The organism is Bradyrhizobium sp. (assembly GCF_019244115.1).
In the GTDB taxonomy this organism is placed as follows: domain Bacteria; phylum Pseudomonadota; class Alphaproteobacteria; order Rhizobiales; family Xanthobacteraceae; genus Bradyrhizobium.
The window spans coordinates 1-40,508 of record NZ_JAFATE010000581.1 but is presented as its reverse complement, the minus strand read 5'-3'; the positions used below and the strand labels follow the sequence as shown (position 1 = coordinate 40,508).

Sequence of the window (40,508 nt, the reverse complement as noted above, 5' to 3'; positions counted from 1 at the left end):
TGGCGCCGCCGATCGCGATGTTGTTGCCGGAGACGTCCATCGCGTCGGCGGCAAAGCCCTGACCGGCCGCGGTGATCATCGCCTTGTCGGCGGCGAGCGCAGCGCCGGTATCGCCATTCAAAATGCCCTGAAGGCCTTTCACTGCGGCCATCGTGTCAGCCTGCAGCGTGCCGCCGTTGAGTTCGTTGTCGAACCGGCCCTGAAACACCGCGCCCTGTGCGGCATCGAACGTGCGACCGAACGCCTCGTAGTTCTGGATCTGCGTGACCAATCCCGCGCTCGCCGTTCCCGATCCGTTGGCGATCTTGGCCAGCGTCGCATTGATGGTGTTGCCTTCGGCCAGGAACGCCGCCCAGAAATTGGTCTGCGCCTGGTTGTCCTGGAATTTCTGCACCGACCCGGTCAGACCGCCCGGCATTTCGGCGAAGCCGCCGACATGTCCGGCCGCGCCGGTCCCGCCAGCGGCCATGTTGATGGCGGCGTCGTTCTGCGCGATGTCGATGATGTCGAGCACATTGTCGGCAGTGCCGCGCAGCGCGGTCGGATTGGCGTTCACCTCCGCGGGATCATACTTGTTCAGCTGCGTGTTGATCTGGTTCAGGATCGTCTGCAGGTGGATCGTCGTCAGTTGCGCAGCGTTGGCCGTCTCGCCTTTTTCTATCGCGGCGAGCGCGGTCGCATTGCCCAGAAGCTTCGTTAGGCCCTGTTGAACTGCGGTGAAGTCGGCCGTGACCTGAGCGAGGTTGTTGTTGCTGATGCCGCCCATCGCAAGATCAGCGCCGGCGTTGAACACTTCACCAATGGCCTTCAGGCTGGTCCCCGCCGTCGCCGCAGCCAGGTTCGCCGTGCTGTCGTTGCCGGCGGGCAGACTCTGGAACGCGACGTCGTTCGCGCCGGTGTTGGCCATGAAAGTGACGTTGTTGAGCGCGGCAGACAAGTGGGCGTCGCCGTTGATTTCCTGCAGGATCTGCGCCTGCACGTTGTGGATGGTCTGGTCGGCGGCCGCGAGCGTTGCGGCATTCGTGGTTTGCGGGGCCGCGGCAAGCAGCTGCCCGAGCTGCGCCTGCACATTGGTCAGCACCGCGGTGTCGGTCGCATTCAGCGTGAAGGCGTTGCCGTTGATCGTCACGGTGCCGGGATTGGCGAGCATCGCGGCGATGTCGTTCTGCACCGCATGGATGTCGGTCGTGTACTCGCCGAGGAAGGGGATCGAGTTGCCGCTGTTTTGCGGGGTCGAGAACAGGCCGAGCGAGAGCCGCGCCGCATCGTTGAACACAACGCCGGCCTGCAACAGGTCCGTCGTCTGGTTGATCGCGGATGCGCGGACCAGCAGATTCGACGTGCCGTTCGCCAGCGCGGTCGGAGTGAAGGTGTTCGCCATTAATCGTCTCCCCAATGTGCTCGCGTTTCCCGGATCGGCGCCCTTTCCGGGTTTGCAAGGACGTGTAGACTCTAGGACTGAAGGGCCCCCCTTCGGCCGACGTTGTGCCGGCATCCGGGACTTGTTGTTACGCGCCACTCAAAGCAGTTGCGAATTAGTCGCGCGTTTAGGGCCGAAAAAAGTGTCGGCGCGTTCGCAAATGTGTTGAGGTTCAGGCAGGGAAGGTTGTTGCGGTTCGGTGACACACCGGAACCGGTCGATGCTCGGCATCTCGCGAGCATCCCAAAAACAATCGCAAACCAATTCGAATTGTCAGTTTCTATTCAGTCGCGGCAAATGTCACTGTGCATGAAAGCCACATGTTCATGCTGTCGCCGAACGAAGGCCACCGTCTGTCCACGATTGACCTGCGAATCCGGAACCTGAATTGTGGCAGATCGCGCCGTTCTTTGCGCGCGCTGCCTGCGTTAAATCGCCGCGGGTCTCCATGTCGCGGAGCCTTCCTGAGGTGGGGCCCAGTGCAGAAAAAAAATCTGCACTGGGGTATTTCACTTCACGACGTTGCTTGCGCGGCGCGATCTTGCGATCAGGCCCAGTGCATCTGATGGGCCACCGCCTCGGCATGCATCAGATCGTGCATCGTGATCATCGTGTGGGTGGCACCCGTCGCGTGCGACGTGGCGGCAGGTTGGCTCGTGTGGGTATTGGCGGCCGCAGCGGCCGGAGCACCGCTCGTCTTGGCGCCGGCCGCGGCTGCGGCCGGCTGGTCGTCCGCGTCGTGACCGTGCATGCCAGCCTGCGAGGTGCCCGCAGCCGCGGCACCGCCCGTGCCATTTGCGATGTTCGGGTTGGCGGTGACCGGGATGGTGCCCTGTGCGGTACCCTTGATCGACGTCGCCGTGCTGACTGTCGTGGCGGTGCCGACATAGGTCCCGCCGTTGACTGGGATGTTGTTGCCGGAGACGTCCTTGGCGTCGGCCTGGAAGCCCATGCCGGCCGCAGTGATCATCGCCTTGTCGGCGGCGAGGGCTGCACCGGTATCGTGGTTCAGGATGCCCATGAGGCCCTTGATCGCAGCCGCGCTGTCGGCCTCGAGCGTGCCGTTGTTGAGTTCGTTGTCGAACCGGCCCTGGAACACCGCACCCTGCGCCGCGTCGAAGGCGGCACCGAAGTGCTGATAGTTCTGGATCTGCGTGATCAGGGCTTGGTTCGCCGCCGCCGACCCGTTGACGACCTTTGTCAGCTGCGCGGTGAGGGTGTTGGCTTCCGAGAGGAACGCCGCCCAGAAGTTGGTCTGTGCCTGGTTGTCCTGGAACTTGGTGACGGTGCCCGTCAAGCCGCCCGGCATCTCGGCGAAGCCGCCGACATGTCCGGCCGTGCCGTTGCCGCCCGCCGCCATGTTCAAGTTGGCGTCGTTCTGCACGATGTCGATGATGTCGAGCAGGTTGTCGGCGGTGCCGCGCAGTGCGGTGGGATTGGCGTTCACCTCGGCCGCGTCATACTTGTTGAGCTGCAGGTTGATCTGGTTCAGCACCGTCTGCAGGTGGATGGTCGTCAATGCAGCCGCATTGGCCGTCTCACCCTTTTCGATCGCGGCGAGCGCGGTCGCATTGCCCAGGATCTTGGTCAGCCCCTGCTGGATCGCGGTGAAGTCGTTGGTGATCTCGCCGAGGTTGTTGGCATTGATACCGCCGGCCGCCGCAACGGTGGCCGCATTGAACACCTCACCGATGGTCTTCAGGCTGGTGCCCGCCGTTGCCGCGGCGAGGTTTGCCGCGCTGTCGTTGCCAGCAGGCAGGCTCTGGAAAGCAACATCGGTGGCGCCGGTGTTGGCCATGAAGGTGACGCCCTTGAGGGCGCCGGCAAGATGCGCGTCGCCCTGGATCTCCTGCAGGATCTGGGTCTCTACGTTGTGGATGGTCTGATCGGCAGCCGCCAGCGTCGCCGCATTTGCGGTCTGCGGTGCCGCGTTGAGGATCGTCGCGAGCTGACCCTCGATGTTGGTCAGCACCGCCGTGTCCGTCGCGTTCAACGTGAAGGCCTTACCTCCGAGCGTCACGGCGCCGGGATTGGCGAGCATCGCGGCGATATCCGTCTGCACCGCAGTGATGTCGCCGGTGAAGCTCGTGAGGAACGGGGTCGAGTTGCCGCTGTTTGCCGGCGTCGAGAACAGACCGAGCGAAATGCGCGCAGCATCGTTGAACACGACGCCGGCCGTGACCAGGTCGGTGGAGTGCTGGATGGCCGATGCGCGCACGAGCAGGTTCGACGTGCCGTGCGCCAGCGCAGTCGGGTTGAAGTTGATTGCGACTGCGCCGCCGCCCGCACCACCACCTGCACCGCCGGTGCCCGTTGTGGCGGTACCGCCCGTGCCGTTCGCGATATTCGGATTCGCGGTCACGGGAATCGTGCCTTGTGCGAGCCCATGGACCGAGGTCGCGGTGCTGACAGTCGTCGCGGTGCCGACATACGTGGCGCCACCGATGGCGATGTTGTTGCCGGAGACGTCCTTGGCGTCGGCCTGGAAGCCCATGCCGGCCGCGGTGATCATCGCCTTGTCAGCCGCGAGCGCTGCACCGGTGTCGTGGTTCAGGATGCCCATGAGACCCTTGACGGCGTTCGCGGTGTCGGCTTGCAGGGTGCCGTTGTTTAGCTCGTTGTCGAACCGGCCCTTGAATACCGCGCCCTGCGCCGCGTCGAAATTGATGCCGAAATTGTCATAGTTCTGGATCTGCGTGATCAGGGCCTGGCTCGCCGCCGCCGAGCCGTTGACGACCTTTGTCAGCTGCGCGGTGACAGTGTTTGCTTCGGCCAGGAAGGCGGCCCAGAAATTGGTCTGCGCCTGGTTGTCCTGGAATTTGGTGACGGTGCCGGTCAGGCCGCCCGGCATCTCGGCGAAGCCGCCGGCATGGCCCGCGTTGCCGTTGCCGCCGGCCGCCTTGTTCAACGCGGCGTCGTTCTGCACGATATCGATGATGTCGAGCAGGTTGTCCGCGGTGCCGCGCAGTGACGTCGGCGTAGTCGGGGTGGCATCGTACTTCATCTGCTGGTTGATCTGGTTGAGCACCGTCTGCAGATGGATCGTGGTCAATGCCGCGGCGTTTGCCGTCTCGCCCTTCTCGATCGCGGCGAGCGCGGTCGCATTGCCCAAAAGCTTGGTCAGCCCCGTCTGAATCGCGGTCATGTCGGCGGCGATCTCGGCGGCATTGCCGGCGTTGATACCGCCTGTTGCAGCGACGGTCGCGGCGTTGAATACTTCACCGATGACCTTCAGGCTGGTCCCGTTGGTGGCAGCCGCGAGATTAGCCGCACTGTCGTTGCCGGCCGGCAGACTCTGGAACGCGACATCGTTCGCGCCCGTGTTGGCCATGAAGGTGACGTTGTTGAGCGCCGCGGACAGATGTGCGTCGCCCTGGATCTCCTGCAGGATCTCGGACTGCACCGCGTGCAGGGTCTGGTCGGCCTGCGCCACCGTCGCCGCATTCGTGGTCTGCGGGGCGGCTGCGAGCAGCTGGCCGAGCTGGCCCTGGATGTTGGTCAGCACCGCCGTGTCGGTCGCATTCAGCTTGAAGGCGTTGCCATTGATCGTGACGTTGCCGGGGTTGGCGAGCATCGCGGCGATGTCGTTCTGCACCGCATGGACGTCGGTCGTGTAGCTGGTCAGGAACGGGTTGGAGTTGCCGCTGTTCTGCGGCGTCGAGAACAGACCGAGCGAGAGGCGCACGGCGTCATTGAAGACGACGCCGGCCTGCAACAGATCCGTCGTCTGGTTGATCGCGTCTGCGCGCACCAGCAGATTCGACGTGCCGTTCGCCAGCGCGGTCGGAGTGAAGGTATTCGCCATTCAGTCATCTCCCCAAGAAAGGTTCATCTCGCCGACGACGCCCGGCATTGGACCAGCCGGGAACCGCACCCCTCGTCGTCACGGCGCGAGCGCACTGCTTGTGCTCGCTCGTCGCGCCGCGCCGATTGTCGCATGTGCTATATGGTCGCACCAACCCGGCCAAAAGAAGAGCTCAGCAGTCCGCAACTATGTTGATGTTCGGGCAAATTGAGGCGTTGCATTCAGGTGACGAATTCAAAGCCGCGCAACCGCAACTGGCTGCAACGCGCGCCCGCACTTGCGCCGATCAAGAAAGCAATTGGAGCTAAAGCCGAAATTCCGGTTCCCGCTCAGTCGAGACAGGGTCGCGGCACGCGCGATCCCGGCGCGAATCTGCAGTGGGATGTTGCTGCCGAAAGAAGGCCACGATCTCTCCACGATCGATTGCATCGCTCAAAGCTGAATTGCGGCAGACCCGCCGTCCGGCGCTGCGGCCTGCGTTGAATCGCCGCGAGAGCGGGGCCTGCCGCATCCTCAGCAGACGAGAGCGAATAGGGCGTCAGTATTGGCGGATCGTCCGGCCGCGGCACCAACTGTTTCGAATTGCGCGCAGGCCGCAGAGGGTGCGGCTATGAGCCGGTCGCCCGTGAGGCGCTCAGGCCTTCGGCGTCCTACCGAGCGCCTCGAACAGCGGACCGAGGTGCTTCTCGTACCGGCGCCAGCTGCCGATCGAGCGACTATAAAGCGGCTCGCGGACCTGCATGGTGCTCGCCGTACGCACGCTCCGCTTGGTGTCGTGGAAATCGCGGCACGCGTCCTCCCATTCCAGCCCGCAATGCGCCAGCGCGCCCCGCGACACGCCTTCGAGGTCGGCAACGAGGTCCTCGTATTGCACGTCCATCAGCACGCCAGGCGGCAGCACCTTGTGCCAATGCGCCATCACCTGTTCGTAGCCGCGATAATAATGGCCGAGTTCCGCCAGGTCGTAAGCAAAGGGCTGACTGCCCGTAAACAGCAACGAGTAGCACGAGACGCAGGTGTCGAGCGGATCGCGACGGATATGAATGATTCTGGCGTTGGGAAGCGCGAGATGGATCAGGCCGACGAACATGAAGTTCAGCGGCATCTTGTCGACGACATGCGGCGCATCCGGCGCCAGCGCGCGCACCTGCGTGGTGTAGGTCTGGCCGATCCGCAGGATGTGCTCGGGCGCCAGGAAATCGACCAGCAGCGGATAAGCCGGCAGGATGCGCTGGCTCTCGACGCACTCGTTGATGGCTTCCTTGAATGTTTCGAGTTCGCCGGCGCCGAACACCCGGGAATGACTGGCCAGCACCTGCTCCAGCAACGTCGTGCCCGACCGCGGCATGCCGACGATGAAGATCGGAGACCATGAGGTGTCCCCACTGCCGGATTTCGCCGCGAAGAGCTCCGGCGTGTACTTCGCCTCGATGTTCCTGAACATTGCAAGCCGCTGGCCTTCGTCGTAGTCGAAGGTCCGCCGCTTCAGGGCGTTGGCCTGTTTTAGATGCGCGAAAGCCTCGTCATATTGCTTCAGGTCGGACAACGCCTTGCCCATCGCGAAATGCGCCGAGAGCTTCTGCTCGTTGTCGAGTGTATCGATGCGCTCGATCAGCCTGCGCAGGCCGGGGAGGCGACGATCATCAGCCGCGAACTTTTGCATGTTCGCGAGATTGAGATGGACCGACGCTTCATCCGGGGACAGTTCGAGCGCCCGCTCGAACGCCCAGCTCGCTTCCTCGAATTGGCCGAGCGCCTGGTAGGCGACGCCGAGATTGTTGAACGATCCGAAGCGCGTGGGATTACGCGCGATGGCGAGCCGGTTCTGCTCGATGGACTCCTCGAGGCGGTTGAGCTCGAGATAGGCATTGCCGAGGTTGCCGAAGGCATCGGCATAGGAGGGATTGGCGTCCTGCGCGGTCTTGTAGTGGGAGATCGCGCGGTCTCGCTGGCCGAGCTTCAAATAGGTGTTGGCGATATTGTTGTGGGTCTCGGCGTGCCGCGGATTGAAGCGCAGCACCTGCTGATAGCAGCGGAGCGCCTCGTCGAGCCGGTCAGCGGCATAGAGCAGATTGCCGAGCGCGAAGTGCGACTCCAGGTGATCGGGCCTGACCGCCAGGGCAAACCGGAGATGCTCGATCGCCTTGGCGCTCTTGCCGATGCTCTGCAGCACGGACGAATATCCGTAGTGGATGCCGGGATGATAGGGCGCGAGCGACAGCGCCTTCTCGTAGCACACGACCGCGGCATCCAGCTCGCCACGGGTCCCGCGCAAAGCCCCCAGGCTGCCATGCGCCTCGGCGAAGTTCGGATGCGCCGCGATCATCTGCTGGAAATAGCTCTTGGCCTCGTCCAGGCGGTTGCTGTTTGCGTACAGCGAACCGAGCGCCAGCAGCGAACCGAAATGATCCGGCCGCACAGCCAGCACGGCCAGCAGCAGACGCTCGGCCTGTTTGAGCTTGCCGCGTTGCTGAAGCGTGGTGCCGAGCTGGTAGGCGCGCTCGACCCAGTTCTCGGCGCGGTTCTTGGCGCGCTTGAAATTCTCTGCGCCCGCTGGAACGGGAGAGCTGCTTTTGACGGGCTCGGGCGCCGGCGCGTCGATATCAAGCGCATCCAATAGCGGCTTGAGCCGCGCTCCATACAGACGCCACCGGCCGACCGATTTGGAATGAACCGGTTCGCGGACCTGGACCAGGCTGGCGGTCTGGACCGGCCGCTTGGTTTGGTGGAACGACAAACAACGATCGTCCCAGTCGAGGCCGCAATAGCGAACGAGCCGGCGGGCATGCCCCTCCATTTCGCCGACGAGGTCCTCGTATTGCACCTCCAGCATGGTCCCCGGCGGCAGCACCGAACGCCAGTGCGCCATGAGGGCCTCATAGGCCTTGTAATAGTGTCCGACTTCCGCAAGGTCGTAGGCAAAGGGCTGACCCTCGGCAAACAACAGCGAGAAGCAGGACAGGCAGGTGTCGATCGGGTCGCGCTTGACGTGAATGATCCGGGCTTCCGGCAAAGCGAGATGAATGAGGCCGAGGGAGAGAAAGTTCGCAGGCATCTTGTCGACGATGCGGGCCGCCGACGCTGCCGGTGCGGAGATCTGCGCGAGATAGGTCTTGCCGAGCTCCCGCAGTTCCTCGTCGGACAGCTTGAAGAACATTTCCGGATATTGGGTCCGCGAGCGAGCGGCGAAGGACGACGTCACCGTCGAGAAGTGATTGACCTCGCCGGCGCCGTAGACGCGCGGATGGCTGGCCAGAATCTGCTCGACCAGGCTGGTGCCGGAGCGCGGCATTCCGACGACGAAAATCGGCGCCTCCGAGCGATGGCCCGCGCCGGAGCGCGTGCGCAGGATGTCCTTGGTGAACGCATCGCGGATGCGATCGAAGAGCCGCAGCGTCGAGAGCTCGTCATAGGTCAGGTGTTGCCGTTCGATGCGATTGGCGATGTCCAGATGCTGGAACGAGCGCTCGCCATCCCTGAGGTCGGCATAAGCCTTGCCGAGCGTGAAATGCAGCGCGATCCGTCCTTCGTCGGGAAGCTGGGCCTCGCGCGCCGCGAGGTCCTCCAGCAATGGCAGCCGCGGATCGCCGGCGACGAACCGCTTGGCGGTCGCGTAATTGAAATGCACCCCGACATTCTGCGGCTGGATCTTGAGGGCGGCCTCATAGACGCGGGCGGCATCCTCGATCTGGCCGGTGATCATCAGCGCACCGCCGAGATGGTTCATCGCCGTGATGTCGGTGGGATCGCTCGTCAGCGCCGCGCGGTAGCTCGCGATTGCCTTGTCGAACCGGTGCAGGGAACGCCAGGCGTCGCCCATGTTGCGCAGGGTCGACGCATCGTTCGGCTTCAGGCGGATGGCGGTGCGATAATGCGCGATCGCTTCCTGGTGGCGCCCGCGCTTTTGCAGGGCGTTACCGAGATTGTTATGGGATTCGGCCGAGGTCGGGCGCAGCTCGACCGCGCGTCCGTAGTGGAAGATCGCGGCCTGCAGATTGTCGAGCTCGGAGTAGAGATTGCCCAGATTGTAATGCGCGTCGGCAAGGTTGGGATTGGCGAGCAATGCGGCCTGATAGATGGCAATCGCCTCCTCGCGACGGCCGATCAGGTGCAGGGTTCCGCCGAGATTGACGTAGGCGTCGGTCAGTTGCGGATTGATGGCGAGCGCGCGCTGGTATTGTGCGATCGCCTCATCGTGTCGCTCGAGATGACGATGGGCATCGCCGAGGCTGACATGGGCGAGCGCGAATCGCGGCTTGATCGCGAGCGCTTTTTCGTGGTGCGGAATGGCCGACTGGAATTGCCGCAGACGCTGCAGCGCGAGCCCCAGGGCCTGATGGACGTCGGCATTGTTCAGGTCGATATCGAGCGCCGCCTGATATTGCGCGATGGCGTCTTCGATGCGGCCGGCAAGGAGATGGATGTTGGCGAGCTGAATGCGGGGCTCGGCATGGTCCTGATCGAGCGCAACGGCCGATTCGAAATGGCGGCGCGCGTTGTCCAGATCCTTGATCCTGCGAAACGCAGTGCCGAGCGCAATCTGGTCCTCGGCGGAAGGACGCGCGACACCGACGGCCTGCGTCAGCAGTTCGCGGGCCTCGGCCTCAGCACCGAGCTGGCTGCGCACCGCGGCCAGTCCGCAAAGCGCGCGAAGATGCTTTGGCTCATCGGCAAGCAGGCCACGATAGGCCTGTTCCGCCGCTTTGAGGGCGTCCGCACCGGCGCTGGGGACGATCGATGCGGTTCGAGGGTGGATCGCGATGGCTGGTTCGTTCATGACCGAAATGCTGCGTGTTCAAGAATATTTGGTTCAGATTGAAGCGAAACGGAGGCTCGAAGCTCTTTTTGGAGTACTTCTACCGATCATCGCGGCGCCCCGCGGGGTCGCGCCCACGCAATGCCGGGCCGGCGCCGAAGCGACGTTGACCATTCGAAAATGTGCCAGCGAATCCGAACGGGCGGATTCGAAAGATGCCCCAACATGAGTATCGCCCCCAAAGCCGAACCAGCGCAGAACAAGAGTTCCGCGCTGGGAAGATGTTGCGTTCACTGCATCGACTGTGCCCTGCTCAGGCGGTCAGGCCCAGTGCATCTGATGCGCGATGGCCTCCGCATGCATCAGCTGGTGCATGTTGACGTCGGCGCCGTGTGAGGACGTGTTGGCCGCAACAGCCGGACTGCTGTGATGATCATCATGGTCATGGCCGTGGCCATGGTGGTTTCCACACGAGCTATGGCAGGCGCCCGTACTCGTCGGAGGAGTACTGGCGGGAGGCGTACTAGTGGGAGGCGTGCTGGTGGGAGGTGTGGTCGCCGTGCCGCCCGTGCCATTGGCGATATTCGGATTTGCAGTCACGGGGATCGTGCCTTGGGCCAGGCCATGGACCGACGTCGCAGTGCTGACGGTGGTCGCGCTACCGACATAGGTGGCGCCGCCGATCGCGATGTTGTTGCCGGAGACGTCCATCGCGTCGGCCGCAAAGCCTTGACCGGCCGCAACCAGCATGGCCTTGTCGGCGGCGAGGGCGGCACCCTGATCACCGTGCAGGATGCCCATCAGGCCCTTGATCGCCGCGGCGCTGTCGGCTTCGAGCGTGCCGTTGTTCAGCTCGTTGTCGAAGCGGCCCTGGAACACCGCACCCTGCGCCGCGTCGAACGCAGCGCCGAAATGCTGGTAGTTCTGGATTTGCGTGATCAGCGCCTGGCTCGCCGTGCCGGTGCCGTTCGCGACCTTGGTGAGCTGCGCGTTGATCGTGTTGGCCTCGGCAAGGAACGCGGCCCAGAAGTTGGTCTGCGCCTGGTTGTCCTGGAATTTTGTGACCGTACCGGTCAGGCCGCCCGGCATTTCGGCGAAGCCGCCGATGTGACCTGCCGCTCCGGTGCCGCCCGCCGCCACGTTCAACGCGGCATCGTTCTGCACGATGTCGATGATGTCGAGCAAATTGTCGGCGGTGCCGCGCAGCGCGGTGGGATTGGCGTTCGCCTCGGCGCCGTCATATTTGTTGAGCTGCAGGTTGATCTGGTTGAGCACCGTCTGCAGGTGGATCGTCGTCAACGCCGCTGCATTCGCGGTCTCGCCCTTTTCGATCTGGGTGAGCATGGTCGCATTGCCCAGAATCTTGGTCAGGCCCTGCTCGATCGCGATGAAGTCGGTCGTGATCTGACCGAGGTTGTTGGCATTGATGCCGCCGGTGGCCGCGACTGTCGCAGCATTGAACACCTCGCCGACGACCTTGAGGCTGGTGCCGGCGGTCGCCGCCGCCAAGTTCGCCGTGCTGTCATTGCCGGCGGGAAGGCTCTGGAACGCAACGTCGTTCGCGCCGGTATTGGCCATGAAGGTGACGTTGTTGAGTGCCGCAGAAAGGTGGGCGTCGCCCTGAATCTCCTGCAGGATTTCAGTCTGAACGGCGTGGATGGTCGCGTCGGCCTGCGCCAGCGTCGCCGGATTGGTGGTCTGCGGGGCCGCTGCGAGCAGCTGGCCGAGCTGGCCCTGGATGTTGGTCAGTACCGCCGTATCGGTCGCGTTCAGCTTGAAGCCGTTGCCATTGATCGTGACGTGGCCGGGCGCGGCGAGCATCGCGGCGATGTCGTTCTGCACCGCATGGATGTCGGTGGTGTAACTGCTGAGGAACGGGTTCGAGTTACCGCTGTTCTGTGGTGTCGAGAACAGGCCGAGCGAAATGCGCGCGGCGTCGTTGAAGACGACGCCGGCCTGCAGCAGATCGGTCGTCTGGTTGATCGCATCAGCACGTACGAGCAGATTCGACGTGCCGTTCGCCAGCGCGGTTGGCGTGAACGTGTTCGCCATTGATGATCTCCCCAATTCCCTCGCGTCTCCGGCCGGCGCACTCCACGGGATCGCGATGAAGATTAGAACAAGACGCCCCCCGACGCGCGTACCGGCATGGGGATTCTGAGATGCGCCATTCAAGCAGATGAGAATTATTCCTGATAATTGGGCCAAAAGAGGTGCTGCGATGTCCACAAATATGTTGATGTTCGGGCAGATTGAGGCTGTTGCGCTCCAGTAACCATCCGAAACGATTGACGGAGCGTGTCGCCTTCGACCTCTCGTCAGGGACCTTTCGCGCGGAGAAACCCGCGAAATCAGCCCGCAAGATCGCGACTTCTGCTCATTGGCAACGGCAGTTCCGGCCCTCAGAACTTCCTCTCTATCAACACGGTTGCCGAAAGAAGGCCACCTTCTCTCCATGATTGACCGGCAAATCTGAAACCGGAATTGCGGCATCGGCGCTTTGATCGGCGTTGAATTACCGCGTCCAATTTTTCCATGTTACGGCCGCAAACCGGACATGGCGGCGACGACCTCGTGATGCCGAAGGAGATGTCGCTTCTGTCGGGAAGGGGACCAGGACATCGATGCAAGTGGCTTTGATCGGAGAAAGTACGCGGGTGCTGCCTCGACATCTGCGGCGCCTCGAGGCCGAGTCGATCGAGATCATGCGCGAAGTGGTCGCCGAATTCCGCTCGCCCGTCATGCTCTATTCGGTCGGCAAGGACTCCAGCGTGATGCTGCACCTCGCGCTGAAGGCATTCTATCCGGCAAGACCGCCGTTTCCGCTTCTGCACGTCGACACCACCTGGAAGTTCCGCGACATGATCGCATTTCGCGACGAAACCGTGAGGCGCCTTGGCGTGGAGCTGATCGTGCATGTCAACCAGGAAGGCCTGGCCCGCGGCATCAATCCGGTCGCGTCCGGCTCGGCGCTGCACACCCAGGTGATGAAAACGGAAGCCCTGAAACAGGCGCTCGACGCACACGGCTTCGACGCCGCCTTCGGCGGCGCACGCCGCGACGAGGAAAAAAGCCGTGCCAAGGAGCGGATCTTTTCATTCCGCTCGGCGGCTCATGCCTGGGATCCGCGCAATCAGCGGCCGGAATTGTGGAACCTGTACAATACGCGGATTAGGCGCGGCGAGACGATGCGCGTCTTCGCGCTGTCGAACTGGACCGAGATCGACATCTGGGACTACATCATGCTGGAGAAGATCCCGGTCGTGCCGCTCTATTTTGCGAAGATGCGTCCGGTGGTTCGTCGGGGCGGCACCTTCATCATGGTCGATGACGACCGGCTGCCGCTCGAGGCCGATGAGGCTCCGCAGATGCGGATGATCCGCTTTCGCACCCTAGGATGCTATCCGTTGAGCGGGGCGATCGAGTCCGCGGCGACCACGATCGAAGAGTTGGTCGCGGAAATGCGCAGCTCGCGGGCATCGGAGCGACAGGGTCGCCTGATCGATGGCGACGAGGCCGCGTCGATGGAGAAGAAGAAGCGGGAAGGCTATTTTTGATGGAGGCCGGAAGCTGGAGCGGCGCGGGCCGAAGCGAGCCAAAGGACCTGCTGCGCGTGATAACCTGCGGGTCGGTCGACGATGGCAAGTCGACCCTGATCGGGCGGTTGCTGCATGACAGCCGGTTGATCATGGACGACCAGCTTCAGGCGCTCGCAGCCGACAGCGTGCGGCACGGCACCGTGGGCGATGAGCTGGACTTTGCCTTGCTCGTCGATGGGCTCGAAGCCGAGCGCGAACAGGGCATCACGATCGATGTTGCTTACCGCTTCTTCACCACGCCGCGGCGCTCGTTCATGGTCGCGGATACGCCCGGCCATGAGCAATATACGCGCAACATGGCAACCGGCGCCTCGAACGCGCAAGCCGCGATCATCCTGGTCGATGCGCGCAAGGGCGTGCTGGTCCAGACCAGGCGGCACTCCTTCATCTGCGCGCTGCTCGGCATACGACATGTCGTTCTCGCGGTGAACAAGATCGATCTGGTCGACTACGGCAAGGACGCGTTCGAGCGGATCATCGCGGATTACCGTGCCTTTTCCGCTGCTCTCGGCTTCGTCTCGGTCATGCCGATTCCGCTGTCGGCGCGGCACGGCGACAACGTCATTGCGCGCTCCGCCAACACGCCATGGTACGACGGTCCGTGCCTGCTCGACTATCTCGAGCGCATCGATGTGCAATCGGAGACGGCAAGCCGCCCGTTCCGCTTTCCCGTGCAGTGGGTCAACCGTCCGGACAGCGAGTTTCGCGGCTATGCCGGCACCGTTGCGTCCGGCAGCATCGCGCCCGGAGACGACATCGTGGTCGCAGCTTCGGGGCAGCTTGCGCGCGTTGCACGGATCGTGACATCTGACGGTGACCTGGTGCGGGCGGTCGCCGGCGATGCCGTGACGATCACGCTGGCCGACGACATCGATGTAGGCCGCGGCGACATGCTGGCCCGTCCGACCGAACGGCCTGATGTCGCCGACCAGTTTGCTGCCCATCTGATCTGGATGGACCAGGACGCGCTACTGCCGGGTCGCTCCTACCTCCTGCGGATCGGAACGCGGTCGGGCGTTCCGGCAAGCGTCACGACCATCAAGTACAAGATCGACGTCAATACGCGGGAGCACCTGGCGACGCATGGTCTCGCGCTTAACGAGATCGGCTTCTGCAATCTCGCGACCGCAGTGCCGGTGAGCTTCGATGCCTACGAGGCGAACCGGCGGACGGGAGCGTTCATCGTGATCGACCGTTACAGCAACCGTACGGTCGGCGCGGGAATGATCGCATTTGCCTTGCGGCGAGCCGCCAACATCGCCTGGCAGCCGCTCTCGATAGGCAGGAAGGACCGCGCCGGACTGAAGAACCAGAAGCCCTGCATGGTCTGGTTTACCGGACTATCGGGCGCCGGCAAGTCGACCATCGCCAATCTCCTTGATCAGAAGCTGTTTGCGATGGCGCATCACACCATGCTGCTGGATGGCGACAATTTGCGGCACGGCCTGAGCCGCGACCTCGGCTTCACCGAGGCCGATCGGGTCGAAAACATCAGGCGTGCCGGTGAAGTCGCAAAGCTGATGGTCGATGCCGGCCTGATCGTGATCTGCTCGTTCATCTCGCCCTACCGGGCGGAGCGGGAGATGGTCCGCGGCCTGGTCGGAGAGGGCGAGTTCATCGAGGTCTTCGTCGATACGCCGATCGAGGAATGCGTGCAGCGCGACCCGAAAGGGCTCTATTCGAAAGCGAAGGCCGGCAAGATCAAAAACTTTACAGGCATCGATGCGCCATACGAGAGGCCTGAAGCGCCAGAGCTGCATCTGCAGACGATCGGCGCATCTCCTGATGAGCTTGCCGATGTCGTCATCAGGGCGCTGGTCGAGCGCGGCAATCTCTAACGCGCCCCAGGCTTGTGGCGGCTTGCGCGAACAATGCGCAAGGCGGCCCGTGATCGCGCCGCTTACTCCTCGACGAAGGCGCGCTTGAGCTGCTCCATGATCGGCTTCATCAGGAAGCTCATCATGGTGCGCTTGCCGGTCTGCATGAAAACCTCGGCCTGCATGCCCGGGATCAATTGGACGTCGCCGAGCCGGCGCCGCTCTTCCTCCGACATGACGACGCGTACCGTATAGAACGCCGAAGCCTGGCCATTGGGGTTGTGCTGATCGACAGTCGTGTCCGCGGAGACGAACGAGACCTGGCCGGTCAGCTGCGGCGTCGTCCGCTGGTTGAAGGCCGAAAAGCGCACGAACGCATCCTGGCCCATGTGCACGTGGTCGATGTCCTTTGGCTGCACGTGCGCCTCGACCTGCAATTCATCGGAGTCCGGCACGATTTCCATGATGGTCTCGCCCGCTTTGACGACGCCGCCGATGGTATGCACCTGAAGCTGATGGATCACGCCCGCGGTCGGCGCGCGCATCTCGATCCGGTTCAGCTGATCGCGCGCGGCGACCAGCTTTTCGGTCAGCTCGCCTTCCTTGGCCTGAGTCTCCCCGAGGTCCTTCACGACCTCGGCGCGAAAGTCCTGGTCGGTCTTGACGATCTGCAGCTGTGCCTCGCCGATCTTCGACTTGGTCTCGGCGATGCTCGAGGTCATCTGTCCGCGCTCGCCGTCGATCCGTGCGGCCTCGCGCTGCAGCGAGGTCAGCCTGGTCAACGGCACCAGGCGCTTGTCGTAGAGCTCCTGAACGCCGGTCAGTTCGCTGTTGATGAGGTCGATCTGCTTGGTCTTGGAATCCGACTGGGACTGCATCCCGTTGATTTCGTCGGTGTACTGAGCGATTCTGCCTTGCAGCAGGTCCTTCTGGCTTTTCGTCGTGCTCTGGCGGGCCTTGAACAGCGAATTTTCCGACGCGATCACGGCACGAACACTGTCCTCGTTCATCCGTGACGTCAGTTCGGGCGGGAATGCCGGTTGCTCCAGGCCGTCCCGCTCGGCAACCAGGCGGGCAATCTTTGCGCGCTGCTCATCGAGCTGCTTGCTGGTCGCCTGCAAGGAAGCCTGGGTCTGCGTGGGATCGAGTCGCACTAGAAGATCGCCGGCGGATACGTGCTTGCCATTGTCGACCTTGATCTCGGCGATCACGCCACCGGTCGGATGCTGGATCGCCTTGACGCTGGATTGCACGACCAGGTTGCCCGGCACGACGACTGCGCCGGCGAGCGGCACCAACGTCATCCAGCCGCCGCCGAGCACGACCGCGACAATGAGAAACCGCAAGCCCGTGCGCAATTCGCGCTCATAGCCGCGGCCGGTCCGCTGCGACAATGTGTCGTCGGCAACCAGATCCTCTTCGCTCGCGCCGGGATTGAGCAGGAACGTGACGCCCGTTGAGAGGGCCGACGAACCCTTGATGATGGCGCGGCCCACAGGTGTTTCGGCTTCGAGGCGGACGGGGAGCTTCGGACGCGCCTGATTGACGCCAGGCGCCTGCTGCAAATTGGTCGGTGCAGGCAGGAACTGCCTTGGCCTTGCCACATCGGGGGGGACGGCCTCGCCGGAGACGATCGATGGGCTGCGCCGACGGGGCAGGGCCGCCGGCGGATTCCGCAACATGTCGATGTCCTCGAAGGTGTCGTCCGGCAGCGCCGTCCGAAGGCCGAACGGACGCAGGCACATGTCGATGGCGCGTTCCATCGTGCCCTTTTTCTTGCGCCGCGATTTACGCGATGGAGGACGCCGGTTCCGGCCACCGCCGTCGCGCGCGGATCGCCGCGAGCCCGATCGCGGATCCTGGCCTTCATTGTCGAAGGCCTGGCGCAGCCGCTGCAGCTCCAGAATCAGCGCGTTGCCTTGCGGACCATAGCTTTCGGCGCGCGCATCGGGGCTCCAACTCGGCTCGATCCGGTTTGCTGACCGCCTGTCGTTCTTCCGTGCCATGGTTAAACCTTCTCTGCGAGCGCAGCGCGGCGTGGCGGCCTATTGTTGTTCGGGGGCCTGTTGCTGTTGTTGTTATTGCCGTTGTTGTTCGGATTAGGTCCAGCGACGGCCTGTTGCGCAGGCGGGGCCTGCAGTTTCTGGCCGGCAACACGCGCAAACACCTCCTGCGTCGTGCCGAATGCGATCGCCTTGCCGTCATAGAGCACCATTGCCATGTTCAGCGCCGCGAGCGCGCTCGGCCGGTGCGAGATGACGACGACGATGCTCTGATTCTTGCGCATCATCGCGATCGCCTGACTGAGTGCATTCTCGCCGTCGGCATCGAGGTTGGCATTGGGCTCGTCGAGCACGACGAGGAACGGATCGCCGAAGATCGCGCGCGCAAGGCCAACCCGCTGTCGCTGGCCCGCGGAGAGCGACATGCCGCCCTGGCCGATGCGCGTCGAATAGCCCTCGGGCAGACGCAGAATGAGGTCATGGACGCCGGCGATGCGCGCGGCCTTCAGAATGGAGTCGGAGGTCGCGTCCTGGTCGAAGCGTGCAATGTTCTCGGCCACCGTGCCATCGAACAGGGCGACATCCTGCGGCAAATAGCCGATATGGCGTCCGAGTTCCTGGTTCGGCCACTGGTCGAGCGCGGCGCCATCGAGCCGCACGACGCCATGCTGCGCCGGCCAGATACCCACCAGGGCTTTCGAGAGCGACGTCTTGCCCGAGGCACTGGCGCCGAGCAGTGCGAGCCCCGTGCCGGCCTTGAGCGCGAACGAGATGTTGGACACGATCGGGCGGTTGGTCCCCGGCGCAACGACCGAGAGCTCTTGCACCGAGAGCTCGCGATAGGGACGCGGCAGCGCGATCGGCGGTGCCGGCGGCTTGGCGGTGGCCCTGCAGATATCGCGCAGGCGCGCGATTCCCTGACGGGCGGCGACAAGCTGTTTCCAGCTCGAGAGCGCGACCTCGACGGGTGCGAGCGCGCGGCCCATCAGGATAGATGAGGCCATCATCACGCCGCCCGACGCCTGTTCCGAGACGACGAGATAGGCGCCCATCCCAAGCATTCCCGATTGCAGCACGAAGCGCAGCACCTTTGCGCCCGATCCGAGATTGGAGGTCAGATCGGTGGCGCGCAGGTTTTCGCGCAGATAGCGCTCATTGACCTGCTGCCAACGCTGGGAGAACCGATCCATCATGCCGAGCGCGCGGAGCACTTCGGCGTTGCGCTGTGTGGCGTCCGCAATCACCTGACGCATTGCCATGGTCTCGGTCGCGGTCTTCACCGAACCGCGTGACAAGCGCTCGATCGCCAAGGTCACCGCCACAATTGCGATCATGCCGGCGAGTGCGGTGAGGCCGATCAATGGATGGAACAGGAACAGTCCGATCAGGAAGATCGGTATCCAGGGCATGTCGAGGAACGCAGTCGGTCCCATGCTCGACATGAAGCCGCGCAGCTGGTCCAGATCGCGCAGCGGCTGCTGCATCAGCATCGGTTTCGCGCCGCGCAGCGGCAATGTGGCGAGCGCGTTGTGGATCGAATGTTGAAGTCCGGCGTCGAAGATTGTGGCGACGCGACAGAGCATGCGTGCACGCAGCGCATCGAAATAGCCCTGAATCAGATAGGCCAGCAGCACCATTAGCGTCAGGCCGAACAGGGTCGCGAGGTTGCGGCTCGGAATGACGCGGTCGTAGACCTGCATCATGTAGACCGAGCCGGACAGCATCATGATGTTGATGACGCCGCTGAAAACGCCGATGCCCACCATCCTGCGCGCGGCTTGACGTAGTCCGTCGCCGACGGGATCATGGTCCGGTGTGTTATCAAGCGATCTCTCGGGCCCGACCGAGAACGCTTCTCGCGGACGATCCTGACGGACGCTCATCCCCTCGCGCCTCCCCCAACTTGTTGACCAACCGAACCTGCATGACAGCCGATGCAGACCATTTTCCGGCGAGATTTAGACAACGACGGTTTTTCTCGCTGCATCACGCATCCAAACCGCGAATGTGTGGCGCTCGCGACGGTGCTGTGTTCCGGTCGGAACTAGTTGCTTGCGCAGGTATCGGCGCAACTTGGCGACTGCGAATAGCGATGATGTGCTCGATACTTAATATTAGCGACACGCGATGAAGCGGCGCGGTCGTCACAGTTTTGTCCGGCTATGACCTTGGCTTCTGCCCGCGTTGGCCTAGGTGTGGGCCGAATGACGCCACGAAGCTAAATAATGTTTCACGCATCGCACCCAAAAGCGATCAATCAGTTTTTCGTAACAGCGAGGTGATGACCAAATGACCACCGCAACAGTTCCCGCTTTTTCCCAAACAAGGACCTAAATTCCAGGGGAGAACTGCAAGAACTGTTCGTCGCCGGCAGATCAAGCTTGCGTCGGATTGGGAGCCGGATGCTGCAAACCCGTGCATGGGCGAGCCGGGTGAGGCATCCAACGGAGCTAACCGCTTTCTCACAAGAGAGGTCTTCCGCTCGTCGGTCGGCGAGGGATCATCCTGGGGATCAGGTCATTTGCGTACCAAGAACAACATCACGCGGAAAATTCCGCAACGCGAGTCAGTGGGGCAGTCGAAGGTCGTGCATTCCGGCCGCGGGGGGCAATTGCGGCGTGACATCTCGAGTTCCGACCTCTCGAACTCGGGGGGCCGTCGGTGAAGATCCGCAAGACCGACTATGGAACCATTATCCTGCACTGGCTGCTGGTCGCCGCGATCGGCGTCGCAACGTTCACTGGACTACGGATTGCCACCGAGGGACCTTACCATCTCTGGGTGAATGAGCTGGATTCGTTCCTCCCGAGCACTCACGTCTGGGTGCCACACATGCAGTCTGCCGTCGTGCAGGTTGCGGCGATGATCGCCTATACCGTCTACCTGGCGCGTTCGGGCCTCAGCCGGCGCGTGCAGCTCGACAAGAACCGCCTGCGCGGTCTTCTTGGCAAGCGCACGCAGCGATTGGGTGCGTTCGGCGCGATCCTGATGTGGACTTTCTTTCTGTCCATGATCGCGATGATCGTGACCGGCAGCCTGTTGTATCTCGGTGTGTTTCCAAATCACTTTATCCGGCAGGTGCACTGGTACGGGACCTGGACCATCGTGGGTTTCATCGGCCTCCACGTCCTCAACCACTTTGCGATCGGCGGCTCGACGCAGCTGATGCGGGTATTCCGTCCGGACAAACTGCCAGCGCCGCCGCCGCGGCTGGATGCGGTCGAGCTGCTCACCATGCTGGTCGAGCAATCGGAACGGCTGGGTTCCGAGCCTGAGCCGGCCGCCAAGCCACCCGCCGCCAGGCCGGCCCCGCCAATGCGGGCGATGCCGATCCAGGTGCCGCTGCAGCCGGCTCCCGCAGCGCCGCTGCAAGCCGCAAATGTCGCTCCCGCGTATGAACCGACTTTCGGTCGGCTGCCGCTGCCCGACCGCCAGGACCCGCCGTGGAAGGGCGGCGATCGCAACGACGAGGGCGACGAGGCGCCCTGGAAGAGCGGAAGCGCTCGGCCGCAGGCGCGACGTGCACCGGCGAAGCGACGCAATCCGACGTTCCAGGCCAATCCGCTTGTGGTGGCCGCGGCCGTGGCGATCACCGGCGCGTCGCTGATGTTTGCCAGCGACTGGCTCAGCTCCGACACTCTTGTGATTCACCGGATCGACGCGGCGGATGCGCCGGTACTCGACGGCGACACGTCGGACCGCGTGTGGCGCAACATCGAGCCGATTTCCGTTCTGACCAATCAGGGCGGCAATCTCGACGGCAAGGGCGATTCCCGGGTCGAAATCAGAGCAGCGCATGACGGCGAGTGGGCCTACTTCCTGTTCACCTGGGAAGATCCGACCCGTTCTCTGAAGCAGCTGCCAATGGTGAAGGAGCGCAACGGCTGGCACCTGCTGCAGAATGGCTACTGGAACGGGGACGAGCACGACTACAACGAGGACAAGTTCTCGGTGTTGTTCACCACGCTCGATGTCACGCTCGCCGGCGACCGCACATTTCATGCGAGTCCGGAGGCGGTCTCCGACGCTCCCACGACCAAGACGGGCCGCGGACTGCACTACACGCCGGAGGCGGGCATCTATGCCGACGTCTGGCAATGGAAGGCCACCAGTGGCGGCCCGACGGGGTGGCTGGACGACGACCATTTCGGTCCGCCGCTGCCGCCGACGCCACAGCAGGCGCGCAACCTCGTTCCCTACAAGGGCGGGTTCGAACCCGATCCGGGAACCGCGAACTACTCCGACAATTTCGTCGTCGACATCGACACCGACGGCAATCGCAATGTCACGCCTCGTCGTCTGCCCAAGGACGTCGCCGCGATGACCAAGGCGATGGGAGACATCTCGCTCGATCCGAACGTCGGCGAGAGCGATGGGGCACGCTGGTTCATGAGTGAAGCGGAATCGGTGCCTTACTCGGCTGAGGCGGACCAGGCGATTCCGATCGGCACGGTCATCCCGGGAGTGATCATTGCCGGCGACTACACCGGTGATCGCGCCGACGTTCGCTGTGCCGCCCGCTGGGCTGCCGGTCACTGGGCGCTCGAGGTTGCGCGTCGCCTCGACACGCACAGCAAATACGACATTCCGTTCAAGAGCGGAATCTACATGCGCGTGTCCGTATTCGATCACGTTCAGGTCAGACATACGCGGCACGTCCGACCAATTCGCGTTGAGGTGGAATAATGGCAAAAACCTGCAAGGTCACGGTGAACAAGGAAAGCTTCCACGCCAAGTGCGGGGACCTGCTCCTTGACGCCGCGCTCGCGAACGGGATCGATTTGCCTCACGACTGTCGCAGCGGCGTTTGCGGCAGCTGCCGCATCCGTCTCGATGACGGCAAGGTGTTCGGCGGCTATGACGGCGACAGCGGCTTGATCTATGCCTGTCGGGCACGCGTCGTGTCGGACATGAAGGTGATGGTCGAACCGGTTCCCGAAACCGTAATGGTGAACGCGGAAGTGGTCGATATGCGTCGCCTGGCGCCGGACATTTTTGCGGTCGATCTGCAGTTGCAGAAGAAGCTGCGCTACCTGCCGGGCCAGTACACCAAGGTGCAGTTCCGCGGTTATCCGGAGCGTTGCTACAGCCCGACCTATCCATTGCAGGGGGCGCCCAAGGACCGGCTGTTTCACTACCATCTGCGGCAGGTTCCCGGCGGTCTGATCTCGACGGCGCTCGGCCGCGAGATCCGCGTCGGTCACCGCGTCAAGCTGACCGGCCCGTTTGGCAGCGCCTTCTTCCGCCCGAAGCACCGCGGGCGGATCGTGGTCGTCGCCAGCGGCACCGGCTTTGCGCCGATGTGGTCGGTCGTGACCGGCGCGATCAAGGAATGGCCGCAGCGCGAGCTCGTGTTCATCGTGACCGCGCGGACGCTGCAGGCGTTCTACATGCATGCGGCGCTGTGCCGGCTTGCCCGCTTCCCGAGGGTCAAGATCATTCCGATCGTGTCCGATCTGAAGGGCGCGGTGTCACCGGCGATCCGCACCGGGCGACCGACCGAATATATGCCGGAGCTGACACCGAACGATGTGGTTTACACCGCAGGTGCCCCGGCCATGACGGAGGCCATCGCCAAGCTCGCCAAGGCGGCTGGCGCGCGATGCTACACCGATCCGTTTGTCTCGCATGGTGGCCACTCCTCGGGTGCCGGCCTGATGTCGAAGCTGACCGGCTGGCTGGACAGCTCGCGCGGCAACGGGATGCTGCAGCCGGCGCAGGCCGGCGCGGGGTCCCGCCTGTCGCTCTGATGCTGATTGGGGCGTGGCGGCCGGCGGGCGAGACGGGCTTGGCTCGCTCACATCGGGACGAATGCGAGCAAGGTGCCGTTGGCTCCGGACGGCGGCACGCACAAGCTGGTGCCGCTGCGCGTACCGGCAGCTCCCAGAATCCGTCCAGTTGCGTCGAGATCGCCTGAGGCGATGACCAGGCCAGCGCCGCCCCGCTCGGGCAGGCCCGCAAGCGAAACGCCGGGATAACGATGCCTGAGTTGATCCTTGCTCAGGAAAACGAAGTCGGCGCGATCCGAGCCGGAGGGAACGGCGATCGCGCCGTCGCTCTCGCTGTGGGCGTCGCGATCGATCATCCGGCAAAGATGCGCGGCATCATGGTTCGGATCCGGCGTTACGATCAGCACCCGCCTCAGCCGCCTTGCGCCGTTCGCGTGCGTCATCAGCTCGGGTATCCAGACCGTCTCTCGCGTCTTGTGCTGACAGGCAAAGAGGCGTACGCCGCCGGGCGCCTCGTCGACCGGCCACTGGAATACGGCGAACTTCGCAGCCGACTGCCTGCCGTCGGGCATCGTCACCGGCCTCTCGAAATCGATCGGTCCGATCGGCGGGTAGCCGCGTGCACGAATCTCGTCGGCACCCCCGCCCGAATCGATCGCCGTGAATGCGATGCGTTCGATGCCTTCGCCGCGCCCGTCGAGAAAGTCGCGGGTCGGCGCATTGTGCTCGGTCGGCACGAGCACACCGAGCAGCTCGAGATAATCGGGGTCGAGCATGATCGTGTAGTTGCCCGATCCCATGTGAGCGCTGTGGGTGCCGCGCGGCGACACTGTGAAGCCCAGGGCCTTCCAGGTCGCCGCCGCCTTGTCGAGATCGCCGACCGCGACCACGGCATGATCGATACCAATGACGTTATTTAGCGCCACGCGTCGGATTCCTTCACCCCAAGCCCGTCTTGCGGGCGCAACTATGCGCGATCGACCGGCTCCTCGCAACCGGCAAGCGAGGAAGCGGATCAGCATCAAAAGGTTAAAGACGAGCAAACCGGTTCGATCAAATCCGGTCACCCCGGAAAACAGCATTTGAGGGTTTTTGAGCTAAATCGGGTGCAGAAATGTGGCCCATCGAGAGAACGAAGATTTCAACGATGCAACACAAGCGTCTCTATGAGCGGATTCGTCCGGGAGGCAGGATTGCGGGCGCGGCCAAGATCTTCGTCGGTCCGAAGGCGCCTGCCATCGACTGCATTCTTGTCGACTACTCGCCCGGCGGCGCCTGCATTCAGCTCACCAAATATCTCGATCTCCCCAACCGTTTCGAACTGCTGTACGGCACGACACGGAAGCATTGTCGGGTGGTCTGGAGACGCGCAATGCGAATGGGGTTGGCGTTCTAATCTGGCCGATCCGTCCACACCATCGGAGTGGAAGCATTCAGCTCCGCTTCGATCCGCATTCGCCGTGCGGATCGAAGATGCGCACGTCTGGATGCACGCACGCAAGTCCGCACAACAGTCCTTTCGACGCCAGTCGCTGACACGATCGTCGCATCGTTGCGGCGCGTCGTTCCAGCTCGCGCTTTTCGATCGCCGCGTTCGGTCTCGCGTGAGACGAGCACTGCGCCGCGCCAAATCTGATCAGAGTTTTCGTTTTGCCGATGAAAGCCTTGGCGCTGACATAATTGAATGGTCGGGATTTGTTGTCGATCAACGGTCGATTGGTACCGTGTAGCTGTTGTTAATCGCGATGAAGTTGGCGGCTTTGGTTGTAGTGCTCTCGGCAATGTCGCTGTCTGATGCGCGTGCCGAAGAGCCAAGTGCGAAAAGCCAGGGCAGCTGCATGCCCATCGGCCTGACGGCGAGCGGGGAGGTGGTCTTTCCCTGGGATTGCCGGGCGATCATCGAGATGCAGCGCGGTCCGGTCTCGGTGAATGTTCCGGCGCCATCCGCCGATCCGTCCGCCAAGGATCAAGTTCCCGAGAAAGCGGCCGCACAACAGCCGGAGCAGACCGCAGCGAGCGCGCCGGTGGCACCGGTGCAGCCCCAAATGGCCGTGGCCGCATCGCCTGTCCAGGATACGACCGCGACAGTCGTGCGCGCAGCGCCACGTGTTCGTCCGAAGCGGACGCTTGCCGCCGTAGCTCCCGTGGACAAGAAACGTCAGATCGCCCCACCGCCACAGTCCGGTGCGCCACCGCGATCTGCTCCGCCGTCTCAGCCGCAATCCGTCTCGGCCATTACGCGCGCTCTGAACGCGCTCAAATAGAGCGCCGGCGCAAGTCAGCGCGGTCCTGTGCCCTGTGAATTCCAGTCGCTCCAATGGATGTTGGAGAGGCTTCGCAGGTCGGTCGCGAGTGGACGTCGGGCCTGGCGGTCGTGAACGGCGATGACCTGTTCGGATTGCCTGATCTTGTCCTTCAATTCGGCAACGGTCTTTTGTGCTTGCGCGACCGCGCGCGAATCCGAGTTTTCGCTGACGGTAAACTTGGCGGTCTCGATGCGCCGCAAGGTTTCGCGGTGCCGTCTGACCTGCGCGCGATGCCAGGCGATTCTGCTGTCACTGTCAGCAACCATCTCGCTCTCCCGAAGCTCGCCAGTGTAGCCGGATGGCCCGTGATTCGCGACTTTTCCGAGCAAGGCCGACGAGGCCGCCCGAGAGCGACATCAGCCGGGTGGTAATCCGAGTTCGAAGGTAACTCGATCCATAGCGGGCCGCAGCGCGATGAAGCCGCCGCGGCTCGTCATGACGGAGCGCGCGATCGCAAGGCCCATGCCGGTGCCTCCGCTGTCGCGGCGGGTGGTGAAGAACGCATCGAAGATCCGGTCCCGGTTCTGCTCGGAGATCGGGTCGCCATCGTTGCTGACCTCGATGAGCACGCCCGCGTTCTCGCGGACGACCGACAGCCGCAACGTCTTCGCATGATGGTGGAGCGCGTTGTCGGCGAGCTTCGAGAACACGATCAGGGTCTTCTCCGCGGACATTCCGACGGCTGGATCGCGCCCTATCTGGTCGCATTGCGCGGATCTGGAAACGGCGTCCTTCTGGCGAGCGATGGCCTCATCCGCGGCAAATGGAGTTTTCAGGGCGTGGTCATTACCGACGATCTGGTGATGGGCGCGATCTATGGCGGGAATGTCTGCGCCGCGGTCGTCGAGGCCCTGAATGCCGGCGCCGATCTGTTGCTGGTCGCCTATGACCGCGCGCAGTTCTATCGCGTCTTCGACTGTGCGCTGGACGCTTATCGCCGCGGGAGGCTCGATCTCAAGATGCTCAGGGCGAGCGAAGAGTGGCTGATGCTGGCGGCCGGCGAGGTGCCTGCAGCTTCGATGTGAGATGGCTGGAGCGGACTGCTGGCGCCGCGGCTGCGCACCGTCTACCATGGGCCGCATCGGATCTTCATTGGCGGGACCAGGCATTGAACGCGCGCAAGCGACCGGCGCAGGTGGCGGTATTGGTTGCGGCCCATGGCGAGCGGACGCCGGGCGCGGAGAACGAGAACGCGCGGCGGGTCGCGCGGGCGCTGTCCGATCGCGGACTCGCGGCCGAGGTCGGCGTCGGCTTCATCAGCGGAACCCCTTCGATCGCCGAGGCGCTTCGCGCCCTGACATCTCGGCGGATCATCGTCTATCCTCTGTTCGCCTCGAGCGGGTATTTTTCGCGGGATCGGCTGGTGCAATTGCTCGACGAGGGCAACAGGCAAAACCGTGAGCTCGCACTGCTGACGCCGCTCGGCCTCGATCAGGGCATGCCGGACTTCGTCATGGCCAGGGCAGGCGAGGCCTGCCGCGATCATGGCTTTGCGCCCGACGCCAGCACGATCATCCTGCTGGCCCACGGCTCCCGCCGAAATGCGGCCTCGCGCGAGGCCGCCGAATGGGTCGCGCATGGGATCCAAAGCCGGAGCACCTTCGGGGATGTGCGGATCGCACTGCTCGAGGAGCATCCCTTTCTTCCTGAAGCTGCGAACGGCGTTGTAGGGCCGATCGTCGTGGTCGGGCTGTTCTCCGGCGAGGGACTGCACGGCGCGCGCGATGCGCCAAGACTGATCGCGGAACTTGCGCGAAGCGCCGTTGCCTATGCCGGTGTGGTCGGCAGCATGGCGGGAATCGAGGAACTCGTCGTGCGCGCGGTCGAACGGGCGATCGCCGCCCATCCGGCCTGAGCGGCCTATCGCGTGTGATCAGCCGGCGCACGAATCAGCTTGTCGGCAGCGCCGCTCGTTTCATACGCAGCCGTGCCGTAGCATCACGGGCCGTTCCGTTTTTTACCGAGTCTTAGCCTTACCGCGTCTACAATTTTCCATGCTCAGGGATGGGACATATGCCGCGTGTTTCAAGACGTCGCTCCGCGAGGGCGCCGGCATCGTCCACTTCGCCAATGGCAGGCTCTGGGGCGGCGACAGCATCATCAGCTATAGCGGGTGTTACGAAGTCGACGGCGACAGATGGACCGCAACGGTCACGACCAGGCGGCACTCGGCAGGTCATGCCACGGTCTTCGGACCCGGCATCGACGAGATGGAACTGAAGCTCGCGGGCACGTCCAACGGCAAGATCGCCAGTTGCTCGGGAACGACCGACGCTGCGCCGGGAATGGCGTTCGAGGCGACACTGATTCTCAGCGAAGAGCTGCCGCCGCCTGCGGCGTCGCCGAGGGCGAAGAGACACGCAAAAACTAAACTGCCGAGACCCCCGCAGCGCCTTCGAGCGCGCTGACCGGCGCGGCGTTCCTGACATTCGTGTCAAAATGGTCCCCGACTCCTCTAAAGCGAACCGGACATAGGCCACGCGGGAATCTTTGCTCGTGCCCTCCGGCAGAGATCCGTCAATGAATGCGCCGGCCAGGTGACCTGATTCGCAAATCGCCTGCACGAACCGACAGCGAATCAGCCGGGCTCCCATTCTTTCAAGATCCCCATTCGGCTTCATGCAATCGCAGTCACCTCCAGATCAACCGTGCAGTTGATCTTCTCGCGGATTTACTGAGGATGCCGCTCCGGATCACGATCGGCCTTAACTTAGGTAATTGGGGGAACAAGTGTCCACTTTGTAACTTAGACGTTAGGGTGAGTGTGTGGGGTGACCGATGGATCGCGCCGATTCCGAACGCCATTCAGATCGCAGAGTCCAGAAAGAGGGCATCATTTTCTGTCCATCATGTGCGTCCGCACCGGGTCTCGTCGTCTCCATCCTCGACACAAGCAAGGGGCGGACGGTGCGGCTGTTTCAATGCAAATGCGGCGAGATCATCTGGGAGGATTGAGGATCGGCTTTGATCCGCCGGCGCGCCATGGCCTTGTTCGCGCCGATGCCACCCGCGCCTGAGACCATGCCGAACGGTCGCCTGCCGATTCACGCCATTGTGTCGATCAGCGTCTTGGCCATGCCGTCGTCGGCCTTCATGACGGCGGCGTTCGCGGCAAAACTGTAGCTCGCGATCACCTGCTCGATCATCTCCCGGGAGATATCGACATTGGGCGCGGCGACCTCGCCATCCGGATTGGCGAAGGGAGCCTGCGGATCGGAGATCGCGACAGTGGGCGGCGCGACAGTCGAGACGCTGGTCTGAACGCCAGGGCCGCCAGGGCTCTCGGCCGCGATGAGCCGGAGCGGCGCATAGGCCTGCGGCACGTCAGCCGGCACCGTGCCGTTGGCCGAAGGCAGCGCGCCGGTGCTCTCGGCATTCGCCACATTACTGGCGGAGACTTCGAGGCGCCGGACCGCCGCGTTCATGCCGGACAGCGCAATCGCCGAGATGGTGCTCATGGGATGCTCGCAGACTAGATTTTTCAGCCGCCAGTAGCGCAGGCAACGCGTAAGCAAGGCTCAAGGTCGAACCCGGCATTCGAGCGATTTCGGCGAGCTGGCGTTTACCATCTCCGACGCTACGGCCGCGATCGCATCGGAGGCGGACTCCATCGCTCAAGATGGGACAAGGAGCGCTGCATATTTGCGCAAGTTAGCGACAGATGCTGCGTTTTAAGCTATTTGCGTAACATTATCGCAGCGAGGGCAAGCGCACACGTCTCGAACAGTATAGGATTGCCGGATGCCTCTGCAATTTCACCACGCCCTGGAAGAGATGGAGATCTGGAGCGCCAGCAGCGACGGCTTTTCCTTCGTGATCAGCCATGCGAGCCGCGCCGGTCCGGGTCTGCACGGGCGCCCCGGCTTCATCGCGTCATGGCGTCCGCTCTATCAGAACAGGAGCGCGATCAGGATCGCCGGCTCGCCCTTCGATAAATTCGCCGATGCCGAGACGGCGTGTAACAGCATGCTGGAGCATCTGACGAAGGCCGGAACCGCCTGAGGCGCTGTCGTCCGGCCACTGCGCCATCCCAAGCGTGATCGGCATCAGTCGATCGGATTCTCGGCAAACAGCCGTACCACCATGGCCGAGTCCAGATAGGCGCGGACGCGGTCAATGAACTCGCCGTTGAAGTGCACGAGCCAGCAATAGTGATTGTCGAAGCGAAATCCGTTCCTCGCGGTCGCGAGCGAACGCAGCTCGACCACCGCCCAGTCGTCCTTGACCAGGAGGTTCTGCACCACGAGCTGCGCGCCCCGTGGCAGCACCTTGGCGAGCTTGGCGAACGTGCCTGCAATGAAATCCGCTTTGGAACGATAATGGCCGGCCAGCGGGTGGGAGCCTTCGACGGTCCAATCGACGTTGTCGTCGACGCGGTCGAAGAATGCGGCTCCATCGCCGTCTTCGAGGTGTTTGAACAGGTCTCGAACATAGGCTTCGCTGATCGACATCCTCCTGCTCCCTTGCATCGACCCGGCACCTGCACGGATCACGCGGTGCAGTCGAGAGTAGTGGAGGCGCGCTCCGATCACAACGCCAGCGAGGCATCTCGGGTGATTGCGATTTCACGTTGATCTTGAAGGCTGACACTTCGCCTTCTCGGATTGAGCATTGGTTGGGATGTGGTGAGCGCGGAGGGGCTCGAACCCTCGACCCCATGATTAAAAGTCATGTGCTCTACCGGCTGAGCTACGCGCTCCCTTGAACGACAGACAGGGGGCCTTTTCGGACCTCGCGGTCTCCGGCCCGCGCTGTGTAGGGGGCCGGCCTTTTCCGGTCAATAGGTGAGGCGGCGCAGTTTTGGGCGCCCCCCACAATTCCGCTCAAAATGGCCCATTGGCCGGCTATTGGCGGGCTGGGGCCATTCGCGACCGCGCCCTCGTCAGCTCGGTTCGCGATGGACCTCGCTCGCCACCGGCTGGGGCGGCGCCGTCACCCCTGGTATGCTGAGCTGCGAGGGGGCGGTCATGCCGGGCAGGCTCACCGGCCGCAAGCCGATCAGTTCGGCGGTGCGCACGGCGCTGTTCTTCCAGAACTCGAAGGCGTTGATCCGCGAGCTCTCCAGGATCGCGATCGCGACCGCCGCCAGGAAGGGCAGGCTTTCGAGCACCAGCACGCCCGCAAAAATATAGACTTCCCGAACCTGCACCGTCGCGTTGGTCGCAACCAGCACGCCCGCCCCGACCAGCAGCAGCACGCCGATGACGGCCTCCCAGAAGGCCTGGAACTCGATCGACATCCGGGACAGGCCGCCCTTGGAGGTGCGCGCGAAGGGGAGATGTTCGGTGATCAGGCCTTGGGCGACGGCGCGCGACACCGTCCACTGCACCGACATCGCCGCGATCATCGCCCCCAGCATCTGGCCGGTCTTCACCGGCACCCGCAGCCGGTACATGATCAGAAAATGCCCGAGTGAGACCAGAAACGCCGCGATGATCGGCAGTGTCAGGATCTTGTCGGGGATGGCGATGCCGGCAAAGGCGACGATGGGAACCCAGACCAGATTGAGCAGGGCCACCACGACGCCGAGACTTTCGGCGCCAAGCCAGTTCAGCCAGCCCAGCGAGAACTCGCGCTTCTGATCGGGCGTGAGCCGGCTCGCGCCGGGCAAGAACCGCCGCCAGTGTTTCTTGACGATCTGGAAGCCGCCATAGGCCCAGCGATGGCGCTGCTTCTTGAACGCCTCATAGGTGTCGGGCAACAGGCCCTTGCCGTAGCGGTGATTGGTGTAATGCGTGAGCCAGCCCTGCTCGATGATGGCAAGGCCGAGATCGGTGTCCTCGCAGATGGTGTCGCCGGCCCAGCCGCCCGCCATCTCCATTGCCGCACGCCGGATCAGGCACATCGTGCCGTGCACGATGATGGCATTCTCCTCGTTGCGCTGGACCATGCCGATATCGAAGAACCCGGCATATTCGCCGTTCATGATGTAGTGCATCAGCGAGCGGTTCTCGTCGCGATGGTCCTGCGGTGCCTGCACCAGGCCGACGCGCGGATCGGCGAATGCCGGCACCAGATCCTTCAGCCAGTCGGGGTCGACGACATAGTCGGCGTCGATGATGCCGATGATCTCGGCATCGGCGGCCGTGCGATCCATCGCGATTTTCAGCGCGCCGGCCTTAAAACCCTTCACCTTCTCGGCATTGATGAACTTGAAGCGCTCGCCAAGCATGCGGCAGTGATCCTGGATCGGCTGCCAGAACGCCGGATCGGGCGTGTTGTTGATGATGACGACGCATTCGTAATTCGGGTAGTCGAGGCGCGCCAGTGCGTCCAGCGTCTGCTTCAGCATGTCCGGCGGTTCGAAATAGGCCGGGATGTGGATCGAGACTTTGGGGCAGGGCGCATTGGCCGCCGCCGTGGCCTTGGTCAGCAGGCGGCGCGGCGCACGGCCGAAGGCGACTGCGGCAATTTCTTCGACCCGTGCCATCGCGATGAGGACCAGGGGAACCAGGAGGATCAGGCCGAGCGTCAGCGCAAAGGCCGAGCCAAACACGAAGTAGTGGCCGTCCCAATAGGCGAACACCGTGGCGGCCCAGGCCCCGACGGCATTGGCCGTGGCCGACAGCAGCAGCGCCTGCATCACGGTCGGCTCGAACAGCCGCAGGATCGGTAGCGACAGTAATATGCCGACCAGCAGCGCGATGGTCGCAAGCTTCCAGTAGTTCGGGTCGACGACCGGGCCGGCCCACGAAAACTTTGCTTTGCCGGCATTGTTGAGGATGCCCCAATACGGGCCGACGCCGCCTTCAAACGTCTTCCAGGGCCGATCGATGCCTTCAACGATGTTGTATTCGGCGCCGATGGCTTCCGCCCGGGTCACGAAGTTCCGCAGCACGGTGGCCTGCTCGAACCGGCCGGGATTGGCGTTGAGCTTGTTGTAGCCGGCACTCGGCCAGCCGAACTCGGCGATTACGATGCGCTTGCCGGGAAATTTTTCGCGAAGCAGGCCGTACAGATACATCGCCTGGTCGACGGCCTGCTTGTCGGAGTAGTTCTCCCAGTAGGGCAGGATGTGAGCTGCGATGAAGTCGACATTGGAGGCGAGCTCGGGATTGTCCCGCCAGGTGTTCCACACGTCGCCCGTCGTCACGGGAACGTTGACGGATTTCTTGACCTTCTTGATCTTGTCAATCAGCTCGTCGGGTCGTTGAAGGCCAGTCAAAATCGTTTCGTTGCCGACCACGATGCCAGTCACATTGCTGTTGTGCCGGGCGAGGTTGATGGCTGCGTCGATCTCCCGCTGATTGCGCTCTTCATCCTTGTCGATCCAGGCGCCCACCGTCACCTTGAGTCCGAACTCGGCCGCAATCGGCGGCACCAACTCGTTGCCTTCCATCGCGGAGTAGCCGCGGATCGCCCGGGTGATGGTCGAGAGTTTTTTCAGGTCGGCGCGAATCTTGTCGGGATCGACCGTCTTGTCGACGACATGACCGGGCTCGAACGGCGTGTAGGACACGCTCGGGAGCGTGCCGTTGAAATCGGGGGCCTGCTGCTTGTCCTGCAAAAGACCCCAGATCGCGGCGTGGGTGGCGCTCACAAGCAGGATGACGGCGACGATAGCGCGCATCGAAATAAAGACCATTCGGGGCCTGGATTTTGAGAAAGCGAACCTGTCCCCAAGCGTTCGCCTTCCGAAGTCCCAACGTTCTGGCAAGCCACCCTTCTGACCAACTTCGGAAAGTCGAGGGCGCCGGTAAGCCTATGATTTCGTGCGGCTTTCAGATTGAACGCACGATATCGGAACGAGTTGCGCGCAACGTTTAAGGCCGCCAACCTGAACGTCACCTTAAGGATAATCCTGCTGCACCATTTCACAACTGGCGACGTGGCGTTTTGGCGGCACACCTCATGCAACGCGCGAAAATTCTGCGAGCGTTGCGTCACCTCGCCGTAACTGCGACCCAGTCGGATCAGAATGGCGAGGCCTCCGAAAACCTCTACTTGGCTGGAGCCGGTGAGGGAGGGGCGGTGCCTTGCGGCGTCGCGCTGGGCGACGGCGCCGGCGATGCTGGCGCGGCTGCCGGCGTCGGCGAGGCGGCGGCTGCAGCCGGTGTCGGGGATGGTTGGGGAGGCTGGGCCGCCGGGTTGATCCAGCACATGTGGACGTGGTCCCGCAGGCTGTTCGGCACCTTGTCGTCGATCTGTGCGCCGAAACGGGTCAGGCAGCGGAAGGCGGCCTGGATGTGCCCACCCGGGCAGCCGAAGCGATCATAGAGATCGACATGGCGAAACGCGGTGTCGAGGTCATCCACCCAGATCAGCTGCACCACGCGCCGCCCGAGCCAGACGCATTCGGGATTGCCGGCTGGCCCATTGATGGCCTGGGCCGCCTCGGCGAACTGGTCGGTCTTGCGCTGATTCTCCTTGGCGGCATCGGCCGCATTGTTGGCTGGCGGCTTGCCCTGGTCCTGGTTACCGCTCTGGGCAAACGCGCTGCTCGTGGCAAGCAACAGGAGCAATGCGGGGACGGCGAGATGGCGCAAAACCGTGATCTCTCGTTGAAGCACCCGACGCATGAATTCCCCGATTGTATTGCTTTAACCGCCGCCCAGCCATGAACGGTTTGGTGATGCCGATAGAATGGGTCTCCAATGCGGCCGAGCGGCCGGCTTCAAAGCCCCGCAATCCCATGACCGGAATTTCATATTTTGTCCAGCAAAGTCACAACTTTATCGCCGCAGAGGTAAGCCTGCGGCCGATCAACGCGGAGAACCGGTCAGGCCGCCCTTGGCAGATGCGCGCCGACCGGGTAATCGACGAGCCCCGCGTGGAGGATGAAACTGATTTCGCTTCGCACACCACTGGCGCTGCTGGTCATATCGTTGGGTGTGATTGCTGCCGTGTGGTGGTGGCTGGCCACGCCGATCGTGCTTGCGCGCGCGCCGATCGATCCCGATGCCAAATTGCAGTGTGTCTCCTATGCGCCGTTCCGCGGCTCCCAAAGCCCGCTCGATCCCACCACGCACATTCCGGCCAGCCAGATCGAGGAGGACCTGACCCAGCTTGCCAAGATCACCGACTGCGTGCGGACCTATTCGATCGAGAACGGGCTGGACCAGGTGCCGGCGGTTGCCGCAAAGGTCGGGCTCAAGGTCATTCAGGGCATCTGGCTCGGCAGCAACCGCTTGAAGAACCTCGCGCAGGTCGCGATCGCCGTCCGCCTCGCCAAGGAGTTTCCCGGCGTCGTCACCGCGCTCGTGGTCGGCAACGAAGTCCTGCTTCGCGGCGAGATGACGACATCGGACCTCGCCGCGATCATCCGCTCCGTGAAATCGCAGGTGAGCGTGCCGGTGACCTATGCGGATGTCTGGGAATACTGGCTGAGGAACCGGGAGATCTACGACGCGGTCGATTTCGTCACGATTCACATTCTTCCCTACTGGGAGGATTTTCCGATCCGGGCAAAATTCGCCGCCACCCACGTCAACGCAATTCGCCAGCGCATGGCCGTGGCTTTTCCAGGCAAGGAAATCCTGATCGGCGAAACCGGCTGGCCGAGCGAAGGGCGGATGCGCGACGGCGCATTGCCGTCCCGCACCAACCAGGCCCGCGTGGTGTCGGAAATCCTCAGCATGGCAAAGCAGGAAGGATTTCGCGTCAACCTGATCGAGGCCTATGACCAGCCCTGGAAGCGCCAGCTCGAGGGCACCGTCGGCGGCTATTGGGGATTCATCGACGCCGCACACCGCGCGCTCAAATACCCGCCGGGCGAGCCCATCAGCAACTTTCCGCTGTGGAAATGGCAGATGGGCGGCGGCATGATCTTGAGCACGCTTCCTTTCCTCGCGGCGTTTTTGACCCTGCGCCGCAGGCCCTGGACGCCGCGGCCATCGGCATGGATCGCGGTCGCGATCTCGGCTGCGACATCGGGAATCCTGTTCGGCGTCGCCGCCGACAAGATGTTCTATGAGAGCTACGGTATCGGCGGGTGGCTGCAATGGGGAGCGTTGCTGGCGGCGGGACTTGCGGCGCCGATTCTTAGCGCCAACGCGCTGATGGCGGGGCGCAGCTTGCCGACGTTCCTGGAGTTGCTCGGTCCGCGCGATGGCAGGAGCAAGTCGGCGCTTGCCTATTTCCTGGGCGCTTCGCTCTTGGTGACCACGCTGATCGGCGCGGAGACCGCGCTCGGCTTCGTGTTCGATCCGCGCTATCGTGATTTTCCCTATGCGTCGCTGACCATGGCGGTGGTGCCGTTCGCCACCTTGCTACTCAACCGCCCGCAAAAGGGCATTCGCCCGATTGCGGAGATCGCCTTCGCCGGGCTTCTGGCGCTGTCCGCGCTCTATATCGGCCTCAACGAGGGACCGCAGAACTGGCAGTCGCTGTGGACCTGTGCTGTCTACGCGCTGTTTGCCGTCACGCTGTGGCGGGCGCGGGCCGAGCAAATCCCAAAATGAGCAGCCCGATCGCCAGCCCCGACAGCACGATGTTGTAGAGCACGATCCCGAGCCCGGCCGCGATCAGCCCGCCCGTCAGGAGCACGATCGAGGGCCTGATGACATGCAGGGTCGCGATCACGAGCGCGGTGATGCCGAACACAGAATTCTTGAATAGGGCTGTGGCAACCGTCCTCGCCTTGCAGATCAACGTCTGCAGGCCGGCGTCGCAGGCCAGCGCGGTGGTGGAGAACTCGATGGCGAAGTAACGCAGATAGAGCGCGTAGCCGACGGTTATGAAGCCGACCACCAGGAGCCATTGCACCTGGTAGGGCGTGAGGCGGAACGGAATTTTCTTCATGCGTTCGACTATGATCGGGAACGGGGGCAGAGACAACCGCAAAGCGCCGCGTTCGACCTCACGCTGGAACGGATCTCAGGAGTCCGATCCAACACCTTGTCAAAGCGTCGCTTTTCGGGTCACTTCCGGCCGAAGAAGGAGGACAGCGTCGACGGCTCCGGCGTGGGCGGTGGCGGCGGCGGATCGTCGTGCCGCGAATGTTTCTGCACGCTGTGCCTGCCGCGCGAGGCGGGCACTGCTTTCTGGGCCGGCGCCAAGACGGGCGACTTGTCCGTGTCCTCGTTCCCAAGCGCAAGCCGCTGACCGTCGAACAGGGTGGTCTCGCAGGCCCGCTCGCCTTCTGAGAGCGCCGCGCAGATTTTTGCTGCGGCCGCGGCATCCGTCAGCGGCCCCGCGGCGAGCCGAAGCTGCATGCCGAGGCCGTTGCTGCGCTCCTTGACGACGATGATCGGCTTGAGTGCAGCGAGATCCGTATTCGACTTGACGAGCCCGCGCCAGAGCGCCCGCAATCCACCGACAGAGTTGGCGCTGCCGAGATCGACCGCAAATTCCGTTCGCTCCACCTTGGTGGAGACGCTGTCCGGCGCGGCATCCTTGTCGCCGGTTGAGGGCTGCGCGGCGGCCGTCTCGGGCGATGCCGGGGGCGGTGCGTTGGCGGGCGGCTTCGCGGTGTCCTTGGCCGGTTCCAGCTTGGAGGCTGCCGGATCGGGCGGCGCCATCAGCGATTTTGGCGGCAAGAGCGAACTGACGGGAGCAGCCGCAGGCGCGCTCGGTGCCGGCGCGGTGGAGGCGATTTTCGGCACTGACGATGCAGCCGGCGTGAAAGCCTGGTCTTGGTGCGGCGTGGCAACGGAGGCTTGCGCCGACATCGGTGCAGGCGTCTCGGATTTCTCCGACTTCTCGGGCTTTGGCCGTTCCGTCAGGGCGGCCGCGGTTGTTGCGACCGGCGCGACAGTCGGCGGTGGGGAGGCGGCGGCTTGCGCCAGCGGCGTCGCGGTCGCAGCAGGCGGATCGACCGGCGCGTTCACCGATGCGGCCGTGCCCTTCGGCGCGGCAACTGGCGGTGCGACCGGGGTATTGGCCGCGTTCTGCCGTGCCAGCGCGCCGGTGACGGTCTCCAACCCCTGCTCCAGCACGGTAACCCGCGAATACAGCCGGTCGCGGTCGGAATTCAGCGTGTCTACGGCGGAGGCAAGCCGGCGCGTCTCGCCCTGGCTTTCGCGGGTCAGCGACTGCAGTTCGCGGGCCTCGCGCGCCAGATCGGCCGCGGCCGTCTGCTCGCGCCGCAGCCCGATCGAGGACTGGTTCGCCAGCATCGCCACAATTACAGTGCCGACGGCGGCCGTCGCCCATGATCCGAGCCGCCACAAGGCCCGCCGGTCGAACTCGTTTTCGTCGGCCAGAAGGCGGGACAGCATGCCGCCGGCTTTATTCTTGCCGACGGTCCCGGCCAAATGGTCGGCTTCCCTAGCCATGCGAGCCCCAACCCCTCCGAATCATTGGAGAAGTTTAACAGGAAAAGAGTACGGAACTGGAATCCGGGGTGGGTTGTCAGGCGCGGAAAACGCTTTATGACGGCGCCGGATGTGGAGTCGTGAGGAGCAGATGAGCGCGCGTTCCAGCCTGACTGTGGTACTCGCGGCCGGCGAGGGCACACGCATGCGCTCGAACCGGCCGAAGGTGCTGCATGAGATCGCCGGCCAGTCGATGCTGGCGCATGTACTCAGCGCCGCGCCGCAAGGCGAGGGCGCGGACCTGGCCGTCGTCATCGGGCCCCACCACGAGGCTGTCGTTGGCGAGATCAAGCGGCTGCGCCCAGACGCAAAGATCTTCGCGCAGAGCGAGCGGCTCGGCACCGCTCATGCCGTACTGGCGGCGCGCGAGGCCATCGCCGCAGGGGCCGACGAACTCGTGGTTGCGTTCGGCGACACCCCGCTGATCTCCGCCGAGACGTTTGCCCGCATGCGTGCAGCTTTGCAGGGCGGCGCGGCGCTGGCCGTGCTTGGTTTCCGCGCCGCGGATCCCACCGGCTACGGCCGCCTGCTGATCGAAGGCGGGCAGCTCACGTCGATCCGCGAACATGCCGACGCGTCGGCGGAAGAGCGCAAGGTCACGCTGTGCAATGCCGGCGTGATGGCGTTCGATGGCCGCAAGGCGCTCGAGATTCTGGACCGCATCGGCAATGCCAATGCGAAGAGCGAATATTATCTGGTCGATGCCGTCGGCATTGTCAGGCAGCAGGGAGGAGAGGCCGTGGTGATCGAGACCGGCGAGGACGAAGTGCGCGGCATCAACACCAAGGCGCAGCTCGCTGAGGCCGAGAGCGTCATGCAGGCGCGGCTGCGCCGTGCCGCGCTCGATGCCGGCGTGACGTTGATTGCGCCGGACACCGTCTATCTCGCGGCCGATACGACATTCGGCCAGGACGTGACGATCGAACCGTTCGTGGTGTTCGGCCCCGGCGTGTCGATCGCCGACGGTGCCGTCATCCACTCCTTCTGCCATATTGTGCAATGTTCGATCGGCCGGAATGCCCAGGTCGGCCCCTATGCGCGGATCAGGCCGGGGACTTCGCTCGGCGATGGCGCCAAGATCGGCAATTTCGTCGAGGCCAAAGCGTCGACGCTCGGAGCCGGCGTCAAGGTCAACCATCTCTCCTATATCGGCGACACCGAGATCGGGCCGAACACCAATGTCGGCGCTGGCACCATCACCTGCAACTACGACGGCTTTGGCAAGCACAAGACCACGATCGGCAAGGGCGTCTTCGTCGGCACCAATTCCTCGCTGGTCGCGCCGATCAAGATCGGCGACGGCGCCTATATCGGCTCGGGCTCCGTCATCACGCGCGACGTGCCTGCGGACGCGATGGCCGTGGAGCGCAGCACGCAGAACAATCGCGAGGGCGGCGCCACACGCTATCGCGAGCTGAAGACGCGCGGGAAGAAGAAGGACGGCTGAGGCTCGGACGGCGCGCAAATTGTGGCGCACGTCTGGATTGTCGCGTTTCGATTTTGATGTACTCTCGCTGCAACCAGATTTGGCAAGCGCTGGTGTCGTTCTTTTGTGGCGAGGCTCAGGCGATGACGGCGGATCCGCTAACGGTGACGTTCAGCAAGCTTGGATGGCTCGCACTGGCGGCGATCATCGGAGCGCTTTATCCGAGCGATGCCTCGGCGGAAGAATTGGTTACGTTCAATAGCGCGCCCTATCGCCTCGGCCATATCCAGGAGCGTTTGGCACGGGAGCGCGGCGAAACGCCAAAAGCGCCGGTGTCGATCGAGGGTTACCTGTCGAAGCCGGAAGGAGACGGTCCATTCCCGGCGATCGTGTATCTGCACGGTTGCGGTGGGCTGTCCAGAGGGGCTCGAACACGTATGGCTGACCTCCTGACCGGATGGGGTTACGTGTCACTTGCCGCCGATAGCTTCTCGACCCGCGGCATCAAAGACGCCTGTACGCCGCAGATGCCTGATCGTGAGGCCGACGCCCTGGGAGCATTATCCTATCTTTCCAAGCTTCCCTTCGTCGACGCAAGACGTATCGCAGTAGTTGGAGCATCGCAGGGCGGCTTCGTGGCGCTGCAGCTGGGCTCGACAAATTCGATCCCTCGGGCGGGAGTGTACGACATCCCGGAAGATCTAAACTTCAAGGCCGCCGTGGCCTACTACCCCAAGTGCAACGTCGCGACCGATGAGCTCAGCCTTCCGACGCTGATCATGATCGGCGAACTTGACGACTGGTCGTCGGCGAGTGACTGCGAGCGTTTCATGAAACGGCGGGCCGGCCGGGGAGCGCCGGTTGACCTGATCATCTATCCCGGGGCGTACCACGACTTCAATGTCCCGACTCTCGTCGAGGGCAGGATCATGTTCGGGCACTGGCTCAAATACGACGAAGACGCCGCCACGCGTTCGGTCCGGGCAATGCGAGATTTCCTTGCAGAACAACTGTCCCACTAGGCTGGCAGAAGGGTCGCGCGTCCCGTCTCCGGCAGTCATCTGCGCCGGTAGCGCAGCGCATCGACGAGCAGCGAGAATGCCGGCGAGGGCTGACGGCGGCTCGGCTTCGCTTACGCGCTGGTGTATCCCGGCTTCGGCGTCGAAGCGATACGCCGCGCTCCGCCGAATAACCGCGGACTCGCGGTCGGCGCCTACTTCGCCTACCTCGATCTCGCGCTCAGCGTGGCAAGCCCCTTGCTCGGTCTGACCGGCCCCGGCGCCGGCCCGGGGTCGGTGTTGCTCGCGAGCGCGACCGTCGTGCTCGGCGCCGCCGGCGTCGCGGTCTGGCTCATCAAAGCATTGAAGGCGCAATGAAACTCATCGCAAGGGCG

General features: G+C 63.6%; 27 protein-coding genes, 1 tRNA gene and 2 pseudogenes. 13 read left to right on the top strand and 17 right to left on the bottom strand.

Going from position 1 to position 40,508, the window contains the following annotated elements; genetic code table 11:
• The 4 genes and pseudogenes from JOZ76_RS25915 to JOZ76_RS25900 all read right to left on the bottom strand — a co-directional run.
• Positions 1–1,381 (bottom strand): annotated as a pseudogene (locus JOZ76_RS25915) (beta strand repeat-containing protein); the annotation flags it as partial.
• 586 nt (positions 1,382–1,967) lie between these two features.
• Positions 1,968–5,225, bottom strand: coding sequence for a beta strand repeat-containing protein (locus JOZ76_RS25910; RefSeq protein WP_291703472.1), 3,258 nt, complete (start codon positions 5,223–5,225; stop codon positions 1,968–1,970).
• A 634-nt stretch (positions 5,226–5,859) separates the two neighbouring features.
• The gene (locus JOZ76_RS25905; protein WP_291703471.1) at positions 5,860–10,002 is read right to left on the bottom strand and encodes a sulfotransferase; all 4,143 of its coding nucleotides are present in this window, start codon (positions 10,000–10,002) and stop codon (positions 5,860–5,862) included.
• Positions 10,003–10,302: 300 nt separating this feature from the next.
• Positions 10,303–12,033, bottom strand: a complete 1,731-nt coding sequence (locus tag JOZ76_RS25900) for a hypothetical protein (protein ID WP_291703469.1) — start codon at positions 12,031–12,033, stop codon at positions 10,303–10,305.
• 572 nt (positions 12,034–12,605) lie between these two features.
• On the opposite strand from JOZ76_RS25900, the gene cysD reads away from it, so the two are divergent.
• On the top strand, positions 12,606–13,538 hold the full coding sequence (gene cysD / locus JOZ76_RS25895) for a sulfate adenylyltransferase subunit CysD (protein ID WP_291703467.1): 933 nt from the start codon (positions 12,606–12,608) through the stop codon (positions 13,536–13,538).
• Entirely contained in the window at positions 13,538–15,418 is a 1,881-nt protein-coding gene (gene cysN / locus JOZ76_RS25890; protein ID WP_291703465.1) for a sulfate adenylyltransferase subunit CysN, read from the top strand. The genes cysD and cysN overlap by 1 nt, the downstream gene beginning before the upstream one ends.
• A gap of 62 nt (positions 15,419–15,480) precedes the next feature.
• On the opposite strand, the gene JOZ76_RS25885 is transcribed toward cysN, so the two are convergent.
• The gene (locus JOZ76_RS25885) at positions 15,481–17,403 is read right to left on the bottom strand and encodes an HlyD family type I secretion periplasmic adaptor subunit (protein ID WP_291703463.1); all 1,923 of its coding nucleotides are present in this window, start codon (positions 17,401–17,403) and stop codon (positions 15,481–15,483) included.
• 2 nt (positions 17,404–17,405) lie between these two features.
• A complete protein-coding gene (locus JOZ76_RS25880; RefSeq protein WP_441300095.1) occupies positions 17,406–19,166 on the bottom strand; it encodes a type I secretion system permease/ATPase in 1,761 nt (586 codons plus the stop codon).
• Positions 19,167–20,061: 895 nt separating this feature from the next.
• Here JOZ76_RS25880 and JOZ76_RS25875 point away from each other — a divergent pair.
• Together JOZ76_RS25875 and JOZ76_RS25870 are read left to right on the top strand one after the other, a co-directional pair.
• Positions 20,062–22,086, top strand: coding sequence for an ethylbenzene dehydrogenase-related protein (locus JOZ76_RS25875; protein WP_291703460.1), 2,025 nt, complete (start codon positions 20,062–20,064; stop codon positions 22,084–22,086).
• Positions 22,086–23,150 (top strand): 2Fe-2S iron-sulfur cluster-binding protein, encoded by a 1,065-nt coding sequence (locus tag JOZ76_RS25870; protein WP_291703458.1) that lies wholly within the window; start codon positions 22,086–22,088, stop codon positions 23,148–23,150. Before JOZ76_RS25875 ends, JOZ76_RS25870 begins: the two co-directional genes overlap by 1 nt.
• 47 nt (positions 23,151–23,197) lie before the next feature.
• Here the strand turns inward: JOZ76_RS25870 and JOZ76_RS25865 are convergent, their stop codons facing one another.
• Entirely contained in the window at positions 23,198–24,055 is an 858-nt protein-coding gene (locus JOZ76_RS25865) for a VOC family protein (protein WP_291703456.1), read from the bottom strand.
• A 221-nt stretch (positions 24,056–24,276) separates the two neighbouring features.
• On the opposite strand from JOZ76_RS25865, the gene JOZ76_RS25860 reads away from it, so the two are divergent.
• Positions 24,277–24,525, top strand: a complete 249-nt coding sequence (locus tag JOZ76_RS25860; protein ID WP_291703455.1) for a PilZ domain-containing protein — start codon at positions 24,277–24,279, stop codon at positions 24,523–24,525.
• Positions 24,526–24,834: 309 nt separating this feature from the next.
• On the opposite strand, the gene JOZ76_RS25855 is transcribed toward JOZ76_RS25860, so the two are convergent.
• The 3 genes from JOZ76_RS25855 to JOZ76_RS25845 all read right to left on the bottom strand — a co-directional run bounded on the left by JOZ76_RS25855 (position 24,835) and on the right by JOZ76_RS25845 (position 26,109).
• Positions 24,835–25,092, bottom strand: a complete 258-nt coding sequence (locus JOZ76_RS25855; protein ID WP_291703454.1) for a hypothetical protein — start codon at positions 25,090–25,092, stop codon at positions 24,835–24,837.
• A 315-nt stretch (positions 25,093–25,407) separates the two neighbouring features.
• A complete protein-coding gene (locus tag JOZ76_RS25850; RefSeq protein WP_291703453.1) occupies positions 25,408–25,701 on the bottom strand; it encodes a hypothetical protein in 294 nt (97 codons plus the stop codon).
• Between the two features lie 90 nt (positions 25,702–25,791).
• Complete coding sequence (locus tag JOZ76_RS25845; RefSeq protein WP_441300094.1) at positions 25,792–26,109, bottom strand: ATP-binding protein; 318 nt, start codon at positions 26,107–26,109, stop codon at positions 25,792–25,794.
• Positions 26,110–26,178: 69 nt separating this feature from the next.
• Here JOZ76_RS25845 and JOZ76_RS25840 point away from each other — a divergent pair.
• The 3 genes and pseudogenes from JOZ76_RS25840 to JOZ76_RS25830 form a co-directional block, all read left to right on the top strand.
• Positions 26,179–26,460 (top strand): annotated as a pseudogene (locus JOZ76_RS25840) (glycoside hydrolase family 3 N-terminal domain-containing protein); the annotation flags it as partial.
• 83 nt (positions 26,461–26,543) lie between these two features.
• Complete coding sequence (locus JOZ76_RS25835; protein ID WP_291703452.1) at positions 26,544–27,290, top strand: CbiX/SirB N-terminal domain-containing protein; 747 nt, start codon at positions 26,544–26,546, stop codon at positions 27,288–27,290.
• Between the two features lie 139 nt (positions 27,291–27,429).
• Positions 27,430–27,843, top strand: coding sequence for a hypothetical protein (locus tag JOZ76_RS25830; RefSeq protein WP_291703451.1), 414 nt, complete (start codon positions 27,430–27,432; stop codon positions 27,841–27,843).
• 636 nt (positions 27,844–28,479) lie between these two features.
• Here JOZ76_RS25830 and JOZ76_RS25825 read toward each other — a convergent pair.
• Entirely contained in the window at positions 28,480–28,893 is a 414-nt protein-coding gene (locus tag JOZ76_RS25825; RefSeq protein WP_291703449.1) for a flagellar basal body rod protein FlgC, read from the bottom strand.
• A 283-nt stretch (positions 28,894–29,176) separates the two neighbouring features.
• Here JOZ76_RS25825 and JOZ76_RS25820 point away from each other — a divergent pair, with 283 nt between their 5' ends.
• Complete coding sequence (locus tag JOZ76_RS25820) at positions 29,177–29,437, top strand: hypothetical protein (RefSeq protein ID WP_291703448.1); 261 nt, start codon at positions 29,177–29,179, stop codon at positions 29,435–29,437.
• Positions 29,438–29,481: 44 nt separating this feature from the next.
• On the opposite strand, the gene JOZ76_RS25815 is transcribed toward JOZ76_RS25820, so the two are convergent.
• From JOZ76_RS25815 to JOZ76_RS25800, 4 genes are all read right to left on the bottom strand, one after another.
• Positions 29,482–29,886, bottom strand: a complete 405-nt coding sequence (locus JOZ76_RS25815) for a nuclear transport factor 2 family protein (RefSeq protein WP_291703447.1) — start codon at positions 29,884–29,886, stop codon at positions 29,482–29,484.
• A 172-nt stretch (positions 29,887–30,058) separates the two neighbouring features.
• A tRNA-Lys gene (locus JOZ76_RS25810) sits at positions 30,059–30,134 on the bottom strand.
• 183 nt (positions 30,135–30,317) lie between these two features.
• Positions 30,318–33,005: a glycosyltransferase gene (locus JOZ76_RS25805; RefSeq protein WP_291703474.1), complete on the bottom strand. Its 2,688-nt coding sequence runs from the start codon at positions 33,003–33,005 to the stop codon at positions 30,318–30,320.
• A gap of 370 nt (positions 33,006–33,375) precedes the next feature.
• A complete protein-coding gene (locus tag JOZ76_RS25800) occupies positions 33,376–33,954 on the bottom strand; it encodes a beta-1-3, beta-1-6-glucan biosynthesis protein (RefSeq protein ID WP_291703446.1) in 579 nt (192 codons plus the stop codon).
• A 258-nt stretch (positions 33,955–34,212) separates the two neighbouring features.
• On the opposite strand from JOZ76_RS25800, the gene JOZ76_RS25795 reads away from it, so the two are divergent.
• Positions 34,213–35,835, top strand: a complete 1,623-nt coding sequence (locus tag JOZ76_RS25795) for a glycoside hydrolase family 17 protein (RefSeq protein WP_291703445.1) — start codon at positions 34,213–34,215, stop codon at positions 35,833–35,835.
• Here JOZ76_RS25795 and JOZ76_RS25790 read toward each other — a convergent pair.
• Together JOZ76_RS25790 and JOZ76_RS25785 are read right to left on the bottom strand one after the other, a co-directional pair.
• A complete protein-coding gene (locus JOZ76_RS25790) occupies positions 35,795–36,175 on the bottom strand; it encodes a hypothetical protein (protein WP_291703444.1) in 381 nt (126 codons plus the stop codon). The two genes, JOZ76_RS25795 and JOZ76_RS25790, sit on opposite strands and share 41 nt — an antisense overlap.
• 119 nt (positions 36,176–36,294) lie before the next feature.
• Positions 36,295–37,650: a hypothetical protein gene (locus tag JOZ76_RS25785; protein ID WP_291703443.1), complete on the bottom strand. Its 1,356-nt coding sequence runs from the start codon at positions 37,648–37,650 to the stop codon at positions 36,295–36,297.
• A gap of 130 nt (positions 37,651–37,780) precedes the next feature.
• Between JOZ76_RS25785 and glmU the strand changes: the two genes are divergently transcribed.
• The 3 genes from glmU to JOZ76_RS25770 all read left to right on the top strand — a co-directional run bounded on the left by glmU (position 37,781) and on the right by JOZ76_RS25770 (position 40,491).
• Complete coding sequence (gene glmU / locus JOZ76_RS25780; RefSeq protein ID WP_291703442.1) at positions 37,781–39,136, top strand: bifunctional UDP-N-acetylglucosamine diphosphorylase/glucosamine-1-phosphate N-acetyltransferase GlmU; 1,356 nt, start codon at positions 37,781–37,783, stop codon at positions 39,134–39,136.
• 122 nt (positions 39,137–39,258) lie between these two features.
• Complete coding sequence (locus tag JOZ76_RS25775; protein WP_291703440.1) at positions 39,259–40,137, top strand: dienelactone hydrolase family protein; 879 nt, start codon at positions 39,259–39,261, stop codon at positions 40,135–40,137.
• A gap of 120 nt (positions 40,138–40,257) precedes the next feature.
• Positions 40,258–40,491, top strand: coding sequence for a hypothetical protein (locus tag JOZ76_RS25770; protein ID WP_291703438.1), 234 nt, complete (start codon positions 40,258–40,260; stop codon positions 40,489–40,491).
• The last annotated feature ends 17 nt before the right edge of the window (positions 40,492–40,508 follow it).

Excerpts from the sequence above, each read along its gene's own strand:
- JOZ76_RS25910 (WP_291703472.1), bottom strand. The coding sequence starts at position 5,225 with ATGGCGAATACCTTCACTCCGACCGCGCTGGCGAACGGCACGTCGAAT.
- JOZ76_RS25905 (WP_291703471.1), bottom strand. The coding sequence starts at position 10,002 with ATGAACGAACCAGCCATCGCGATCCACCCTCGAACCGCATCGATCGTC.
- JOZ76_RS25900 (WP_291703469.1), bottom strand. The coding sequence starts at position 12,033 with ATGGCGAACACGTTCACGCCAACCGCGCTGGCGAACGGCACGTCGAAT.
- cysD (WP_291703467.1), top strand. The coding sequence starts at position 12,606 with ATGCAAGTGGCTTTGATCGGAGAAAGTACGCGGGTGCTGCCTCGACAT.
- cysN (WP_291703465.1), top strand. The coding sequence starts at position 13,538 with ATGGAGGCCGGAAGCTGGAGCGGCGCGGGCCGAAGCGAGCCAAAGGAC.
- JOZ76_RS25885 (WP_291703463.1), bottom strand. The coding sequence starts at position 17,403 with ATGGCACGGAAGAACGACAGGCGGTCAGCAAACCGGATCGAGCCGAGT.
- JOZ76_RS25880 (WP_441300095.1), bottom strand. The coding sequence starts at position 19,166 with ATGGTGGGCATCGGCGTTTTCAGCGGCGTCATCAACATCATGATGCTG.
- JOZ76_RS25870 (WP_291703458.1), top strand. The coding sequence starts at position 22,086 with ATGGCAAAAACCTGCAAGGTCACGGTGAACAAGGAAAGCTTCCACGCC.
- JOZ76_RS25860 (WP_291703455.1), top strand. The coding sequence starts at position 24,277 with ATGCAACACAAGCGTCTCTATGAGCGGATTCGTCCGGGAGGCAGGATT.
- JOZ76_RS25850 (WP_291703453.1), bottom strand. The coding sequence starts at position 25,701 with ATGGTTGCTGACAGTGACAGCAGAATCGCCTGGCATCGCGCGCAGGTC.
- JOZ76_RS25845 (WP_441300094.1), bottom strand. The coding sequence starts at position 26,109 with ATGTCCGCGGAGAAGACCCTGATCGTGTTCTCGAAGCTCGCCGACAAC.
- JOZ76_RS25830 (WP_291703451.1), top strand. The coding sequence starts at position 27,430 with ATGCTCAGGGATGGGACATATGCCGCGTGTTTCAAGACGTCGCTCCGC.
- JOZ76_RS25825 (WP_291703449.1), bottom strand. The coding sequence starts at position 28,893 with ATGAGCACCATCTCGGCGATTGCGCTGTCCGGCATGAACGCGGCGGTC.
- JOZ76_RS25820 (WP_291703448.1), top strand. The coding sequence starts at position 29,177 with ATGCCTCTGCAATTTCACCACGCCCTGGAAGAGATGGAGATCTGGAGC.
- JOZ76_RS25815 (WP_291703447.1), bottom strand. The coding sequence starts at position 29,886 with ATGTCGATCAGCGAAGCCTATGTTCGAGACCTGTTCAAACACCTCGAA.
- JOZ76_RS25805 (WP_291703474.1), bottom strand. The coding sequence starts at position 33,005 with ATGCGCGCTATCGTCGCCGTCATCCTGCTTGTGAGCGCCACCCACGCC.
- JOZ76_RS25800 (WP_291703446.1), bottom strand. The coding sequence starts at position 33,954 with ATGCGTCGGGTGCTTCAACGAGAGATCACGGTTTTGCGCCATCTCGCC.
- JOZ76_RS25795 (WP_291703445.1), top strand. The coding sequence starts at position 34,213 with ATGAAACTGATTTCGCTTCGCACACCACTGGCGCTGCTGGTCATATCG.
- JOZ76_RS25790 (WP_291703444.1), bottom strand. The coding sequence starts at position 36,175 with ATGAAGAAAATTCCGTTCCGCCTCACGCCCTACCAGGTGCAATGGCTC.
- JOZ76_RS25785 (WP_291703443.1), bottom strand. The coding sequence starts at position 37,650 with ATGGCTAGGGAAGCCGACCATTTGGCCGGGACCGTCGGCAAGAATAAA.
- glmU (WP_291703442.1), top strand. The coding sequence starts at position 37,781 with ATGAGCGCGCGTTCCAGCCTGACTGTGGTACTCGCGGCCGGCGAGGGC.
- JOZ76_RS25775 (WP_291703440.1), top strand. The coding sequence starts at position 39,259 with ATGACGGCGGATCCGCTAACGGTGACGTTCAGCAAGCTTGGATGGCTC.